Origin of the sequence: Bacillus sp. OV166 (genome assembly GCF_900177675.1) — a bacterium.
Lineage (GTDB): Bacteria > Bacillota > Bacilli > Bacillales > Cytobacillaceae > Neobacillus.
The window spans coordinates 406,175-463,845 of sequence record NZ_FXWM01000002.1; the positions used below are offsets into that span (position 1 = coordinate 406,175).

Below are 57,671 nucleotides of genomic sequence, written 5' to 3' on the forward strand. Positions count from 1 at the left end.
TGCACTTAAAGTAACGGGTGCAAGAGTTAAAAAAGCAAAGCATCTCGACTGCATTGCTTTTTTTATTGCTAAAAATACTTCCTATAAGATTCCTGTCTGATGCTTCCGCTTAATTGCGCATAAATCCGGGTAGTTTCACTTTTTTCATGACCTAATAAGCTTTGAATAACATCGAGAGGTGCTCCATTATTCAATAAATGGGTTGCATAGCTGTGCCTAAGTTGATGCGGATGAATGTCTTTGTTAATGCCAGCACGATTGGAAATCCGTTTCATTATGTATCGCATCGTGGCAATACTCATTCGATGAGGTTCGCGTTCCGTGACAAAAATCGCAGGATCCCTGTCTACACGATTATCCAGGTATCGTTTTAACCAAATTTCGCAGCGAATATTAAAATAGACCTCCCGTTCCTTATCGCCCTTACCTCTTATAACAGCGGACCGGTTCGACCAATTAATTCTATCCCTATCTAAGGTAACAACTTCTCCTATTCGGCAACCAGTGGAGAACATGAATTCAAACAGAGCCTTTTCCATTGGGGAACAACAGGCTTCCCGTAAATGTTCAATTTCCATTTCGGTCAAAAATTTAGGAATACGTTTACCGGTTTTAGGTTCTTTTATTTTAGTTGCTGGGTTTTTGGCAATATGCCCTTCTTCATGAGACCATCGAAATAATGATTTCATAAAACGAATTCGATGAGCCAAACTTGCAGGCTTTAGGCTTTCACTTGATTTTGCTAAATAAGCTTTTAATTGATCCGTAGTGATTGTATCAAGTTCAACATCATTAAAAAAGCGTATAAGTAAGCCGGACTGTAGTTTATATGCTTTTAATGTTTGCGGCGAAAAGCCTTCAATCCGTTTATCAGATTCATACGTTTCCCATGCTTGAGTTAATAACAAGTTCATCTCTCCCCAAAAAATTCTTTTTTTCAGGAATTATTGACCTGTTTCACGAAATTGAAACTGCGGCTCTTATTAAGCTAAAGGGGCAGGTTTTTTCAATTAGCACTCATAATATTTAGTTAATAATGAGGGAAGATTAACGAAAAAGAATTGTAAGAGGTGCAATATGAAACAATTTATTTTAAGCATATTAATCGTCTCAACTTTTTGTATTTATCCTTTACAATCAAAGGCAGCAACTTTCCCTTGCAGTATAGTCTTGGAACCAATAGATAAGAAACTTGAAAATGCAAAGGGCACAGCATTAATTTATAAAGTACGGTTGCGTGAGCCCGGTTTCGTACGAACTAATATAAGTATCCTTGGAGTTCACCTTCCTGAACCATCTTCTTTTGGCAATTACAACAGTTATGAAGGATTCGCCTTTAAGCCAAGTGAAATAAGTTGGCGTTTCGGACTTTATCCTACTCCAGAAATAGATAGTCCGACTTGGGCAGGAAGATTTGATGAAATAACAGCAAAAATGGAAAATATAGAAGTGCAGGTTCGTCTCTCAAATACAAAGAATGAAAAATTGGGACCACCTATATTAAGAGGTAATATCAATAAGTGTAAGTAACACTAAAGCTAAGTTGCATTACTTCAACAATGAGGTAATGTTTTTTTTATTATAAGGACCATTACGCCAACAATTTTCAAGAAGGCTTTCTACTAAGAAAACTTTGTGAAGATTTACACTCTTAAACTACCGGGTGCTTTACTTCAATAAGGAGTAAGGCTTTTTTATTGCACTAACGAAGCAGGTTACTTTAAGAAGGAAAACATTTTCTCATAGCGAAATTACTATACATTAAATCAATTTTAGGGAGATAATTTTATGTTGGATTTAGATAAAACAAGAGAAAAAATTATTGCTTTAGATGAGTCAGATGCTAAAAGCATTGTAATGATGACCGCCTCTTATTTGGAAATGGCAAAAAGTGGAAAAGGTGACTTTACAAGTGATAAATGTGTAGATGCACTAATAAAGCTATTAAATAACATCCCTGAACCAGATGTACTAAGAGAGATGTATAAGAAAAAGCGACAAGAGAATTAAACAAAAGTTCTTATTCAGCTAACTAACGGGTGCAAGAGTTAAAAAGGTGGTTGCGGCTTCGATCACTTTTTCTTGTTCCACTAACGTAAGCAGGTTAGCATTCCTGTAGAGAGTTAATTATTGACTTTGATAAAAAAGGAGCTCCTCAGTAAGATATGAGTATAGACACCACTCTAACTCAAAACCTTAGGAGGAACCCCTACTATGAAGTTTAAAATGCAAGACAAACAAAATCAACTAATTGAAAGAATTTCCGATAAACACCTCGTTGTTGGTGTGGACATTGCTCAACAATTCACGTCGCTCGAGCAGTGAATTTCCGTGGAATTGTAGTCGGCGATCCTCTCACATTTGAAAATAACGAAGATGGATTTACTATTTTATTGCAATGGATTAACAAACTAAAAAGGACTAATAATTTAAATACAGCTATAGTCGGCATGGAACCTAATGGACATTACTGGATTAAATCTATCAAAATGGCTTTTCGAACAGAATATTGATGTAGTAACAGTAAATCCGTACCATGTAAAAAGGAATAAAGAGAATCGAGATAATACCCAGTCAAAAAGCGATAAAAAAGATGCACTAGTTATCGCTGATATGGTGAAGAATGGTTACTATTCCATCGTTCGTCCAACTTCCGAATCATATGAAGAACTTCGAGTTCTTATGTCTAACCGTGATGTGATTGTTAAGCGTCTTGTAAATTCAATCAACCAATTAAATCGTTGGGTAGATGTTGTCTTTCCAGAGCTCCGACAAGTTTTTAAAGACGTGAAAGGTAAAGGGGCAATCGCAACCCTTCGCTTATTTCCTACCCCGATGGAATTGCGTTCAATGCAACCTCAAAACGTTGTTATCGGGTGGAAGTCACTGATGAAGAGACAGCCTGGATTAAAAAAGGCCCAATTACTTATTCATTTAGCTAAACGTTCGATTGGCACTAAGCAAGCACTTGATGCTTATAAATTTCATCTACAACAATTACTAGAGGAATTTGACCTCGCAACAACACAACTCGAAAGAGTTGAAAAACAAGTCACAGAAGTACTTAAACAAATTCCTTATGCTAATCAATTGCTTACCATTAAAGGAATTAGTGAGATTTCATTGGCAGGTATATTAGGGGAAGCTGGAGATTTAAGTGGCTTTGCCCACGGCAATTCTTTATTACGTCATGCAGGTTTACACCTAGCTGAAGCAAGTTCGGGAAAGTGGAAAGGTCAAATTGTCATTTCTAAACGAGGAAGATCTAGACTGCGGCGATTCCTTTACTTAGCGACGATGAGCCTTGTCATGAACAACCCTGAGTTTAAAGCTATTCACACATTAAATGTTAAGGTGAAAAAAATCAAGAAGATGAAATCAATTATGAAATTGGTTGGTAAACTAGCTCGGATATTTGTAGGAATAGCCAAACGAAATGAATCCTATTGTCCAGAAAAATTACAACCTTTAACTTCTTTAGCAGCATAAGAACTAATAGATTCTTAAAAACTCTTTCTAGTTTCCCCGAAAGGGTAAACTCCAATAAATTATCATAAATAGTGATTGTTAGCTTTACACTTATCGAATGTTGGCTTATTCGTAGGATTTCAAATATGTACGGAGTACCAGATTTATTGAACAAAAGGGCACTGACCCATCAGGTTAGCATAACTGGCCTCCACCCCTTGGATAGGCATGTCGAAGGAATGATAGGGCAATTGACCCGTTGAGACATGGGAGGGAAAGCCTCCAGGGGCGGCGTGGAGAATATACATCATATGGTAAAATATGGAGTTGGATAATACTCCTTTATTTCACTATGCCTTCACGGAGCCATAATGATCTGAACTCATTTCATTTAATCGTTAAATCCATATCAAGGGTTATGAAATCCTGCGAATAAGCGAGTATTCGTGAGAAAATCGTATTAAACTGAGGGAGTTCAATAAGAATGTTTAACCAACGAAGAAGGATTTGATATTATTTTGATTAAAACAATTAGGGTGGGATTCAAGTGCAACGTGAAAAATGTCCTTGTTGTGGATTTCCAACATTAGAAGAACGTGGGAATTTTGAGATATGTGAACTTTGTCATTGGGAAGATGATGGACAAGATGACACATATGCAGATGAAGTTTGGGGCGGACCAAACGGGGATTACTCTCTAACGGAAGCAAGAAAGAATTTTAAAGAAAATCTTATTATGTATAGAGATAAAAGAAATATCCTTAGTCAAACCGATAAAGAAATTAAAACAAAAAGGGATTTAATTAGTGCCTTCGTAGAATTAGACAAATGTGAAACAGATTCGTTAAAAATTTACGCACTTTGGAACGAAATAAAGTCATACGAAAAGATGTTATTTGAAGCCTCTTCTTCAATGGAAATAAAAATCATTCTATTTGGTGAAGAATTGCCGTCATTAAAACACATTGAGAAGATTACAAATAAGTATTATAAATACTATCAAAAAGACAAGGGAAAAGAAGATTTTAATAAAGAAGATTACTATGAGATTTGGATAGAGGAACGAAATACTGGGCTTAAAGTGAGGAATCGACATTATACTCCTACTGTACCAGTAAAGAAAGAATTGTTACCTGATTAAAAATAAATAAGGCTCTCGTTTAATAGGGGGAGAATTTTAATTATGAAAGTTTATCGAGCCGTGGGGATGGTTCATTTGAAGGTATATAACGGGAATTTGATGCTTTCTGAAAAATGGATGAGTAAAATTAATCGGGAAACCATTTTTGAAGCAAGTAACCCTAACATAGATCATATTGTCCTTTGTAGTTGGGGAGGCTCTATTACATTAGAGGTTTACGACTGGTTAACCACACATAATGTTGCATTAACCATTGTTGACGAACACGGAAATGTACATGCTGAACATATCCCACCAAAGTTTATTTCAGCAGTGACAAAAAGTAAACAAATCCTACTACCTGAAAATAAAAAATTGGAATTAGCCTCTACACTGATTTTACAAAAAATCAAAGGACAGCAGGATAATCTAAATTGGGCATATGAAAATAATTTATTAAAACAATCTGTTCAACTAGACACTAATTTTGATGGTGCTTCGATTGATGAATTGAGAATATTTGAAGCTGTGCAATCAAAAACATATTGGGGCAATTTAGCACAAATTCAAATGAAATTTAACAGACCAAAAAAAGTTCCTAGCAGTGAATGGCACTTTGTTGGTTCCCGAACATCGATAAAAACCAATTCACCAAAAAAAGCGATAACACCGTTCCATGCTATCCTTAATTACATCTATACGTTGACATCTACTCGAATAAAACGATGTTTAGTGGATTATCGGGTCGATCCTTCTTTGCCTATCATGCATGCGTTGAATGCCTATAGAAGTAGTTTGGTTTATGACCTTATTGAACCCATTCGACCTATGATCGATAAAAAATTACTGACAAGCTTACAGAAGGATAATTCCTTATATGCAAGGGTTGAACATTTTATATATTCCGATGGTGTTTGTTTGCTAGACCCCGATTATGCAAACTTGTGGCATAATCGGATTTTGAATAAAGAACTGGATAAACAGATAGAAACCATTGTTCAGGCTTATGTACAAGCTTTAAAAGACTATCGTTAAACGATGGTCTTTTATTATACTAACGCACCCGTTAGTTCAACAATAAAATTACTTAAATAATCGTTTAAACTCTTTTAATATTGCTACGAATAAGAATATCGAACCAGTGACACAAAACAAGCCTATAAATATGCCAATTGTTCGGTGGTCATAAATATAAGTACAGTATTTCACAATCTAACTCGTTAATCTAACTAGGAAGAGTAGATGCCTTATTTAGGCATCCTACACTGTTAGTTAATAAGCACCATTTAAATACCAGAATATAAAATTATAAAACGAAGATTTTTGTGACTATACTAAAAAATTAATATGGTTTAGGTTGATAAAAATAATTGGGTTTTTTAATGACATTATTATATGGTTTGTGGAAAATATGGGTTGCAGCTGGTGACATTGGTGGAATAAGCCACGTCCAGTCGCCTGTAATAGACCTTTCACTTGCCCTTTCTTTTTCTTCAAATTTTTTGAATTGTTGTGCAGCCGTATGATGGTCTACAATACTAACCCCATCCTCCTTATAGGAATGTAAAACTGCTGTATTCAATTCTAAGAGTGCCCTATCCTTCCATAAAGATATATTACTTTTTATGTCCAACTCCATTAATTTTCCTATTTGAGGAAGCATATTATACCGCGATTCATCCGCAAAGTTCCTTGCTCCTATCTCAGTCCCCATATACCAGCCATTAAAAGGAGCAGCGGTATACGTAATGCCTCCAATTTCTAAAATCATATCCGAGATCATCGGTACTGCATACCATTTCAAATTTAAATCATTAAACCATTTGTAATTGGGATGACGAATTGGCACTTCGAGAAGAAGCTTTTCTGGAATCTGGGCTACTTTTGGATGATGATCATTTACTTGAACGACTAAGGGTAAAACATCGAAATTTCCAAACTTCGGTTCCCATCCTAAATCTATACAGGTCTCGGTAAAGGAAATGGAGTGTGGATCCCCTAAAACACCTTGTTCCGTTTTGTAACCTGCATAGCGAATTAATTGGTGATTCCAAATACGAACTTTTTGGTTCGAGGCTTTTTGTGAAAAAATGGTGATTGTAGGGCGTATTCGACCCTTATTCGTTGCATATTCGATGTGTTCAAATAAGGCTTCGATAATTTCTTCTTCTGTCTTTAGGTTCCTCTTATCGATCACGTTTAATTGATCCCAAAATAACCTTCCTATACAACGGTTACTATTACGCCAAGCCATTTTTGCCCCATATTCAAGCTCTAGGTTGGTGTGTTCATAAAAACCTTTATTTCGTAACTGTTCATTCAATTCATTCAATCTATGTTCTAGTTCTTGCTCCGTTTTATTTAATTCTCTATAACAAGTCCGGATAAATTCCTCAGCTTCCTTTAGTAAATCATTAATCAAAACAAATCCTCCTTGGGTAGATGGTAGATAATATCCTATTATGTAAAAAGGATCTAAATCTAAACAAATAATATTGTTACAAAATCAACTTTACCATTTAACCCAAAGAGATTTCCATCCCATTTCAACAATCCTGCCCCGTTACTTGAATAAGAAAAAGGCTTTACCCCTAATTGAAGTAAAGCACCCGTTAGTTGAAATAAGAACTCTATTCGTTTTCAAATTTTATTTTCTCCGCCAATAAGTCCCTCTTGCCACATTTGATAAATGTAAAGGGTGATAGAGATTATTGTCATTATTAATATCCCTTCAATAGGCGATAAATTTCCTGCACTGGTTGTAATTTTGAGTTTTTTCCATAAAGCCAGCCCTGAAACCAAATGAATAGATACAATCTACAATCAAATTAACAACGAAATAAATCCAAAATTTACGAAATGTAAAATAAAATATCCATATGGTCCCAACCAAAAAAACACCATAAACAGTATGTGTTTGTGCAACTTTATCCCAAGAAAAAAGAGTTTCTTTATACTTCCACCAACCATACTTCCAAGCAACTTGGTACATTATTGTATTTATCACCGTTGCAAATAAGGCAACAGGCATATATCTACGAAGAGCAGAGTTGTTCAAAAAGAATAAGGAAAGCCAGGGTAATAAAAAGAAAGCCCATAAAACGAGTTTTATCATATATATAGTCTCCTTTTATTCCTATCTTGTTATAGCCTTCTCAAAATCCCCTTTAACCATCCATTTTATTCAACTATTCTGCTTCGATAGTTTAAGTACAAACTTTCACAATCTATCTTGTGCGAAATGGAAAAAGGCGACCTTCTTCTTAAAGTATCGCACCCGTTTGCTAAATATCATACTTTATCAATACCATTACCAGCTACAACAAAGTGAGGACTGCCATCCTTACGATTAAAGAATCTCCAGAATTCACTGTATTCATCATCTTCTGAACTGTCTGGGAATACTTCCAACACAAAACCATCCGATAAAAATAACTTTAATCCTCCAACATCATCAGACTCAATGCTTTCTACAATAATATTTTCTTGTACGCTTTCCAAGAAGGGTTTAATACGCTCATCAAATCTATTGTTTCCTTGAACATCCCAGTCAAAGTCCCCGTCATCTTCATCCCATCCTGAAAATGGAGAATAAAAATCTCTTGAGGCTACTAAGATTTTATCACTTTTGGAAATACGCCAAGAACATTGAATATTTAAAGCATATTCAGCTACTGTTTTGGTTTCTCCTTTCCTGGTTACTGAAATCAATTCACCAAATCCAAGCCAAAAAAGGTTAGAAGCTCTCCCAGCGTATTGTAATTTCAAATACAATATTTACTTAATGCGGATTTAATTTCTTCTTTCATCCTCGTCTCCTTCTGCTAATAAAAAGCTATTATCTGTTATTTTATCCATAACTCTTGTTGAGCTAACCTGCTCGTTAGCTCAACAAGAAAAAATGACCGCCGCTGCGATCATTGATGGAAATCGATCTTTCACTCAAGCAACCCGTTAGTTGAAAATGACACCATATGTTTTATTAGGCTGTGTTAACGTTCATGTGCTTACAAAGTCTAAATAACATAAAAATTTGTAGAGCAAACCATACAATAAATAAGAAAATAAGTATTGGTTCAAGTTCCTGAAAGAAAAGTAAAAGAATATTGGGTAACATTAATGCAAGACTTATGCCCATTAATATCTGGGATTTTTTTATTAAAGCAATAATAAAAAATATTATTGAGAAGCCTGATACTAACCAAATAATAATTGCCATATACCAAAATATAAATATTTCAAAAAATACATTTCCGCCCATTTTAATTCTCCTATCAGATTTTTATTAATAAACTTACACAAGAAAAATATACCACTTACTTATAACTCACGAACCAATTTATGTTTTTATATTTTTCGTCAAATGTAAACATTCTTCAGCTAGTCGAGTAGAAGGGAGCCTTTTTACCTTGCGGTAAATTGTACTCCACCCTCCGGGTAGAAAGGTCGCCCAATTGGCGACTCAAACCCCCACAGAACCCGGCGTGCGGATTTCCCGCACCGGGCTCTTCAGAAATTGCTTCACAGTTTCGCGTACATTTTTAATTCCGAAAATGGAATTGAAAGTTTAGGACGCTTTAGAGGAAAAAACGACTTAATCTTATTGAACTTTTCCCACGTTATATAGCTCTTTTGGCTTCTACTACTTAACATTCTTCTCCAATAACGTTCCGTAATTTTATAGATTTTTGTTATTGACCGAAGATTGCCAGCCATACCATAGTAATTGTAATGACCTCTAAGAATTTGATTTATCTTCTCAACTTGGTCTTTTATAGACCAATGTCTGATAGTACGAAGTACTTCTTGGATTTTATTTACACTTCGCTTAAATCTGGTCTTCTCGGTTTTCCTACCTACCATGAAATTACCCTTACGGTTTTTTGTACAATAATGTGTAAAACCTAGGAAATAGATCGTTTCTAATTTCTTTCCTTTTTGCAGGGCATGTTTACTGGCAAACCGTCCAAACTCTACTAACCTAGTCTTATTAGGTTCAAGCTCTAATGAGAATTTCCTTAATCTTTTCACAAGGACTTTCCCAAACCTTATTGCATCTGAACGATATTGAAAACACACTACAAAATCATCGATATATCTTATTAGATATGACTCTCCTTTGAGTCTTGGTTTTATTGCTTTCTCAAACCACAAATCCAATACATAGTGAAGATAAATGTTACTTAATAGTACACTAATTGAACCACCTTGCGGTGTTCCAGTTTCACTGGCATAAATATCCTTACCTTCCATTACACCTGCTTTTAACCATCTTTTAATCAGACTAATAATTCTAGGATCACCAATCCTATGTTGCACGAATTTAATTATCCAATCATGGTCTAAGGTTCCAAAGAAGTTCTTCAGGTCGGCTTCCAGCACCCAGCTAACTTTCTTCCCTGAAATAATCTCATTAAGGGTAGCTAAGGCATTATGTGCTCCCCTATTTGGCCTACCACCGTATGAACAATTTAGAAAGTCTTGTTCATAAATTGATGAAAGTACCGTTGCTGTACTTCTTTGTAAAGCTCTATCTGCCACCGAAGGTACTCCGATCGGTCGTTTTTCTACTTTCCCAGGTTTAGGTATCCAGACCCTTCTTACTGCTGGAGGTTTATAGCTATGTCTGTAGATTGAATTCATCATATCTCCAACCCAATTTTCAAACTCAATTATAGCCATATCCCTTGAGGTACCATCAATGCCAGGTGAAGTGTTCTTTGGCATATGGTTTAAACTAGTCCAAATCAACTCTTTTGTAATGTGATGTGCTAATGATGTAAATTGTAGTTTTTCATCTTGTTGAGCTTTTACTGCTATTCTCTCTAATCCTGTTGTCATGATTGGTTTCTCCTTACTTTGAATTAAGGACCGAAATCTTCCATTGAATGAAGCTCATGTTTCCTTAGATTGATTCAATTTCCGCTAACCGCTTCCCCATGTAATAGGCTCTCCCTATCTCAGAGTACTATCAGTTAGTAAGACTTCCAATAAACCATCGAATTCTCCTTGCTTTGTGGGCTTGTTGAATTCTTATCTATATGTTATAGAAGTTTATTGGATCTCCCTTGTTCCCAAAGGAATCCATTGATGACATGCCGTAGGTACGAATCCCGGGAGTAACGATAATACCCTTGCCTATAGCGGTTATTTCATTGTTGCCTTCCCCATTGAGAGAAAAGGTCGGCTACTCCACATCACGTTTAATTTCGGGACTAATTATCCTTTTCACTTTATTCCGGCCTGCCATCTTCCTGTCTACGCTTCGCAGTACACGTTACCGTGTACCACGCAAGACTCGGTACAAGACTGCTGGCTAAGCATTATCTAGACGACTATCTCAAGTCGTATGTATTCCTTGAGCTTTCAAGGCGCAACCCTCACAGAACCGTGCTTGCGCTATTCACGCACACGGCTCCTCCTAGTTACCATTCATAAAATGTAGCTAATCTCTTAGATTCAGATTTTGCTAATTCTGCTATCCTTAGTAGTTTTGTTTCCATTTATCCCTACCTCTGAGTGTAGTAAATGTTTCCCTAGTAAGGGCGATAACTGGTAGCTAGCCTTTCCTCCATCGGCATTACCCAACTTCATTGGTACTACGCTGCTATCCGACTCCCTACACAGCATTTGGTTTCCTTGCTTTTTATCGCTTGTACACCATACTCTTCTAACAAGAAAAGACCGGTAGGGTCTCCCGAGTTGCCGTATCATATCGATGTGTAACGTGCCAAGGTCTCTGACTCCAGAGAGGTTTTATCCATCTTGCCCTTAACGAAGGATAAAATGTAGCTTTCTGCTGCAGGTAAAGCATCAGCCCTCTCGTTTTACTAACATTATGGAGCTCAATCCCTTCAACCAATTGGCTTTCGGCCCGCCACCTAACTATCTACGCTTAAAGACTAAAGTTACCTTTACCCCTCCAAGACTCGCTACGAGCGAATGGCTAGTTCTTACTCGACGGGAATCCCACCCGCTATATGATACGACCTAGGCTCGGCCGCACACCTGCCCTTTAGTTTAATAAGAAAAGGTGATTACCCTTTGGTTCAGTAATCACCCCTGTCATTTCTATTTAATAAAGTTTATTTTATTTTCCTGACACCATTCAATCGCAATTTGTTTAAAACACTCGTCACGGTATGAATACCATTGTTCTTCCATTTCAAAATCTATTATTTTGTCCTTAAACCTTCTAAAGGCACCCTTTTCCTTAATTGCCCTTAATAAGGATTCCTGTTTACTTTGATCACTTACTGTTAAGCAAAATTTTTCCATTATTTCATATTCATTCACTTCATATTTAGTAGGTAGTTCTTTGTAATTCTCAAAGTTTTCAACTACATCAATAGCAACTTTTCTATCTTCTTGTTCCCATTCAGGTAAATGATCGAACGGTTCTTCCTCTTCAGCAGCTCTTAAATTTTCCGAAGTTACTGAAATAATTTCACCCGCTTTAATACTTAGAAATGTACGAGATTCTTCAAACTGCATTTCCAATTCTTCAACAATAGATTGGAGCTTTACTGGATTATTCAATTATTGATCACCCTTTGTTTTTTTAATAATGCACCCGTTAATTCATAAAGGGGTGCAATCTTCTTTTTTTTAGTTTCCACGAACTGTTCAAACATTTTTTCGCTGTTTCCATTTCACATAATAATAGGCAGCCAATATTATTATGAAGGTGGATGCAAAATTCAAAAGCAAAAGACCGAATTTTATCCATAAACTAAGTAACAACTTCTTTACTCCTTATTGAGCAGTTTGTGCTTATAAGTCATTAAATCCAGTTTTTTCAATTTCTTATTAAACTAAACTGCGATGAGAAGCCAAATAAAGAATATTCCTTTGAACTTCTTATTCCATATCCATGATCAACTAAACTGCTTACCTACTCAAGGGATCAGATATGGTCTTTATATTGTTTTAAAAAAAACTCACCAAGTATTATAATATTGTTTTTAAATAAATTTTGTCTGTTGTTTTGAGAAGCTCTGTAATGAAATGAATGGGCAATTGTATTAAAAAAGAAAATTAATTTCGTCTGAGAGCGAATCTCAGACAGGTCCCACACTTTAATTCTATAAAATGTTTTTGTATTTTTTAATCAAAGAACTTGGAGGAAGAACATAGATAGAACAAGCATTCTGTGATAAAATGTAAGTAAAGATAATTAGGTATTATCTTTACTATACATAATATGATTATTTATAACTAATCCTTAGGAGGTCAAAAAATGAATTACTTGACTCTTCTTCAAAATATGAATGGTGAACAGTACTTAACCCATTTACAGGAGAATCTAAGATCTCGTCATCTACTTGATGAGAATCGGAACCTCACTCTCGAAAATAGTACCGAACAGGATTTTCTTGAAATGTTTTTTTTAGAGAAATTGTTCCCGCAAGATAAAAAGCTTTCTTCCCACACGATTAAAGCTTACCGCTCGGATGCGAAAACGCTGCTTACTTTTCTGACTGAACATTCTCTTTCCTTTCGGGATATCGGATTTCCAGAAATAAAAGCGTATAACCAATTTATCAAAGAAAAGTACGCAGCCAAATCTGCCATACGAAAATTGGAGTTTTTCAGAAGGTTATTGGACTTTGGTTATGAGACGCAATTTTATAAAGCCCACCTATCTACTTGGATCTCCAAGCCGGTGTCTAAAAAAGGTCACTATATAATAGAAGAAACTCGTCACGCAGAAGGACAAACCCGATTGCAAGTCAGGGAATTGAATCAGAGGGATGCTGAATTTCTTATTTCTTTCTTTCCTAAAATTGTAAAGGCAACAAGAAATCGAGAACAATTGGAGAAAAGGAATTTGCTGATTGGTTACTTACTCTATACGACAGGACTTCGTGCAAGTGAGCTTTTAAGCTTAAATTGGGGAAGTTTTCGATACAATCGAAAAGGGTATCTATTTGCAGATGTCATTGGAAAAGGGAATAAGCCTCGATCGATTCCTGTAAGAGAAGAAACAAAAGAAATTCTATTTAACTATCGAAAATGTTTGGACGAATCCGTTGAAATCAACATGCAAGATACAAGTCCGCTTTTTTTCGCTTTATATAATAAAATTGAACCACTTGTAAATAAAAAACGATTAACATACCCTGCCCTGTATAAAATCGTGAAAGAAGCGGTTCACCTTGCTGGGAAAAATTTAAGCGTAACGCCTCACTGGTTCCGTCATACATTTGTTACTCTTCTGCTAGAGAACGACGTTCCACTTGCGGTAGTTAAGGATTGGGCTGGCCATTCGGATATTTCTACAACAAATATATACTTAGAACGCATCAACCAAGACAACTCATATCTTCATTTAAATAAAGTTAACTTGTTTTAAAGACCTTCTTTTTATTTATTTAAATAATACAAAAGTTTTTTGGTAACTTTTGATTAGAAAGAGTTTTCTTGACACTTGTTTTGTGGGAAATCTAAGAAAAGGAAAAAAGTTATTGGCATTTTTACTTTCTTTATTGTGGAATAGAGGAAATTTCAGCTTCTAATTATTTACAATATATTTTTCAAGGAAATATAACCCCAAAATCTTAAATCGTATTTATTGGTTCAAAGAATTAATTATGATTAGAACTATTTTTAATTTTTAAGGCTTAATGTACTTTAATCCTTGTTTCCTTAATTTAGGGTGTTGGAGATTTCCATTGTGCTGTAATTATCTTTTCTTTTATGTATAACTACTCATCTAATTTTGTTGTATGAAAAATGTTTGAAATTTCAATTAATTAAGTGTATATCAATATTTATATAATTATTTAAAACGGTCAAATACCTGAAATAAATGTTATTTCTTTACTTTTTTATCTGCACTGGTCCAACTGCAATAAAAAACAGATGTATATAACAATTATGAGATTGTTAACATTTTTAGAAATAACATATATTATAATAAATACATATTATATATGTTAACATATATGTTTATATATAATTTATTGTTATTTTTGGATTATAATTTTAATAGTAAAAATCCAAACCCTAGACTGTATTCATTTTGATTAAAACTAGTAATCAAAAGGAATTCTAACATAAAAACAAAAAGTCTCGAAAAAATTTTTTTCGAGACTTTCAATTACTGTAAATCACTATAAAAGGTTTTGATCTTTTACTTTAAATCAATAGGTTCTAGCCCTTAACCTATTTAAGTAATAAAAATAAAATTTACTAATACACACAAATTAAACAGGTCTCAAGCAGTTTTGAAGACTGACGCAATATAATCCTCTCAATCATTCCGATCAATCAGCGTCAACATCAACGTTTAATCAACGACTTACACAGTTTATGCTCAATCACCGAAACAGTTTTCGTTCGTCCTTTACGGTTTTATAATAGTCGAATGTTATCGTATGTGTCAATATTCGAAAATCAAAACTCCGTCCCATCCGCAATCTACAAGGGAACGACATCACCTTCCTCAGTTTTTAATCGAACTTCCTTATGTATCGGTTCTAGAAATTTCATCTTTATTGACCTGTATCATGTAATTATAAATATAGAAATATAACGAAAACTGGTGTCCTTAGACTACCTTCCTACGTTTCATTACAGCATAAATAGCCCTTCCAAAATGAAGGGTTACCAATGCCTCCTTGTTCAACAAAAGCACCCGTTAGCTTAAGAACAATCCTTCACAATCTTTTCATTAAAGGTGATGATTATGCATCCTTATTGTGTAAATCAGGTCCCCAATATTCAATTGTTACATCTGAATATTCATCTTCACTCAAAACAAAACCATAATTAAAGTTCCCCGAAACAATAACCAAGTCATCGTGCATTTCTAGCATCAGTTTTTGAACAAATCTTTTGCATTCTTTTAAAGGTAACGTTATTGCCTGAGGATAATTAAGATAAAGTTGATTACTACTTCTAAAATAAAATCCAAAAGTTGATGGATAAAAGAGGATATTCTCATTTTCGTAAATCTTATAATAATCAAATAAAAAATCAATCTTTAACTTTAGTGTTTCTTCGTCATATGGGAATTTAAAAACATCAATTTTATCTGTCTTAATTTGTTTATATACTTTTTTATGAACATCCTCAGAAACTTCAAAGTCTACAAACACTTTATCAGATATATCAATGGCGTGGTATTTCAGTAAGTCATCTACCAGTTGTTTCTTCGCTTGTTTTATTTTATTTTGTTTCAGTAACTTCTCTAACCTACTTTTTCTTGAATCAGACATAATTTTCTCACCTGCAAAATTCTTGATAACCTGAGCTTAACATATTGCTTCACTCTATCACCTTTCTTTTTTATAATAGAGGGTTTTTGCTGATTCACCTTCTTGTGCTAACCTGCTTCGTTAGTCCAATAAGAAAAAGAGATCGCCGTAGCCCTCCCGTTATTGAACATAAGCACCCGTTTGTTTAATAAGAAAATCTTATAAAAACCAAATTAATCTCCTTTTGTGTATTGAGCTACCCCTACGCCGTTATCTTTTTAGTGTAGCCGATTTTTTGGGCGGTTTAACATTATATATAAACTGCTCTACTTTACCATCCACAATTTCATCGCTGATTAACCTAATAATATTGCCATCTTCATCGTGTTCTACACTTAATCTTTGCTCTTCATACAGTTCTAATTGCGGCGAAATACTAAAAAAGAAATCCACTTCCGAAAGCCTATTCTTGTCGTATGTGTATTCCTCATAATGAAGATCAGCAAATTTCTCCATTCCACACACGCTTCTTTCATACTTCATTAATTTTCCGTTATCGTAAATGCACTTGGACACCACTCCCAATTCGCCTAAGTTATCAAATTCCAAACCATAAACCACATCTCCGATATATATCAAATACTCTTCGTTAAAACGACTGTTTGGAGTTGTAAACTCATTTACACCCTTTACTCGTAGCAGTCTACCGCCCATATCAAAGCCATATTCGTAAGAGTAATTCCCAAATTCAGGTTTCTTCTTTTTGAATAGCCTGCCCCTTTTCATCCCACCAATGATTAAATCTAAAACTGGACTTGGACAGTAGTATCCACGATGAATCGTTTCTCCGCCTTTAGAATACTCTAACCTTACAATTTTCTCTTCCGCAGCAGTGCGTAATTCTGACAGTTTGTCCGCATACTTTTGTTTGATGCTGACCAACTCGGCGATAATCTTTACAAAAGCATCTAACTTCGATGGATCGAATTGAACCGAAGCCTTTCTTTTCTTTTTTGCATCCTCTAACCAATCATTAAATTCCGCCATCATATTTTCAAACTCATCCACATTAACACCTTCCTGCCCTATAAATGGATCTAAATGCCCAACTTCATTGCATTCTTATTCTACCTGAACTAATTTTTTACATTCGAATTATAAATTTCAGGTGCTTTTTCCATCTTACTAACAAACATTCTTGTTCCACTAAACTGCCCGTTAGTTTAAGTGAAAACTTTCACAATAATCCGTTTATTATAATAATCTTTTAATGCTTTAAAATAAAAATATCCCTAAAGCGAACCCTATATAGGACATAAGAACAAAAATTAGAACGAAGATAGCCCTTAAAAAAACTTCGTCCGGAAATTTTTTCTAGGGCTGCAAGAAATAAATGTTTCAAGGGGGGCTTTTAAAAAATCTTGCACTTTCTTATTCGTATATTTACTCTTTAAACTTAAAATATTCATACTTTTTACCCTCCTCATTATACATTTTCCAAAATGAATGAGCTTGGATAGTTCAAAAAACACCAAAGAAAAAATGACGGCCATTAAAACTTATATTCCTTCTTCAACTGGTGTCCATTACTTCAATAAGAAAAAAAGCATCCCCTGCACCTGTTAGTTGAAGAATAGGAAGGATAAAGGTTAGATAAAGCTTGGAATATATTATGAGAAGATGATTTATGTAAACGTACAATACTATAACCTATATATTTATATGATTTTTAACAAGGTTATAAGAACATTTTTGTTAATCTGCAAGGTATTAAGTATTTTGTGTCACTCGTAATAAACCTACATTCGTGAAGAGTGACACAAAAGTTTAAACTACTCTTTAGATAAATAGTATGATGATTTAGCTGAAAACAAGAAGAACTCGTTTTGATTAAAGGTTTAATCAAAATGAACCCTAAATTAACGGTGAGTTATTTTTTATAAAAAAAAGTATGAGATTCTCCTCTATAAAAGTAAAATATTAAAAATTCAACCACAATAAAGAATCCTGTCAAAAGCCATATATGAAACTCTTGTAAGACTCGTTTATTATTACCCAACAAATATTTTTCGTCGATCATAGGCAAAAATAATCATCGTCACTCCTAAGATAGCACAAATCATATACATAAAAGAATATGAGGAAAAATCAGCTACTGGCCCCATAATGACACCACCTAGTGAAACACCTAAATCAGCCATACCAATAAATAAACTAAGCAACACATTGCGATTCATCTGTGGCAGGACAAAGGTCAAATACGTTGTTAACATTGGATAGAGAAGTGCCTGAGCTGTTCCCATTAAAATTGCACCAACATAGAAAAAGATAGCTCCACCGGTTATAGAAAAGCTGACACACTGCGCTGCAACTGCTAAAATAAACATATTCCCCATGATAAAAGATGAATACCATTTGCCGTCTGAAGGAATCTTTTTTCTTAAAACAAAACGAGCAAAGACAACGGTACCCGCCTGAAGCATAAGATAAATTCCAGCATTACCGCTTTTTAATTGTGGAGTGTACAGTGGTATAAAGGTTGTGATTGCTCCAAATACAATGGATGCAACTAACATCAATACACTGCATTTAAATAAAAACGGATTTTTTACTAATTGACTAAATGATTTAAACATGCTTACTCTCTGCTCAGCATTATTTGTCACAGGCTGAACCACTGCTTTGTCCATCTTGGCACCAAAGCCAACCACCCCTGTAAAGACGGCAATTGTGATCATCACCTCGGTAAAATAATCCATACCCCCTTGCCAAATGCCTAAAGCCAGTATTGGACCAATAATACCTGGAATATATGAGAATAACGAATAAAGTGAAATGCCTTGAGAGCGATCTTTCTCTGGTAATGCATCAATAATGCCTATTTGTAATGCCATTGAAAAAAAAGCTGTCGACACCCCTTGTAACATACGGGCAACTAGATAGCCCCCTAATTCAGTAAACGTATATAGTATTAAAGCAAATCCATTGATAATAAGAATAATCCGTAATACTTTTATCGGCCCAAGCTTTTGAATAATATGACCAGCCGATGGTCGAAAGAACATGGTGGTAAATAGATACGCCCCCATTATCAAGCCAATCGTTGTATTGCTGGTTCCTAATGTTTCCCTTTGTAAAGGGATAATAACATTTAGGATAGCATTGGCACTAAAATAAAGAAGAACCAACAGATACAAACGCAGAAAAGGCCAAGACGTTGCTCCACTCAAAATGTTTTCACCTCCTAAATATGTCGTAAATTCTGTGAACTCAAGTATTTCAATATTAAAAAGTAATTAGCAATTGCAATAACTTCTTTGCATACTCTGACTGAACGTCCTTTAATTGCTCAATTTTAACCGTTTCTTCGATTTGACCATCTTTAAAAATGATTACTCTGTCACAAATATAGGCAGCAGCCTGAATATCATGAGTAATAAAGACATAACTCATACTGTAAATCTTCTTTAATTCCTTTAATAATTCAAGTACTTGTATTTGAACAGATACATCTAAAGAACTGATGGCTTCATCTAATAAAATACATTTTGGTTCTGTTGAAATGGCTCTTGCAATGCATACCCTCTGAACCTCTCCTCCTGATAACTCATGAGGATATTTCTTTCTAAAAGACGGATTTAATCCAACTTGATTTAGTAGATTATCAATCTTGCTTTGATAATTTTTTTGAACCTTTTTTGTTATTTTTAAGGGCTCCATAACGGCTTCTTCAACAGTAAAAAATGGATTAATGGAAGATTTATAGTCTTGAAATACAGCGCTTATGTTACCTAATCTCACCCTTCTATCTTCTACATTCTGTCCCTCGAATAAAATGGTTCCACGATCAGGCTTTTCAATGCCTAGTATCAAACGCCCTAATGTCGATTTTCCACTTCCACTTTCTCCAATAATACCAAGACATTCCCCATTCCTGCATTCAAAACTAACATTTCTTATAACTTGCTGTCTTTCTCCAGAAAACAATCCGCCTTTTTTATAAGATTTCTCAACAGAATCAACTTTCAGCAATGATAACTCTCTCCCCCATTATTTTCTTAAAATGATTACTCAGCGCTTGTTTAGTAGAAATCAAATATTTAGTATATTCATGTTGCGGCTCTGAAAAAATGGTTTGAATATTCCCTCTTTCGACAATCTCCCCATCCTTCATGACCAAAACGTCATCCGCAATTTTTCTAACAACCCCTAAATCGTGAGAAACAAAAATCATCGAGCAGCCCATTCTTTCCCGTAATTTAATTAATTGTTCAACGACCTCGTATTGTGAGATTGTATCCAGCGATGTTGTCGGTTCATCAGCGATAATAATATCTGGCACTAATACTAATGCCAATCCGATCATAATTCGCTGCAACATTCCACCCGATAGCTGGTGTGGATACTTATTCATAATCTCTATCGGATCTTTCAGCATTACGCTTTCCATGGCATTTTTCATTTTTCCTTCTATCTCGTTATGACTCCAGCCGAAATGTTGGGCAAGTGTTTCCTTCAAGTGAACACCGATCACACAAGATGGATCAAATGCACTCATACCATTTTGTAGAATCATACAAAGGTTTCTACCCCTTTTCTTTCTCATCTCTTTTTCAGAAAGATGGTTTAGGTTTTCTCCTTTTAATAGAATGTCTCCTGATTGGCGAAGCCAAGATTTATTCAATCTCATTATGGACCTGCAAGTCACAGACTTCCCGCTTCCACTTTCTCCTACAATTGCCAGACAGCTTCTTTTCTTTAGATTGAATGAACTATTGTAGATAATTTCATTACCAGTTTTGACATCCCATATCCTCAGATTTTTAACTTCTAATATATTCATAAATTAATTCGCCACCTCTTTTTCTTGAAGGTTACTCTTAGTTATTGCTAATTTTCCATGAGGTTTACCTTTAGAGGTAAATAGTTTAGGATCTAAAGCAATCTGGAGTGCATCAGATAGAAAGTTAAATGCCGATACGACAATAATGATAGCTAGGCCAGGTGCTAACATTAACTCTGGTCTAGAGAACATAACTTCCCTTGCTTCATTTAGCATCATTCCCCATTCAGCATTCGGGGCTTGAATTCCTAAACCCAAGAATGAAAAACCTGATATTTGCAAAATCATCGAGCCAATAGAGCTACTTGAAATAACCGCGATATCAGAAAATGTAACAGGAACAAGGTGCTTATATATTATTTTTAAATCACTAATTCCAGCTGCTTTGGAAAATTTCACGTATTCTAATTCAGAATACTGCATAACAGACGTTCTGATTACTCGAGCAAACCATGCCCATTTCACCAAAATAAACGCAATTAAAATATTCTTAAGGCCCACGCCCCAAATACCAACAATCGCCAATATCATAACGTATCCTGGGAAAGAAAGCATAATGTCACAGATTCTCATAATTAAAGCATCTGCTTTTCCTCTAAAATATCCAGCTAGAAATCCTAAAACAGCCCCAAACAAAACAGAAATGAACAATGCAACTAAAACTAATAAAACGCTGGGACGAATTCCATATATTATTCTAGACAAAATACATCTCCCTAGGTGATCATTACCTAATAGGTGTTCCCAGGATGAGGATGCATAACGAAGGCTCATATTTACTTCATTTGGGTCATGTGGAGCAAATAATGGGGCAAATAAACCAACAATAATTATTACAACAATGACGAATAAAGATTTAATAGCTAACTTATCTTTACCTAAATTTTTCATTATTCTCATTTAGAGATCATTCCTTAATTTGGGATTCATCGCAGCATTTATAATATCAGAAATCGTATTAAACAGTACAAAGGCCACTGCTATTAAAAGAACATACGATTGGATAATGGGGAAATCTCTGCTTAGAATGGATTTAACACTTAAACTTCCTAACCCTGGCCAAGCAAAAACATTTTCTATCACTACTGTACTTCCCAATATAATGGGTATAGCCATACAAAATATTGAAATGGAGACTTGCAATGAATTTCTTAAAATATGTATGGTGATCTTCATCTCTTTTAAGCCACATGCCCTTCCGTACAGGACATAGTCTTCATTTAAATTGCTTAGAATTGAACTTCTAACATTTCTAAAATAAATGCCTACATAACTTATCGTGATCACAATAACCGGTAGAATGTAACTTTTATATGATTCCATCCCACTTGTTGGTAATAGATCTAATTTTACAGAGAAATACCATATCAAAAGAGACGCAAGCCAGTAGGACGGCATTGCCGTTAGGAAAAATAAAAAACTTCTTACAGTTTTGTCGATGGTTTTTCCTTCTTTCAACGCACAGATCACGCCTAATAGAATGGAAAACACAAGAATGGCAACGGATGATACTAACGTCAGCTTTAACGTATTTAGAAAAGCAGGCCCTATTATTGACCAAACTGGTTTTTCTGTCACGTATGAAACGCCAAAGTCCAATTGTAAGCAGGAAATGACCCAATGAAAGTATCGGACGATAAATGGTTTATCCAGTCCCAAATCTTCTTTCGTTTCAGCAATTAATTCATCTGTTATTTTTGGAACACCTTGTGCTTGTAGGACCAATTCGGCAGGATCTAGGGGAGAAAGATTAATTAAAACAAACGTAAAAAACGAAATAATCAAAAGTAAAGGGATGGATATGTATATCCTTTTAATAATGTAACTGCCCATAGAAAAACTCCTTTTATTATTGAAATATCAATACTTAAACGTTTGTACTTTCTCATAAAATAAAAAGGGGTAAATCCCCCTTTTTATTTTTATTTCTATTCAAAATGTATTCGCTCAAATGGCAACTCAAATTGTGTTTGCTTAAATGAGATACCTTTTAAATCTTTTGTGGCCACTACCGTGACGCTTCCATTTGAAATCGGAATAAAGACTGCTTCATCATGAACAATTGTCAAAATATCAGCATATAACGACTTTCGTGTTTCCTCATCGGTTGACACCATGACTTCTTCAATTTTCTTGTAGAGTTCATCTGCTTTCGCGATACCGCTTGTAGTATGTAAATAAGAAGCCTCAGAAGTAAAAGCAGCTATTGTACTTTGTGGATCATACGCTAGTCCCCATGTTTGATTAAATAATAAATCATAGTCACCTGTTGATCTTCTATTTGCAATTGAAGTTGATTCTTCACCGATAAGCTCTAGCTGAATACCTATCTCTTTTACTGAAGCTTGGATAAATTCAGCCTGTGTTTTTTGGGAAGAAGAATTGCTGTCATAATAGAGTCTTATTGCTAATTTCTTACTGTCTTTCGTTCTAATATCAGCACCATCCTCTAATTTCCAGCCTGCTTCTTCTAAAATCTCTTTCGCTTTTTCTAAATTAAAGCCCCGTTTCTTCAAATTGACATCTGCATAATTTACGTTAGGTGAAAAAAGTGTATTGGCTACTGTTTCCGTAGCATTTAAAATATCCTTAGTAATTGTTTCCCTATCGATAGAGTACCAAATGGCTTCACGAACAGCTGTTTCACTTACTGGATTATCAGATTTACTACCATTAGCTACGATCATTTTCGTATTCATTGCTTCACTTCTAACAAGTTGATAATCACCTGAATCAACCAATTGATTCATTGCTTCTATATCAATACTGTCTGCCCCTCGGTCATCAGTGAAAACAAAGTTCACTTCTCCTTTTTGTAAAGCTAAAAGTGTCGTTTCCCCTGCGGGAAGAACTTTAGAGGTAATCTTCTTAATTTCAGGTGAGCCACCCCAGTAGTTTTCATTTGCTTCAAAAGTGGCGTACTCATCGGTTTTATGTTCAGTGAGAATATATGGTCCTGTACCGTTAAAACCATTTACGCCATCCTTTGTTTCGCCATTAATAAAATCTTTGGGTGATATAAATACATAAGGTCTAGTCATAGATAATTCAACCAAAGTTGGATAATAGGGTTCTGATAGCACTAGTTCAACGGTATACTCATCTACTACATTACAATTTACTATTTTCGTTGAAAGTTTAATCCAAGCATGCTTTTCGGCATTATTTTGCACAGCATTAATATTTTTCTTCACTGCCTCTGCGTTAAATTGTTCTCCATCATGGAATTTCACATCTTTTCTTAAATGAAAAGTGTATACTTTTCCATCTTCTGAAATTTCCCATGATTCAGCAAGTAGAGGTTTGATCCCACTTTCTGTATTTTCAACTAATGATTCATATACCATCCCTTGAGCTGGCATTGAACCGGTATAAAAATGAGGGTTCATATCATTAATGTCTTTGGCTGATGCATAAACTATTTCTGTTTTCTTTTTGTCATTCGTTGAATCATTATCTTCCTCTTTCTCACTATCGGAGCTTGCCGAATTTGCAGAGCAGGCAACTAGCATGGATAAGACAAAAAAAACTAGAGCCACTAACTTAAACTTTTTAATTAACAATGTATTTCTCTCCCTTTAGTCTTACTTAATTTGAATGACATATTTTTACTAGCCAAAATATAATCTACTTTCAAATCACAATTATTGAAATAAATCGTAACAATTCCTATTAAAAAAAAAACAAATTACTACACTATTATTTACGATAAGTACTATTGATTGTTCAATAAATTTAATGCTAGCTAATTCATAGCTTCATTAAGTGAGAGCTCCTCTAAAATAATAAGGAGCTCTTACGTTATATTTCTGTCATATTCTTATCAATCTTCTCTGGCAACAGCTATTGTAATAACCAGGGAATACAAAGTCATATACAATACAGAACGTCATTCGTTATTTTAATTTTTATAATCAAAAGAAATAACATCTCATAATCCCTTTGACTGATCTTTAGTAATTATTTTGTTTCTCGGTGTAACGTACGTCTTTTTAAACGCGGTGAATATTTCATCAATTCAATACGGTCTGGATTATTTCGCTTATTTTTGGTGGTAATGTAATTGCGGTCTCCTGTTTCTGTACATGCTAACGTGATTTTTACTCTCATTTTTATATCCTCCTTGTGGGTATTTATTACGCGGTAACTGTAAAGGATGGAAGCGGATCATGGAATAAATTCCAGTCCATTTTCATTTCTTCATCGGTCAATAAACATCGATCTAAAGAAGCCTCGATTTCATCGCGGTTCATATCAACCCCAATTAGAACAAGTTCTGTCAACCGATCACCAAATTCTTCATCCCAATTCTCCAATAGCTCTGGTTCTTCCATAAGGATTTGCTTTCTTTCGTGTTCAGGGTATGACGCAAGCCATTCGCCAGCTCCCTGAAGCATAATCGAGGGTCCTGCTTGTGATAACAGACCTGTCATATCATTTCGGGTAGGCAGCCAAAAGAATCCCTTTGCTCGAACGACTTCCACTGGCCAATCCTCTAACCATTGCATCCATCTTTCAGGATGAAATGGTCTCCTTCTGCGATAGACGAAGGATGAAATGCCATATTCCTCTGTTTCTGGAGTATGCTCTTCCGTTAATTCCTTGATCCAGCCTGCCCCTTGACTTGCCTCTTCAAAATCAAATAATTTTGTATCCAATATTTCATTTAAGTCTACTTGTGAGTGAGCACTTTCAATTATTATTGCATCTGGATTCAGCTTTTGCAGGACTGCTTTTAGCTCAAGTACACTCTTTTTACCCACTAAATCGATTTTATTTAAGACCAGCACATTCGCAAATTCAATTTGGTCGATTAATAAGTCGACCACTTCACGCGTATCCGACTCATCTGTCCCCTGTTTCCGATCTAGCAGGCTTTCCCCGGAAGCAAAATCATGCCAGAAACGATTCGCATCGACAACAGTCACCATGGCATCGAGCCTGCAAAACGCCGATAAATCAATTCCTAAATTTTCATCAACGTAGGTAAACGTTTGGGCTACGGGTATCGGCTCACTAATGCCGGTTGATTCAATGACAATGTAATCAATATCCCCTATAACAGCAAGCTTCTCCACTTCTTTTATTAAATCTTCCCTCAGCGTGCAGCAAATGCAACCATTCTGCATTTCCACCAGTTTTTCTTCTGTACGTGAAAATCCTCCTTGTTTTACTAAAGACGCATCAATATTAATTTCACTCATATCATTAACAATCACAGCAACCTTTTTATCTTCCCGGTTTGCTAAAATGTGATTTAATAATGTTGTTTTTCCTGCCCCTAAATACCCACTTAATACGGCTACCGGTATTTTCTTCACTTTTACTTCTCCTTTATTAATCTGAATGATTACGATTTAGGTGATAAACCTGTACATCTGATTTTAATAGCATCCCTACCCCCGCTTACTTTGCAGGACAAGCTGTTAACAAAGAGTCGGTCTTTATTTTACTTAGTCCACACATAGTTAGGATAAGGTAAATTGGGTAGTGTAAGAGTTTTGAATAGTCGTAATATCTATATCTTTCCCAATTAAGACAATACAAGGATCTGCTCCAAGTTTTTGCGGAAAATCACCTATATGCACTTGATTAGAACTATACTGAAATGGATACAAACCCGGTTTATCTTTCAAGAATATGTATCCTTTTCCACGCATAACCCCTTCTGGTAATGATTTCAGCCATTTTTTTAGTTGTCTTCTAGTTACAGAAGGAACATCTTGAATCGTTATGGTTTTAATGCTCGCATGCTGTACATGATCATGCTGGTGTGCATGTTCATGATTACAAGTAGAATGACGAGGATCATCACAACTACCTGTTTGGTGTTTATGTGAAACGACGGTTGTGTCTGACCGTTTTTGTAGTAATTCGCCTATATCAACGTTTCCATAGGAAGTCTTCATTACTTGTGTATTGTTATCTAGCAACTTAATGAGTTTAGCATCTATTTTTTGTAATTGTTTTTCATTCACCAGATCCACTTTATTTAGAACGACAGTTGTAGCTCCCTTAATTTGATTTTTAAGCAAGTCACGAACTGTTTTCGAAGTAAAAATATCTTGATTTTCTAAGTATGAACTTGCATCAATCATACTAATGACGGATTGAATATCAAAAGAGTGCACAAAAGGAGGACTAGCCATTACTTCTACGATTTCCAACGGATTCGCAACACCTGTCCCTTCAACGAATAATGCATCTATAGGTTTTTCAGTGTGTGTTTCTAAAAGTGATGTTAATGTTGCTTTTAAATCATCTTGAATTGAACAACAGATACATCCATCTAATAACTCAAATACATTCTCGTCTTCAAACAAGTAACTTTCTACATTCACACTGCCTAGCTCATTTAATAGAATGGCAGCTTTTTTTTGTTGAGATTTGCAATACTTTAATAAATGTAGCAGCAATGTTGTTTTTCCGCTTCCCAAAAATCCTGAAATAATATAAGTGGGTATTTTTTTCATCGTAATCCTCCTCGTCTACATATACTTTCAGTAAAATGTAAAGATTTTATCTTATATAACAACAGATATGCACCGCTCTCCATATAATGCATAATGACGGCATTTATAAAAATTATGTTTAAAAAGGCAATAAATCCAAAATTTCTAAAACAATTTGTTCCTGGAAAACTCCACTTTTTTTGTAATCCGTCACTTATAAACTACTCACAATCCGTGCTGCTGCCTGGCGTGCCCCAGAGATATTGCGAGCAATGGGTCCAATTTCAAGTTCTGCCAAAGCGCCAGCCACAAAAAGATTGGGTCCCCACCTTAATGAATTCGAAACGATTGGATATCCGCATTCAGCACATGGTAACTTGTATTTCTGAATCATGGGTGCTAACCACTCTTTACCTGGCAATCCGGGCTGAAAACCTGTAGCTAATAATATCGTGCCTGCCTTGTGAATAAAATGGTTTCCTTGGCCATATAACGAAACCAGACCGTTGCTGACTGTAGCGAGGTCCACTTCCCCATCCACGATATGTAATTTACCTTGTCTTATGCGATATAATAGTTTTACATGTAAGTCACGTGGAATAGAGCCTTTATGGCGCGCATCCCTTATTTTGTCACGCCTCTTTTTATAACTTATCTCCTTACGAAATGACACCTGGTTTTTGGGTCCTAGCCATGCAGGATTACTATCAAAATCATGTATACGAAACGGATGCCGCTTTAGTATCGTTACATCGTTTGGAAATAAAGCACTTAACTTTAAAGCCAAGTGAGCAGCCGTAATTCCGCCCCCAATAATGGTTATCGGAGGATTAAAGTGATCGAAGCTTGGAAGGTTAGGATCAAAAACATGATAGACATAAGACGCTTTTTTCATGTTCAAATCTTCAGTCCACTCAGGCCAAATCGGTTGTTCACTAATGCCTATAGCCAGTAATAAGTTTTGGCCCATCACTTTTCGCCCATCTTGTAATTGAACACTCCATCCATCAGGAGTTTGGTCAGCAAGTTCCACCCTTCCTTGAATCCATGCATTTTTGATTAGCAAATCATCCATAAGATGATCACAATGCTCATTAAATGCTTGGAGAGAAGGACGTTTAAACCGCCCGTAAAAGGCTGTGTTCCATTCATACATATTTGTTTTGACAAATGCCTGTAGACTAAACGGGTCGATGTCCAAGTGATGAACAAAAGGGGAACGCAGATACGGCATGGAAATAATATTTGTACAATGCTTCCACCTGGATAGTGGCTCCTCATATGGATCAATAATCGCAAGCTGATTAATGGTTGCTTTATGTCGTTTAAGCAAAAATGTAGCCATCGTCATACCTTGTATGCCGCCACCTACAATGATCCATTTATACATACACCTCACCTCTTTAAAATCGTAATCATTACGATTTGAACTTGAATAATTGATAATGTACCACTTTTTTATTTAATGAGCAAGTTCATTTCGTTAAAAATATTAAAAATATTTGTTCCTTGTACTGTATACAGATAGCATTTCAGTATTTTGTTTCTGTGCAGCATGCACTACATATGTTGTTTTCAGGGTGAGGACCGTCAATGGAAAGAGAATGAAACAAGATTAAGTGAACTTGTTTTTATTGGAATAAACAAGAATTAGAACAGCAATTTATTCATGTATGGCGCAAATTAACAGAACTCTTCATCATGACATGACAAATCAGCTATTTCTTATTTAAATGACTTAATGCCTTTGAGATGTGGCCTTAGGGTTTAGAAACCACAAAAAAGTTTTATCACAATGCTGAAGATGCATCACCGGTATTATTTGTTTGTCATTAACCATTTCCGGGATTAGGACAATATAAAAAGAAAACTCAGTTTAGAAATGAATGCCCATCTCTAATTATGAACAAAAAAGCTAATTCCTTGGTAGACTAACCTAATAAAATGAGACACGATAAAACACCTTCGAAATGGTACACTGAAATTAAGTACTAAAATCGGAGGTGTTTTTGCATGGGCAAAAACGTATATTCTAGTGAAACAAAATGGGCAGTGGTGAAGGATAAGATGTCAGGGGAGTTAACTAATCAAGAGATTATGGAGAAGTACGGAATTAAAAATGTCTCTCAGATAAAGACATGGATGAAATGGTACCGAGAGAATGAGATACATCGTTTTGATTAGCCGATTGGCAAACAATATTCGTACGGGCTTGGACCAGATAATGTGAGTGAAGAGGAAAAGAAAGATCGGCAATTTACTCACTTGAAACAGGAGAATGAAATCTTAAAAAAGTATTTGGAGATGGTAAAGGAGTTGAAAAACAAGTAGTCCTACAGATCGTTGAAAAGTTCCGTAAGAAGTACACGGTTACGGCGATTTTATCTGCCCTATCCTTGCCGCGTGCTACCTACTATCGGTGGGCAAAAGCGGGAAAGGACGTATTAACTAAAGAGGAAGAAATCATCATAACTATATGCCAGGAAACAAAATATCGATACGGGCACCGTAAAATAAAGGCTATGTTATATCGTGACTATAAGATTAAATTGAATCGTAATACTGTTCAACGTATTATGCAAAAACATTATTTGCAATGTCGTGTAAAGCCGAAACGAAAGTGGAAATCGCAGGGAGAATCCGTTGTTATTGCACCCAATATTTTAGAACGAGATTTCACAGCCAGTGCTCCAAATCAAAAGTGGGTCACCGATATTACTTACCTACAATATGGTCCATCTACGTTGTATTTGTCGACTATTGTGGACTTGTATAACAATCAAATTGTGGCATATAAGATATATGATCATCAACAGACTCCACTTGTGTTGGATACACTTAAAGCAGCTTTAATTGCACGTAGAAACCCATCCGGAGTCATCCTTCATTCTGATCAAGGAAGTGTATATACATCATATGCTTTTCAGAAGTTTGTGAAAGAGAGTAACCTGATTAGTAGTATGTCAAGACGTGGAAATTGTTGGGATAATGCAGTTATTGAGTCGTTTCACTCCAACTTGAAATCAGAGGAGTTCCAATATATTAAGTTCAACTCATTAAGCTTAAAGGACGTACGAAATCATGTAAATGATTACGTTAAACATTATAATGAAGAACGCATTCAAGAAAAATTAGGCTACCGAACCCCCATTGAATTTGGGAGTATGGCAGCCTAATAAGGGTGTTTTATCTCTGTCTCAAATGACTAGGCCAGTCTATGGAATCAGCTTTTTTGTTATTTAATAATGCTGTTCCTCTCTGCTCATTAGGAGAGTCATGCTATTTGAAAGGGACATGAACGGTATCAATAAAATCATTTAGGACAAGAGATAGTATGATCACAAAAATGAAAAAAGAAGATTTCATGATGATTATGAACAATGAAGAAGATGGATCACAAACATCACAATCGCAGTCCGCCCCATTTAAATCACTATTTAAAAGACGGAAAAAACCGATTATAAAAAGACTTACCATAGCAAACAACATAAAAAGAATCATCTTGGGTTCCAGTATTATCAAGATTTTTTTTGATACATATAGCTTAAAAATCACTAAACTAAAACCAATTAAAAGAATTCCCTGTAGTTCGTTGTTGAATTGCCAAATAGGAACCTGCTTTTCTTTCATTCTTTAACCTCCATTTATTAGGTGGCCAGCCAACAATGAGAGGCCAAATACTGTTATAGTTATGACAAGAAAATAGAGCAGTACAAAGCGAACTTTGAACGAAGATAACATAACAAATACATTCTTTAAATCCAAAATTGGACCATAAACTAAAAAACCTAATACTGCACCTGGAAGAAATACATGACCTAGAGAAGCCGCAACAAATGCATCCGCTTCTGAACAAAGTGACAGAATGAAGGCAAACGCCATCATCATAATCGTTGAGTTTACAGGTTCTTTTGCCGTTTCAATAAGCATGGATTGCTGAACATACACTTGAGCAATACCTGCAAGAAATGCACCGATTATAAATACCTTACTCACTGCATAAAATTCCTGGCAAGTATGATGCAATACCCCCTTTAACTTTGAAGCCCCTCTGTTTTGATTTAATGGCCTCTGCAGAGTCAAATCTTCCGTATTAAATTTCAGAATATTTGTTTTGTTGAAACTAACATAAATTACTGTTCCTGCAATAAGAGCTGTCATTACACACAAAATAAATCGCCCGTAAAAAATTTCAGGCTGCCGTTGAAAGGCATAAAACGTAGAACCGAATACCACAAAATTCAAAATGGGTGCACCAATCAGAAGTACGGTACCGGCATGCACTGGCATACCCTTTTGAATCAACCTTCTGACCACCGGGATGATTGCGCATTCACACACAGGAAGGATGGCAGCTCCAATTAACGCAGTAATCATTGCCGGAATAGGCCTTTTGGGGATAAATCTCTGTATGATTTCTTCGGTTATAAATATTTGAATAACCGATGCCATTAATGCACCAATAATTATAAAAGGAAGTGCTTCAAGTAAAATACCAAGAAAAACAACAAATACAGTCCTCCATTCACCTTGAAAAATGACACCTATGATTTGAAGGGATTCATCATTTCCAAAGAAAAAAAGATACACAATTAACAAAAATAGACCGTATAGGAATATGTCCTTTATGTGAGATGAAATTGTCATATATAGCTCCTTTAAACCGAAATAATTACGATTTAATTTTATGCTTGTCTACTTTGTTACATTCTTGTTTTTCATTTTTGAGCCAAACAAAAAAGGCTTTCACCTTATCATAACTTTTTGTACTTACTTAGCCGTATTTATTCCCAGGCAAAACGTGGTGTTGTGTTTTTGCTAAGTGCTTTAATAACAAATTTTTAGATACAAGAGTAATTGTGGAGATCAAATGTTCGATTATTGTTATATTTCCAGTTTTCGAAGAGATTTAAAGCTCTCCCTGCCACCGCCCCTTAAGAAAGTAATATCTCTGCATTCTCCCCTATTCAATTCTACATATTTTTGAAGAAAATCTAAGAATAAGCGGGAAATTAGGAGAAAAACATTACTTTATTGTTAGGAAAAGAATCGTTGGGTTTGCTTCCAGAAACTGTTGACAATCTAATTCGTAATCATTACTATTATTAAAGTATAAATCGTAATCGTTACGAATAACTTTTATTCTAATCTTTGAATCTAGTGTTTGAAAGGAATGGATTAAGTGAAAGATGCAATTACACTTGAAAACGTGAATGTCCACCTTGGAGGAGAATGGATTCTTCGAAATTTGTCATTCAACGTGGCCTTTGGAGAATTTATGGGAATTATCGGTCCAAATGGAGCAGGTAAGACAACATTACTGCGGGTGTTATTAGGAATGATTCAACCACAGGATGGAACGGTGAAAGTAGGTGGGAAAAATATTAAGTCTGCGGGATCTCCTTTGATTGGGTACGTTCCTCAATCGCGTCAGATTGATCCTGAAACTCCCATTCAAGGGAGAGATTTTGTAAGCTTCGGATTGCAGCATAAATATAGGCCATGGCTAACAAAGCAAGACCGGATACTGGTAGAAGAAGCTTTACATTTGACAGATTCAGAAAATTATGCAGATAAACCACTTGGTAAACTTTCAGGTGGCGAGAGACAACGACTATTTTTAGCACAAGCACTACTTCGAGACCCCAAGGTGTTATTACTCGATGAACCGACCTCTAACCTTGATCCCGGTGCTCAAGAAAACCTTGCAGCTGTCGTTGAACGAGTCAACCGGGAACGCGGAATCAGTGTGGTATTTGTAAGTCATGATGTGAATTTAATCTCTAAATATGCTCATCAAATCTTGTACTTAACACGGGAACAATATGTAAAAGGAACAGTTGAAGATGTGATGCAACCTGAAGTATTAACGAAGTTATATGGTGTACCGGTTGAAGTGACAAGGCCCGGAACAAAGTTTCTGATGTCCTCTCCTAATATAATGGAACCTGTCACCCCCATCTGCGTTCATCCACATCCGGAAGTTTCTTAGGAGGTAAACGATGTTTCAATATGATTTTATGCAACATGCTTTTGTAGCGGGAACGTTAGTTGCGATCATGTGCGGTGTAATTGGGGTCTATGTCATTGCAAGAGGCGTATCATTCATTGCCCACATGTTCTCAGAAATTGGATTCGCAGGAGCGTCGTTCGCAATTTATATGGGTTGGAACCCATTAAACGGTTTACTGCTTTTTACCACTGCTAGTGCATTGACAATTGGGCAATTGGGTACTAAAGTGTTCCGAAGAGATCTCACCATAAATGTAATTATAAGTATTTTTCTTGGACTTGGACTGCTTTTCTTATCCTTATCCACAAAGAATGCTTCAGCTGCATTTTCTATTCTCTTTGGTAGTGTGTTAAGTATCAGCACCCAGCAAGTTTTAGAGGTCTTAGGTTTATCCATCGGGGTATTGGTTTTGCTTTTAATAGGGTTTAAGATGTTAACCTTTGATTCCTTTGATCCTGTGGGGGCTGAGGCTGCAGGTTTGCCTGTTCGAGGAATTTCAATTTCCTTCTTGCTCATTCTCTCGATTGCAGTGGTTGGCGCTGTACAAATTGTAGGTGCCCTTCTTGTATTCACCCTGATGACCACGCCCGCAGCAGCAGCTCGTCATTTAAGCCAAAAGGTATCTCGTATGATACTGTATTCTGTTCTCCTTGCTGTGGTTGGATTATGGTTGGGGCTAGTTATTGGATATTATACAAATCTACCAGTCAGTTTCTTTATTACTGCTATACAAGCAATCTTTTATTTTGCTGCACTAGGTTGGAGAAACTATCATGAGCGGATACGGACGAAAGAGTCATTAAATGAGACCAGTCAAAAGAAATTAACATCTAAAATAAGTTAATTAAGGAATAAATATCTTAAATAGAGGAGAAATAACATGAAAAACAAAATTATGCAAAAAAAATGGTATTCACTCATAGCTGTAGGGTGTTCTGCTTCCCTTCTACTTCTGTCAGGTTGTGCTGATAATTCAAAAACAACAACTTCAGCACCAGCTACATCTGATACCAAAATTAAAATCGTTGCTGCTGAGAACTTTTACGGGGAAGTAGCAAAAGCTGTGGGCGGAAATCGTGTAGAAGTCACGTCGATATTGGATAATCCTAACGTTGATCCACATGATTATGAACCTACTGCTGATACATCCAAGTTAGTCAATGATGCGCAAGTAATCGTGTATAATGGAGCTGGTTATGATGCGTGGATGGATAAGGTTATCAAATCTTCATCTTCTGCCAAATCAAAATCTTCAATCCTAGTGGCTGAGGACATCATGGGGGTAAAAGAAGGAGAAAATGAACACGTTTGGTATGACCCAGCAACCATGCCTAAATTAGCAATCAAAATAGCAGATAAATTATCCAAACTGGATCCAACTCACAAGGAAGCTTTTAATCAAAGAGCACAATCTTATATAAAATCGCTTGATCCATTAAAAGAGAAAGTGCAAAAACTAAAGCAAGAATCTGCAACTAATATTGATGTTTCTGAACCAGTCTTTGACTATATGGCTAAAGCTTTAAACCTAAAGGTTAATAATTCAAAGTTTGCTAGAGCAATCGATGAGGGTACCGATCCTGCTCCATCGGATATTGTTTCTTTACAAAACGATTTAAAAGGAAAGAAAGTTCAATTATTTGTCCATAATATTCAAAATTCCACCCCGGTGGTAGATAATATAGTGAAACTTGCAAATTCCAATGGTACGCCAATTGTAAAGGTAACGGAGACTGAGCCAAAAGGGAAAAATTATCTGCAATGGATGATGGATCAATTGGACGATGTTGCTAAGGTACTAGACAAAAAGTAACTTGGAGATGGTTAAATAAATGTGAATGATGCTCTACACCTGTTAAGGGTAAAGGGTACACTGGTAAAAGGGAATTGATGGTACATCGTATTTATTATAAAAAACGCTATATGTCTGCAAAGGAAGTATTGGGAGTTATGCAAAATGATTATCCAAACCTAAGCTTTCATACCATTTACCGGAATCTATCCCTATTTGAGGAACTTGGGATATTGGAATCGACGGAATTTGAAGGCGAAAAACTTTATCGTTTTGCTTGTTCGGATGAACATCACCATCATCATATTATTTGTACCATATGCCGGAAAACGATATCCTATGAGGGGTGTCCCATGAATACTATATTTAATGTACCAGATGGATTTGAGATTACAGGACATAAATTTGAAGTTTATGGTTATTGTAAATATTGTGCTTAGTAGATAAAAACTAAATCGAGTAGGAGAAGGTGATTTACACCCGACCTCTCACAGCACCCTACGTACCGTTCTGTATACAGCGTTCCATTCAGATTAAGGCAGAAATTCATAATTAATATATTGGCTTTACGGCTCTCGATAACTTGAGTATCAGTTATCGAGGGTTTTCTGTAAGATTGAGCTACAGGCGATTCTCCAATATTTCTTTTTGTAGTTCCTCCTTTCGTATGCTTTGGATTCGGGAACACATTAGTCCAATTAGTTTCCTAAACTCTCGTCTTAAATTTCTTCGACTGTTTCAATACACATTCGAAACCTTCTTCTTATCCATTGATCAAATCTTTGATTTTACTATGTGTATTGGCTAAGGCAAAGTATCCGCGCCATCCCGTTATAATAGCGGTTTAACATTTAAATTCATACTTATTAAACGCTTTATGTTCATATTTAGAAAATATTATAAAAGCTTCCTTGCTACTCTCTCCATCATTAGTTTCTAGTATTAAATTATAAACTACTTCTCTCAAGTCTTTATATTATATAGAGATGCTACTCCGTTACTTGAATAAGGAAAAAGCCACCGCAAAGTGGCACCGGGATCTTCAACTCTTGCACCTTATAGTTTAAGTACATTCTTCACAAACTTACTTTTTATATAATAAAAGAGTGTGCCATTAGCTTACTGATATGACCGCTAGTTTACCACATTGAATAAGGAATATTACCGGCCCAAAATTATTCAGATACCAACAGTTTTTCTTCTATACTGGGCTTTCAGTTAGGATTATTCCTTTTAATCTAAAACAGCCACTCCGATTACATCCTCAAATGCCACCGGTTTGAATTCGCCTGGCTTCACCTCGACCTGGAGCTGATGCGTTATCGGATTAATGGAATGAATTTGGCCAGTCATTTCCTTTGTAAAGCCATCCGACCATACCGTTAGTTTCACTGCCAAGAGTATTCCATTGCATATGCAATGTTATGGTCAAATTCCTCCGTTTCGAATTCATCTAAAATCAGCTTTGCCATACGCTCTTGATCCTAAAACATTTCTCGCTGCATTTCAAATGCTAACGGCATGAATGATGCCGGCTGCAATTTAATTTTCCTCGGTCACGTATTGCCATTTAGGTTACCTCCTTCATTTCATCACCCTTATTATACACAAACAAATGTTCTGTATCATACAAAAATAAAAAACGCCTGGTTAGGCGTCAAAAACTGCTCTTCTATAACTAAAGCACCCTTTAGTTCAATAAGAAAAGCAATCCTTATTTAAGAATCTCGCTCGATAATTGAAGATAGTTCGCGATGCGAGGCTATTGTTTAACATCTTACATATTTGCGTTTGAAACCAAGCTGACCTTTATCTACTTCCTTTTGAATACTTTCAGAAGCGAGTAAGAAACTGCTTTTTTTCTTGTCCCGTTTGACTTCTACTTAGGATATATTACCCTAGCGTCATAGGAGTATTACTCTAAAATAGATAGTTTTAAGGCCTCAAGATTTTTTTTCATAACATCGATAAAGTCTAATCCTTTTTCTTGCTCTTCTTTAGTTAATCCTTCTAATGGATTTAAAACTTCAGTTTTAGCACCTATTTCATTAGCTAACGTTTGTGCCACTTTAGAAGAAGTAAGTCCCTCAAAATAAATTACCTTTACATTTTTCTTCTTCGTTACTTCCGCTAATTCTTTCAATTTCCCTAGGGTTGGTTCTACATCTGGGGATAATCCTGCTATCGGGATTTGAGCTAAACCGTATTGTTTTGCTAAATATCCAAATGCTGCATGTTGTGTCACAAATTCTTTTTTCTTCGCCTTATCAATTGTCTCTTTGTATAAGCGATCTAAATCAGCAAGTTGGGATTTAAAATCTACTGCGTTATTTTCATACTGTTTTTTATTGTTTGGATCTAGCTGTTCTAGAGCCTTAGCAATAGTATCGACCTCCTGCTGGGCTAACACAGGAGAAAGCCAGACATGTGGATCTTTTGAAGATGCATGAGAATGATTTTCATCCTCTGATTCTAGTGCATTCATCAATTCGATCCCCTTTGAAGCCTCTACAACAGTTAAATTTGAATCATTAATACTCTTAAGTACTTTTTCAGTCCAACTTTCAAAGTAACGGCTATTGTAGATAAACATATCTGCGTCTTGAATTTTAGCCATATCCTTTGCAGTTGGCTCCCAATCATGTGGTTCTGCACCGTTCGGTATTAATAACTCAACATTTGCTGAACTACCAGCCACTTTTTGGGTAAAATAATACATTGGATAGAACGTGGTGACAATTTGTAATTTTTTTGTTCCTTCACTAGCCTTTTCACCCTTTGTCTGCGCAGCATTGGAACAGCCACTTATCACCATCAGAAAAATAATTATAGGGCATAGTAGTCTTTTCATGGTCTATTTCCCCTTCCAAAAATATTCTTTAATTAGGAATTATTACGATTTAAAATGAATAATTATTTCGTATAATAACAGTTTATTAGATTTAACAAATCGTAATTGTTACGAATTGTATCTTATAACGATTAATTATTTATGTCAATATCAAATTTAATGAAATTATCTCACTGAGGTGCATATCAATATGATAGGGACGATAGATTTAAGGAGGTATATTTGTATGACCTATTTAAATAAGCTGCTAAAGGATTGCTTATGTATACTACTATTTTGTTTTTTCATGTTGCTCTTTCTTTTTGGAGAGGAAATAAAAAACATATCTTTTTTTAATAGAATCCCAAGTTCTTTTTTTAATATAAATACGATTTTCCTAAGTATTATTTTAGAAGCAATTCCTTTTATTTTGTTAGGAGTCTTTGTATCAGCAATTATTCAATCATTTGTCTCCGAAAATGCAATCCGAAAGATATTGCCTCGTAATGCCTATCTAGCCGTCATACCAGCTGGATTGTTAGGGGTCATCTTTCCTATTTGCGAGTGTGCCATCATTCCTGTTGTTCGCAGGTTAATTAAGAAGGGAATGCCTTCGCATGTTGGCGTTGTCTTTATGCTAAGTGCTCCGATTATAAACCCTGTCGTCTATGCTTCCACCTATTTCGCTTTTAAAAGTACACCCTATATTGCAAATGCCAGGATGCTTGTAGGGTTTATTAGTTCTATCATCATTGGATTAATCATTTACCGACAATTTAAGGGGGAAAATATCTTAAAAACAAAAGAAGAAGGTCATCATCATGAACACCATCACCATCATCCAAAAGGAAATAAATTCCTAGAAACGTTATACCATGCCAGTGATGAATTATTTGATACTGGAAAATATTTATTCATAGGAGCGTTCCTTGCAAGTCTATTTCAGGCTTTCTTAGACCGCAATATCCTCTTATCCATAGGGACAAGCACAAGCTTGGCACCAGGAGTTATGATGGGCTTTGCCTATGTCCTTTCAGTGTGTTCTTCAGCAGATGCCTTTGTAGCTTCTTCATTCGGTTCTACCTTTACGGAAGGAGCACTTCTTGCTTTTTTAGTCTTTGGACCAATGATTGACATAAAAAACACCTTAATGTTATTCGCCTATTTTAAGAAAAGATTTGTCTTATTTTTACTGTTGGTAACGCCAATTGTTGTTTATTTATCTGTCTATATCTTTCAGCTATTTTTTATCTAGGGGGTGTACGATGAAAAAGACAAAAGCAGTACATGATTTCTCCTTCCATCATCTTATCAGGGGAATCATTCTAATTGGGTTTATGTTACTCTTATTTAAATTGCTTCTTACAAATAACATCTCTCTTTTGATCGCACCTAAAATGCTTCGTTTTATTTACTTCACTCTATTTGTATTACTTATTTTAGGAATTCTTTTGATCATTAGAGCAACTTCGGAACAGAAACATTCTTATCATTGTGAATGTGACGGTGAACATTCCTACCCAACTTCAATAGGGAAAGGTCTATTTCTATATCTATTATTTATTATCCCTATAACCACGGGCTTTCTTTTCGGAAACAATGTGTTGGATAGCTCTGTGGCGATGAACCGAACCATCAAACTTGGATCGAGTTCACAGGACACTAATCAAATCAAGACTGTTAAAGGCAATGAAAAATCAGAAAAAACAAAATCTACTTCTGATACCAATAAAACCAGTTTCACAGCAGATACCAAAAATAATCTCGATAATCAACCTGAGCCTTTAACTATAAAGGAATACGACAAATTAAAAAATGACATGGTCCAGACAAAGAAAATAAATATTAATGATCAGCTTTATGTGCCAATGATGACTATCATTCAAGACAATCTTCCAAGTATGATTGGTAAAACTGTTTCCACAAAAGGGTTTGTTTATAGAGAAAAGAATTTCATGCAAAATCAAATCATAGTTGCTCGATTTGGAATTTCTTGTTGTGTTGCAGATGCATCAGTCTATGGAATTATGGCAAGTGGTAATGTAGCAACCTTACCGAAAGATAAATGGGTACAAGTAACTGGAACGATTGAGCAAACCCAATATGATGGGGGTACTATTCCAACTATTAATATAAAGCAGATTTCAAAAATTGCTGCACCAAAGCAGCCATATGTATTTGATGTAGGAATTAAGATTGAGTAATCACAATATTATTTGAAACAAAAAATTAATTGCCTGATCAATACCTGTTAAATAATGTTAACTAGTATTATCAGGTTTCTCTATTTATTTAAACATTAATGTATATTTCGCATGTCCTTCTTAAACTAGTCGAGTAGAAGGGAGCCTTTCTACCTTGCGGTAGATGTACTCCACCCTCCGGGTAGAAAAGTTGCCCAATTGGCGACTCAAACCCCCACAGAACCCGGCGTGCGGATTTCCCGCACCGGGCTCTTCAGAAATTGCTTCACAGTTTCGCGTACATTTTTAATTCCGAAAATGGAATTGAAAGTTTAGGACGCTTTAGAGGAAAAAACGACTTAATCTTATTGAACTTTTCCCACGTTATATAGCTCTTTTGGCTTCTACTACTTAACATTCTTCTCCAATAACGTTCCGTAATTTTATAGATTTTTGTTATTGACCGAAGATTGCCAGCCATACCATAGTAATTGTAATGACCTCTAAGAATTTGATTTATCTTCTCAACTTGGTCTTTTATAGACCAATGTCTGATAGTACGAAGTACTTCTTGGATTTTATTTACACTTCGCTTAAATCTGGTCTTCTCGGTTTTCCTACCTACCATGAAATTACCCTTACGGTTTTTTGTACAATAATGTGTAAAACCTAGGAAATAGATCGTTTCTAATTTCTTTCCTTTTTGCAGGGCATGTTTACTGGCAAACCGTCCAAACTCTACTAACCTAGTCTTATTAGGTTCAAGCTCTAATGAGAATTTCCTTAATCTTTTCACAAGGACTTTCCCAAACCTTATTGCATCTGAACGATATTGAAAACACACTACAAAATCATCGATATATCTTATTAGATATGACTCTCCTTTGAGTCTTGGTTTTATTGCTTTCTCAAACCACAAATCCAATACATAGTGAAGATAAATGTTACTTAATAGTACACTAATTGAACCACCTTGCGGTGTTCCAGTTTCACTGGCATAAATATCCTTACCTTCCATTACACCTGCTTTTAACCATCTTTTAATCAGACTAATAATTCTAGGATCACCAATCCTATGTTGCACGAATTTAATTATCCAATCATGGTCTAAGGTTCCAAAGAAGTTCTTCAGGTCGGCTTCCAGCACCCAGCTAACTTTCTTCCCTGAAATAATCTCATTAAGGGTAGCTAAGGCATTATGTGCTCCCCTATTTGGCCTACCACCGTATGAACAATTTAGAAAGTCTTGTTCATAAATTGATGAAAGTACCGTTGCTGTACTTCTTTGTAAAGCTCTATCTGCCACCGAAGGTACTCCGATCGGTCGTTTTTCTACTTTCCCAGGTTTAGGTATCCAGACCCTTCTTACTGCTGGAGGTTTATAGCTATGTCTGTAGATTGAATTCATCATATCTCCAACCCAATTTTCAAACTCAATTATAGCCATATCCCTTGAGGTACCATCAATGCCAGGTGAAGTGTTCTTTGGCATATGGTTTAAACTAGTCCAAATCAACTCTTTTGTAATGTGATGTGCTAATGATGTAAATTGTAGTTTTTCATCTTGTTGAGCTTTTACTGCTATTCTCTCTAATCCTGTTGTCATGATTGGTTTCTCCTTACTTTGAATTAAGGACCGAAATCTTCCATTGAATGAAGCTCATGTTTCCTTAGATTGATTCAATTTCCGCTAACCGCTTCCCCATGTAATAGGCTCTCCCTATCTCAGAGTACTATCAGTTAGTAAGACTTCCAATAAACCATCGAATTCTCCTTGCTTTGTGGGCTTGTTGAATTCTTATCTATATGTTATAGAAGTTTATTGGATCTCCCTTGTTCCCAAAGGAATCCATTGATGACATGCCGTAGGTACGAATCCCGGGAGTAACGATAATACCCTTGCCTATAGCGGTTATTTCATTGTTGCCTTCCCCATTGAGAGAAAAGGTCGGCTACTCCACATCACGTTTAATTTCGGGACTAATTATCCTTTTCACTTTATTCCGGCCTGCCATCTTCCTGTCTACGCTTCGCAGTACACGTTACCGTGTACCACGCAAGACTCGGTACAAGACTGCTGGCTAAGCATTATCTAGACGACTATCTCAAGTCGTATGTATTCCTTGAGCTTTCAAGGCGCAACCCTCACAGAACCGTGCTTGCGCTATTCACGCACACGGCTCCTCCTAGTTACCATTCATAAAATGTAGCTAATCTCTTAGATTCAGATTTTGCTAATTCTGCTATCCTTAGTAGTTTTGTTTCCATTTATCCCTACCTCTGAGTGTAGTAAATGTTTCCCTAGTAAGGGCGATAACTGGTAGCTAGCCTTTCCTCCATCGGCATTACCCAACTTCATTGGTACTACGCTGCTATCCGACTCCCTACACAGCATTTGGTTTCCTTGCTTTTTATCGCTTGTACACCATACTCTTCTAACAAGAAAAGACCGGTAGGGTCTCCCGAGTTGCCGTATCATATCGATGTGTAACGTGCCAAGGTCTCTGACTCCAGAGAGGTTTTATCCATCTTGCCCTTAACGAAGGATAAAATGTAGCTTTCTGCTGCAGGTAAGGCATCAGCCCTCTCGATTTACTAACATTATGGAGCTCAATCCCTTCAACCATTTGGCTTTCGGCCCGCCGTCGGGTAGAAAACAAGCGCGCGCAATCAATTATGATTCACGTTTCTTGTAGCCCCCCTACGATCCCGGACGGTCGGTTTTCCCGAGTCCGGTTCTGACCTTGGATTAATCACCTACAAGCCTTCCCATACAACCGCAGGATTAAATGTCGGTACACATATTCCCCCATCATTTGTAGGTTTACTTGTAAGCTAGTTTAAACATATTTTATAGCTCAGAGTCTATAATGCTCAAACATTCCAAGTGCCCAGAGGTCCTTTGCCCTATCAAAGGTGTTACCTTGATAGAAGTGTAATTTCCTTACACTTAAGAAGGCATTACCCTCCCCTAATTGCTACTACGACCTCATGCGCCAATCCTAAATCATCCTACCATTTTCTATTAGCCTCTTATATGATAGGTCTTTATTGGTTAGTACCTTTCCAATTTGAAGTAGGACCTTCCCGTCGTTATCTCTGAAAATCTTTCCCCAGATGCCAGAACCCATACCCCGGCTGCTCTGTCCCCTCTACAAGCTCAATATTTAATATACAATTAATCCTCTGCTTCAGCCTCTCCCTTTGCTTTTGAATAAATAGTTGACCGTGGTACACCTGTTTGTTTTGATATGTCATTTACGCTCAATCCATTCTTTTCACGTTCCGCAAATAGCTTTAATGCTCTTTTTATTTCTTTTGTGTCCTGCCCTTTCCTTCCTAAATGTTTACCTTGTTCCTTTGCCCTCTCTCTACCTTCTTTGGTCCGTTCATTGATCAAATCCCTTTCAAACTCTGCAATAGCGCCCAACATGGTAAACATTAGCTTCCCAGCAGCAGTTGAAAAATCAATCTGTTCTTTAATGAAAACAACACCTATCCCCTGTTCTTGCAAGGCGTGAACGATATTATGTAAGTCTCTCGTTGATCTGGCCAAGCGGTCAATTTTGTAAACGACAAGCTTGTCACCTGGCCTTAAATATTCCAACGCTTTTTTGAGTTCTGGCCGCCCGATATTCTTGCCACTTTTCTTTTCGTAGAAAATCTTTGTGCAACCATGCTTTTTTAGTTGTTCAACTTGGAGAGAGTAATCCTGGTCCAAGGTACTTACCCTTGCATATCCAACTGGTTCATTCATTGTTCTCACTCCCGTCTAAAAGATATATAACTTCTTACACATTAATTATATACTAATTTTTAGACGATTAATACACATAAGAAAGTGTAATGTACTAAATTTTATGCAATGTCCAAAACTTACAACTTTTAGACTGACTCCATGACTTTTTATTTGCTTAAGCATCGCCCGCAGGCTTAAGCCTGCCTTCATAGCCTTCAAGGTTATTGGTTCAAATATTAAGAATCGAATGAATAAATCAGGCAAATTAATGAAAGGGACTTTTTTACATTATCAGAATGATTAAGGGGGTTCATTAAATGGAAGGTCTTATCAATAATCCTTAACCATATTTTTTTGAACATTATTCTTTAAGGATTGTAAAAGCGTATGCGTTGTTGATATAACAAAAAGGGAGGGAAAATATGAAAAATTTGATAAAACTTACAAAGGAAAAGAAATGCGATGAAATAAAGCATTATCTTGAAAATATAGATAAAAACAAAAAAGGTGCAATATTTGAAGAGTACTTAAAAGAATTATACATCGGTAACGGTTGGATCGCAGTGCGAAAAGGTGGTAAAAACGATGCTGGTGCTGACATTTTATTGTATCATCCAAAAACACCTCTAGAAGTTTCTATGGTCATTCAAGGAAAAAATCAAATCCGCCCACTTTCATTTGATGACACACGTACCGAATTAAGAAAATTTGAGGAAGAAGCATCTCTAAAGTATGATTGCAAACAATACGCATTGATATCAATCAATGGATTTGTATCAGAAGCAGAAAAGTTGAATCCATTCAATATGCGTTTGGACAACTGGGAGAAAGTGAAGGAACTAATTAATGGGTATGACCCAATCAATAAAAAAGAGCCTGAGATCGATTTATATAATCATAATCAGTTAGCTTATCAAAATATGAAAAAGATGTGGATTGAATCAAACAGGGTTGCTGTTGTTCAAGCTACAGGTACCGGTAAAAGTTTTTTAATAATAAAAAGTCTGTCTGAAAGTTTAGAACAGAATAAGCTTGTTTTAGCACCTTCTCATTTTATTTTAGAAGAGATACAGAAAAATGCAGCCTGGGCGGTGGGCAATACATTGTTTATGACCTATTCGAAAGCAATGGGGTTAACAGATGGTGAAATCAGGAAGCTCAATATTTCGTTATTGGTTTTGGACGAATTTCATAGGTGCGGGGCGGAACAGTGGGGAAAAGGTGTCAATCGAATTTTGAACTTTTATCATGATTTCAAGGTATTGGGTACATCAGCAACACCGATAAGATATTTGGATGGTTCAAGAGACATGTCTCTTGAGTTGTTTGATGGGAATGTAGCTAATGAATTATCTTTACCACAGGCAATCATAAAAGAAATACTACCCAAACCAACATATATATCAGCGCTTTACACACTAGATGAAGAGATTGAAGATTTGAAAGAAAAAATTGATAAGTCAACAAATTCGATTAAAGAAAAACAAGATTTGCTTAATGAAATTCATTTGTTTAAGGCGGATTGGGAGAAGAGTAACGGAATCCCCAATGTTTTAAAAAAATACATACGTATGGATGTTAATAAATTTATTGTGTTTTGCGAGGACAAGGCTCATCTTGAACAGATGGAATGGATTGTAGAAAAATGGTTTAAGGAAGCCGGGTTTAACAAAAGGATAAAAAAGCATCGAGTAATCAGTGGAGAATCTTGGGCTAAAGAAGAATTGCAACAATTTCAAAACGGTAAAAATAAGAAAACTTTTTACTTGTTGTTTGCTATTGATATGTTGAATGAAGGTCTTCATGTTGATGATGTTGATGGCGTGATTTTACTTCGACCAACCGAATCACCGATTATCTTTTATCAGCAATTAGGACGTGCACTACAGACTGGAAAAGTTAATAATCCATTAATTTTTGATCTTGTTAATAATTTTAGAAATATAAGGGCGAATGATTTTACAAATGATTTGGAAAAAGAAAGAAAAAAAGAAAATGAAATAAGAAAACTTCTTGGTTTATCAACAAGCACACATAGCTATTTAATCTTTGACGAAACAAAAGAAATAATGGATTTATTTAAAAAAATTGAGAAAGAATTAAAAGATAATTGGGATGAACGGTACGAAGAACTAATTCTATATAATGATCGTCATGGAAATTGTTTAGTACCTGAAAGGTACAAAGAAAATCCATCGCTGGGTATATGGGTAAGAAAGCAAAGAGATAACTACAAAAACGGGGTATTATCTCTCGAAAAAGTTGAACGGTTAAATGAACTGGGATTAGAGTTGAATTCCATCAGATGGGAAGAAATGTACCAAGAATTAAAAACATTCCATGACGAAAAAGGTCATTGTTTAGTCCCTCAACGATATAAAGAAAATCCTTCATTAGCTAAATGGGTATTGGGACAAAGACAAAATTATAGCCAAGGAGATTTGTCTCAAGAAAAAATTCAACGGTTAAATGAACTTGGGTTTGTATGGGGGCGGGGGGATCTCAAGAAAATAAATTTGGAGGAACAGTGGGAAGAAAAGTATCAAGAATTGTTAGCATTTAAAGAGAAACATGGTCATTGCTCAGTACCTCAAGGATTTAAAGAAAACCCTTCCTTAGCTAGTTGGATATCAAATCAAAGAACGTACTATAAAACTGGAACATTATCTCAAGAAAGAGTCGAACGGTTAAATGAACTTGGGTTTGTATGGGGGCGGGGGGATCTCAAGAAAATAAATTTGGAGGAACAGTGGGAAGAAAAGTATCAAGAATTGTTAGCATTTAAAGAGAAACATGGTCATTGCTCAGTACCTCAAGGATTTAAAGAAAACCCTTCCTTAGCTAGTTGGATATCAAATCAAAGAACGTACTATAAAACTGGAACATTATCTCAAGAAAGAGTCGAACGGTTAAATGAACTTGGGTTTATTTGGGAAGCATTTGAAAATCAATGGGAAAAAAATTTCCAACAGTTGATATCATTTAAGGATAAATATGGTCACAGTTTAGTTCCCAAAGGATATAAAGAAAACCCTGCATTGGCTAATTGGATAGCAAAGCAAAGAATAAGCTATAATGATAGGACATTATCTCAAGAAAGAATCGAACGGTTAAATGAACTGGGATTTATTTGGGACAAACTTGAAAGTCAATGGGAAGAAAGATTCCGGGAGCTGACAGAATTTCGAAACGAAACTGGACATTGTTTAGTTCCCCATAGATATAAAGAAAATCCATCGTTAGGTAGGTGGGCAGGAACACAAAGAAATGACTATATAAAGGACAAGTTATCACAAGGAAGAATTGAACGGTTAAATGAACTTGGGTTTGTATGGGAAGTAAAAAAATGAATTAGTAAATGAGTAATATAAACTAGTAAATAGCTTGTGGAACGCACTCTTAAGAGTGCTTTTTTTCGTTGTTAACTGACTAAAAAAGACAAAATAAAAAGAGCCTTATAGCTCTTACCCCTAGTATCAGCCCTATCCTACGCTTGATACCACTGATGGCCGCGCTTGCCATCCAACCCAACTTTAGGTTTGTAGTCAATAACCTAAATCTATTTTTTTGAAAAAATAATAGATTTTTTGTTAACAGGTATTATATTTTAATAAAGAAGCATCAGTTAAATTAAAAGACCCCATTACGGGGTCTTTTTGTTTGTATTATATTCGAAACATTGGTTATAGACATTTTCAAAAGGAAAAAACTTATAGATCGGAAATTACCACGTATTGCTGAATCATTTCCATCAATACCTAATCACAAAAAAGCATCCTAATTTATATTTGTTGCGAAATTACTTACAATTGTTCACTAATAACTAAAGGAATAGTAAATTCATCCCTTTTTGAGTATTGTTCACATATAACAGATACCTTTATTTCAAATTCGCCTGATTTTACTGGAACTAATGTATATGATTCAATACATTTTCTTTTCCTTGTTTGAATTAATTCCTTACAATATACCGTAATCATATTCTTATTGTTAGAACTATAGAAAGTATCAGAAATAAGGTGTCCAGTAAGAGAAAAATTATCACCCATCACTATATTTGAATTTGGAGATTCCATTAATTTAGTAATACCATCAAGATAATGAACCGTAATCGCATTTCTTTGCTTTTCTGCTTTTTTTATTGGATTTTCTGTTAAAGATGGTTTATTTGGCTTTTTAAATTTTTCTTTATTAACGCTTAAAACCAAAACAGATTTTGGGAATTTAATTTCAACATAGATATTATTTGCCTTCATTTCCCCATCATTAGAAATAAGAATATCGAGGTCAACACCCATTAATCCAATCGTATTATATCGCTTTAATTCTTTATTATATTTATTAATCTTTTCTATATCTTCTTCAAGATTATCATTAAATACAGCTATATCCTCATTCGAAACAAACTTACGCAAATTTTCCGGTTTCGTAATAGTATAATTGATAATTCCCAAAAGCTCTCACTTGAAAGTCGATATACCTTAAATAGTAATTCAGTCCAAAAATGACGAATCAATGTACTTTGAGTTTTCAATAACAATAATTTATCTGGAAATACTTCTAGAAATCTTACAAGCACATCATTATCAGAAATTATGTACTCAAGAAAAGCATCATTCAATGTTCGATTTGGGGAATAAGCTATTTCATGCCAAAACTTAAACCCAATTTTACTTTTTTGATCATCTAAGGGAATATAATTATCTTCAATTTCTTTGTAAAATTCCGGTATTTCATTATTTTTCACAACCAGTGGTATCTCTTCAATAAGATGATTAAAATCAGTGCCTGGCTGAGTAAATCGTTTATCAAGATACAATGAATATTTGTTCAAAAGAGCTTCTTTCCCACCATTTACAACGAATTTAGAAAGATTAGATTCTAAAAAAAGCCAAAAAGTGTCTACATGACTGTATCCGATGATTGTATCTTTTGCATGCGCACATTCATTTCTTTTCTTTCTCCAATAAGGCATTTCATCAATTAAATCCATACTAATTAAAAATACTTTCCCTATACTACGATTTTCCTCTTGAATTTTATAGTTTTCTTGCGTTAGATCAAATACTTTTTCTTCCCACTTTTTATCATCTTTTAAGTCATTTCTAGCTTTTTGCCATACTGATTCATGTGGTATCAAAGATGGCATAGGACTTCTTAGTAAACGATCTCTTAGAGTCTTCATAAAACCTAAGTAAGACATTAAAAAAGAAGCTCGATATGCACCTACTCGATAACATATTATTGATTCATCAAAGAGAGTTAAAGCATCCTCAGAGACATCTTGTTGTTTTATCCATTTTTCAAAATGAATCTCCAAATACAGCACTCCAATCCTAACAAATTTTATTATTGTTCTTAGACTTTTGTTTAATAAATTAAGACTACTTTCCCCTTTTTATGCTACTACTATTTTACCATATTGGTAGATTTTGTGACTTATTTAGGACCCTGCCTTCCTTGACGTTTCCTTTCATAAAGTGCATGTATTTGTTTAGCAAAATGCACCCGTTTGAAATAAAATAAAAAACCAGGTTTCTCCGGTTTGTGTTTAAGAAATCCATTTGGAATTGTGATGATGGTTAATCTATACGACTAACAGGCTTAAGCCTGTAATATAAGCCTTAAGGCTAATACTTATGATTTGTTTCGGAGGAGTTTACATATCAAAAAAATCGTCTGCCCTTGCAGCTGGATCCACTTCACGAATTGCCCTCATAATCTTTTTAATCGTGGGGAGTGTAGGCGAATAATCATTATCGGATGAAATTTTACTAATTGTAGTCCTACTTATCTTCGTTTTACTCACCAACCACTCCTGAGAAATTCCTCGAACATCAAGCCATTTTCCTATTCTAGTTCGTGGTTTACCCCCAAATATATTTTCTTGTATCAAGAATCGGCATATTCAAAACAACAATGTCAATTTCTTCATCAATTAGTTTTTCCACTCGTTACGAATTTCTTCTTTGTTCCGACCAAACTGACTCAGATCGTGAACGACCAGCACATCCCCAAAACGCATTTCTTTGTAAACAGGTCTTGCAAAATCCTTCCCCGATTGTCTTTCTTGGTAAATTCGCTCAAAATCAAAATTCTTCAATTCTTTCAGCTGCCGCTCTAAATTCTGGTCCTTTGTACTGAATCACCTTATTAAAGAATTTCTCAATGTCTTATAAGACTTGTCTGCACACTACTTATCGTTGTAATGTGCATTTTTCTGACTTTACCAGAGTTTTAAGACAGCTAGCCAGTAGGGTTGAAGACTCATTGAATCCATTCATTATAGCTGCTTACTAGTACTTTTTTCTATTAATTTACCGTCTATTTCCATATAATTGGACATATAGTACTTTATAAACATATGAGGTGGGAATGAATTTGTATTATTATGCAGTTGATTATGCATGGATTAATAAATCATCTACAGGAATACATTATAAAATTGAGGGAGTTACAAAACATCCACATACGAAAAAAATAGTTTGTGAATGGGAATTTGAATTTGATGTTGATAAACCGCCTGAAGAAGCTCGGACAAATGTGAGTCATATACAAAACCTCACTTGGAATATATACAAACCTCTTGACAGTGGTATGAGAAACTTGGGGGATCCAGAATACTTCTTCGATCAATACCTTAAAAAACGATTATTTATGTATGCACACCGTGATAAACTGAAAATTGGTGTTAACCATTCACCTTCCAAACAAAACCCAGTACGACTCCCTAGTGACCGATATTACTCCCATTACCTTAAGGGAATAATAAACCCTAGTGACCCATATTACTCAGATTACCTTAAGGGAAATTAAAATTACACACAACAACAACAAGGACCTAATTTAGGCCCTTGTTTACATTTCATTTAGCTTTTTCTGGTGTTCTTCCTTCGATGTATGAGTGTAAATTGATATTGCTATGGCACGTATTAGTAAAGGGCGCAATTGTTGAATACTTAATCCCAATTTCCCATTTATATCACTGAGGAATTAGGATTTTTAATTTAAAATGAAAACGACCTAATTCAAACTTTTCTGATTAATCTTAGGTCACCTTTACAACTTTGAACTCTGGCTGCCTTCAGGCAGCCAGAGTTCGTTCACGAAGATATCTCACTAAAAGTGTTAAATTTAACTAGGCGAATAATATACATTATATTATTCATTTAAACTATCAAAAACCCATGTTAAACCCGTCATATAATGTTATTTTTTATCCCAATTTAATATGATTTTTAGGTCATTAAACTCGTCATATAAGTTAAGAGACGGAAAGAGTGCTAGAAGAATATATTATAAGTCTTTAGTAAAAGTTTAGAGATATTTTGCTGCTCTTGATAATAAATCAACAAGACCACGCACTCATTCTTTTAAATATGGGCTTGTAGACCTAGTTATTTAACCATTCACAAAAAGGGATATTACATAGGCTAAATCTAACATTATGTTTTTAAAATGAGGGGAATAGGCGTATGCACCAGTATTGGTATGTGAATTCAAAGGGGAGCGGGCAGCTATATAATAACCAAATTTCAGTACCACCATTATATTCACAGCCCCAAACACCCAAACTTGGAGGAATAAATAGTCTTGGGATTTCCGAGGGTTGGAGTGGTCGAGTCTATCCGGCTGGTTGGAAGAGTCCCGGGTATTTAAGGTGTTTGATCGTATGGAACAACCTGTTAATTGGACTTCTCCCGCCGGCCAAATGGGTTTGACAGTACAAGAGCCTTCTTTCGGTTGGACAACACCGGCTGACCATGAGAGCTTTACACCCCATGGACACAACGGGAATTCGATGCCGCCGGTTGAGCATGATGATTTGGAGGCGAAGGTGCAGCCGGCCATACGGGTTTCAACTCCCAAAAACAGCCCACTCCTTGGGCACAACCAATCAATTATGCGGGCATGTTCGCACAAGGACATCCGGCAAGTTGGGCTCCATCAGCTGGCCATGCGGGTTTCAATTCCCAAAAACAGCCCCTCCCTTGGGCGCAACCGGTCAATCATGCAGGGATGTTCGCACAAGGACATCTCGCCGCTTTGCTGCCGTCGACCGCTAATCCTTTTGGTGATCGTGATGGAGGAAGAAGTAGAGAAAATATTGTAGATTCCTTTATAAATAGATTTGGTATTGATGATATCCGAGCATTAGCTTTGGTTGATGCCTCCTTTTGTATGGATATTGGTACTTATTTAGTTTATAAACCCGAAGATGATAATGAGTTTCACGCTGAAATTCATAATTCTCCTGAAAAGGTCTCTTTAACCTCTTCTCAAGCAAGGAAACTAGCTGAACATTGTACTATAGTTTATCAATCATCTTAATTTTAAGCCCTCTCTAAAATGAGAAGGTTTTTTTATTTCGCAAATCTTTCACTAGGTATTTGTCAATTATTGTCTAATTTATAAGTTAGACAATAATTAGGAAGTGATACGATTTAACCATACTTTGCTTTTGATGTATTTCAAATATCCAAATATAATTATCGTGGTATTTAAAATTGATAAAATAACTCACTTTACTGGAGATTTAAACTATGAACATATATACACATGAAGTAGGCAACTTAACCTCTCAGGAAGCCCTTGAAAAATGCTTTCAATGTATCCTCCAATAACTTCAAATATTCCTAATTGGATTTTCTGACTACCATCATACGACGAAATTAGATGAGTAGTGGTACATAATAGAAAAGATAATTTCATTTAAATGCAAATCTTCAACGCACTAAAAATTGTAAATTATAAATTCTTCAAAATGCTGCTCGCATTGTTTTTGTATCGTAAGCCTGCCTGAACGTAGCGATCAACCATCTCCCTGGTTTTATGACCTGTTTGTTTCATAATCGCAATTTCTGTCATTCCCATCATTGCTGCACTTGTTGATAATCCACTTCTTAAACTATGTGCTGCAAAGTCATTTATATCCATCCCGAGTTCCCCGATATATTTTTTTATAATAAGTGCTATGGATTTATCACTCAACCTTTCCTTGATATTTCCATGCCGATCAATTGAACGAAACAAAGCACCGGAAGTAATTGTCCCTAGCTTAATCCACTCTTGAGTTGCTTTAACTGGACAAAATTCGCTATATGTATAAACGACTCCTTTTATAAGATCATCATTCATTGTTTTGGTTTCTCGAACTCGTACGTCCATACCAAAGTCGTTAATCTGTAAATCTTCTATATTAATAGCCACAAGTTCTGAACGTCGGCTTGCAAGGGCAAAACCTAACAATAGGATCGCCTTATCCCTTACACCAATCAGAGTTGAGGTGTCAATCTTAGCGATTAGGGAAGGAAGGACCTGCAGCATTAGTGCCTTTTTCGGTTCTTGCCGAGTACCGATTTCTCTTTTTATCCCTTCCAATAAGGCTTGAACTTCAACTTGTTTGGCAGGTGGAAGATGATGTTTGAATTTATGCGCCATATTAATAGAAGAAACTCGTCTTCTTATAGTCGAATATTTATGTGTCGTTGCCAATTCAGATAAATAAAGGCATAGTGTACCTGCGGATGCAGGAATAGGATCTCGCGCATTCAACTCACACCATTCAGTGAAATTCTTCCAGTCCGACGCGTAACTTTTCTGGGTGTTTTTACTTTTAGAGTTTTGTATGTAGAATTTAGTTTTTTCCAGTTTTTCTTTATCAATCTGAAAAAATTTTCCACTTTCAGTTAACATAATCGAACCTCCTTAACTGCTGGTTTTTCTGGCTCTAAGTTCCGATAACTATATATTATCGGAACTCAGTACCTCCGTAAATATTAAAATCAAAAATTCAATCTTATTAAAGAAAAAATATCTAAAAAAATCCATGTAATAAAATAGACCTTTCACTTAAGGTTTGTTGTTTGCATTCCTGCTCTTAAACAATAGAAAAATATAAAGAAGGTATAAATGAAAAACCGTCTATGGTGGGATAAATGGTTTGAAAGATTATCATTAAAAGTCACTATGATAAATTATTTACTTGGATTCGGTTCTAATAAAACTTTAAATGCAGATTTGGAACGAACCATCTCAAAAGCTTCCTCCCACTTTTCTAGTGGCAATTTTGTAGAGATTAGAGGAAGAACATTAACTTTATTCTGTTCTAGCAGATTTAGTGCACGAATCCAAGATGTTCGTTCAGATGCAAAACCATTTGAAATCTTAATTTCTTTTGTGAGTGCCATGTCTAAATTAAATTTTATTTCTTTTCCATATAATCCAACTTGAACGTACAATCCTGTTTTCTTTAATAATTTCAAACAATTTCGTGAGGATGACTCAATTCCAGCGCATTCAAATGCAACATCAAACCCCTTACCCTTTGTTATCTGGTTTACTCTCTCTTCGACGTGTTCTTCGTCTATAATAATAGTGTCGTATGCACCCAAGTCTTTTGCTAATTGTAACCGTTCACGATCCACCGAAGTTCCTATCACGATGACATTTCCGCCAGAAGCTATTGCAACTTGCATTGTAAGTAATCCAATTGCACCTGGACCGGACACTAATACAAAGTCTCCTGCTAAGACACTACCACGCTCTACTACACATCGGACCATACAAGCTAAAGGTTCACATAACGCTGCTTCATCCATCGTTACATTTTCTGGAATGCGGAATGCTAAATGAGCTGGAATGACCATATATTCCGAGAACGCCCCATTCACACCTGAACCAATTGACTTTCTTTCTTCACAAAGCATTACTAATCCTTCATAGCAGTAATTACACTTTCCACAGCTTTTTGCTGCTGTTAAGGAAACTACTCTATCGCCAATTTTAAAATCAGTTACATCCGCCCCAACTTCAACAACAATTCCAGAGTATTCATGTCCCATTGTCACTGGATAATTGGCAGGATATTCATCGGCAATGATATGAAGGTCGGTTCCACATATCCCAGCTGCATGAATTTTTACTTTTATCTCGGAGGCTTTTACAATTGGTTCATCTAATTCAACAAGCCCCACATTGTGAAATCCTTCTCCCTTTTTAACTAACGCTTTCATAATTTTCCCCTTTCAATTCCAATTTCGTTTCGCATTTAAATTTTAATTTAAATGGATTCTTCTATTGCTTGTTCTACTAACTCTAAATATTTTTTTGTGTAATTGAAGATATATGAAAGACTACCATGTTTAGAAACTTCTAAACTTAACCTTAGTTCGATAACCTTTTTTGTTCTGATTTAATTGATTTTTTGAATCAGAACATTATGCTTTGTTTGAAGAACCTAATTCACGGATTTTATCAATAACCGCTTCTCTAATCGCTTCACGCCCTAGACCAATGAATTTACGTGGATCATATACATCAAAATCTGTATTCAACTTCGTCCGAACTGCTTTAGTAAAAGCTATTTGATTTTCAGTATTGACATTAATTTTTGCCGTTCCTAATGAAATTGATTTTTTAATTTGTTCAGTCGGGATACCCGTACCTCCATGTAAAATTAACGGTAGCTCAATAGTCTCACAAATTTCTTTCATTTCCTTAAAAACTAAGTTTGGCGCCCCTTTGTAAGGACCATGAACAGATCCTAAATGCCGGAGCAAGGCAATCAATACCAGTAAGTCTAACTAACTTCCTTACATTCTTTCGGATCAGCATAAATGACACCATCAGCAATTACATCGTCATCTTGTCCTCCAACCGTTCCTAATTCAGCTTCTACTGATACCTCTCGTTCATATGCATAATAAACTACTTGTCTAGTTATTTTCACATTTTCTTCAAATGGAAGATGAGAAGCGTCAATGATAACCGAAGTAAATCCAGCATCAATGGCATCTTTACATTTTACAAAACTTGACCCATGATCCAAATGAATAGCTACAGGAATTGTGATGCCCATTTCATCGATCAGGGCTTCCACCATAGCAGTTAGCACCTTATAGCTCCCCATATATCGAGATGCTCCTTCCGAAACACCAAGAATAATGGGTGATTTCTCTTCTTCGGCCGCAGCCAAAATGGCCTGTGTCCATTCTAGATTATTTACGTTGAATTGTCCCACTGCATAGCCTTCTGCTAATGCCTTATTTAACATCTCCTTCATTTAAGTTAACCCATAAGAACCCTCCCTAAGTAAAAGATCCAAAATACAAAGTGACTTTATCCATTTAAGGATCTTTATGTAAATCAATTATCAATTTTATTTAAACCCTTTTAGAACTGATAATCTATTCTAGCTTCATAAATTTGAAGCTTTATAAGCGTATTTTTTAATACATCCTTGCAACTATATCATTTATTAAAGATACTGCCTTCCTTGCATTGAATTCGTTATTGTTAAATTCATTAGTGGCTTCATATGTTGCTATTTTATTGACACGATTTGCGTGCCTTCCCCCTTCAAATGGGGTTGTTAACCATATTTTTGCAATTTCACGAGCTAAACCTGGACCAATGACACGCTCACCCATAGCTAATATATTCGTATCGTTATGTTCTCTGGTAGCCTTCGCACTAAAGGTATCATGCACAAGCGCACAGCGGACCCCCTTTACCTTGTTAGCAGTAATGCTCATTCCAATGCCTGTTCCACATATTAAAATACCACGGTCTACTTCTCCGTTGGCTACTTTTTCAGCTACCGGAAAAGCATAGTCTGGATAGTCAACTGATTCGCAACTTTCACAACCTAATTCAACATAGGTTATCTTCATTTCTTTCATTAATGAAATAATTTCTTGACGAATAAACATACCGCCATGGTCAGATGCAATGGCCAATTTCATCATTCTTCCTCCAATCTTCTTTTATTAAGAAAGATTAATAGTATTAAAATTTATTATACGAACCGAATGAAAAGTAGTATGTTTTATACCAGAACGTGATTATCTTTAGCGTTTTTCAAAAGACGATTTTTTATTTCTTCAGTATTAACATTCCGTTGTGAAACACCTGTTTCCATTGCAGCTTTAGCAACTGCAGATGCAACATGTGCTGCCACACGCGGATCAAAAGGATCTGGAATCACATACTCAGGGTTAAGATCTTCCTCTGAAATCAACTCAGCAATCGCATAAACAGCAGCTAATTTCATTTCTTCATTGATTGCTTTAGCATGAACATCCAGTGCCCCACGGAAAATCCCAGGGAAAGCTAAAACGTTATTTATCTGATTTGGAAAATCTGAGCGACCAGTTCCTACAACAAACGCTCCTGCCTCTTTTGCATCTATTGGCATAATTTCTGGTACAGGATTGGCCATTGCAAATATAATGGGGCTATGACGCATGGACCGAACCATCTCCTGAGTAACAGCACCTGCAGCCGAAACACCAACGAAAACATCAGCTTCAACAAGTGCATCTGATAAAGTTCCTTTTTTGTGTTCTTTGTTAGTTATCCTTGCCATTTCATCTTTAAATGAATTCATTCCAACAGAGCGACCTTCATAAATAATTCCATTTGTATCACATAAAATGACATCTTTTACACCCATATTAAGTAACAATTTTACAACCGCCACTCCGGCCGCCCCAGCACCATTTGCTACCACACGAATATCTTCTATATTTTTGTCTACCAGCTTAAGAGCGTTGATTAGTCCTGCAGCTGTTACAATGGCTGTACCGTGCTGATCATCGTGAAAAACGGGAATATTACAGGATTTCCGCAGGCGATCCTCGATTTCAAAACATTGAGGGGCAGCAATATCTTCTAAGTTCACTCCACCAAAAGTCGGTTCTAATAATTGAACCATTTCAACAATTTTATCGGTGTCTGTTGTATCAAGACAAATTGGAAACGCATCCACATCTGCGAATGATTTAAAGAGTAATGCTTTCCCTTCCATCACAGGCATAGCTGCTTTCGGCCCAATATTTCCAAGACCAAGTACCGCTGTACCATCTGAAACAACAGCAACAAGATTTCCCTTACTCGTATAATCATAGACTTTTTCCTCATCTTGATAAATTTCAATACAAGGTTCTGCCACACCAGGTGAATAAGCAAGACTTAAATCTCGGCCGTTGCGTACTTCTACTTTTGAATAGATACCAAGTTTCCCTTTA

47 protein-coding genes and 5 pseudogenes (1 of these 52 cut by a window edge) are annotated in these 57,671 nt (G+C 35.7%); 16 read left to right on the forward strand and 36 right to left on the reverse strand.

The window, feature by feature from the left end; translation table 11 throughout:
* Positions 1-68: 68 nt before the first annotated feature.
* Positions 69-908, reverse strand: coding sequence for a tyrosine-type recombinase/integrase (locus tag CCK98_RS33810; protein ID WP_088090937.1), 840 nt, complete (start codon positions 906-908; stop codon positions 69-71).
* Between the two features lie 169 nt (positions 909-1,077).
* Here CCK98_RS33810 and CCK98_RS33815 point away from each other — a divergent pair, with 169 nt between their 5' ends.
* The 5 genes and pseudogenes from CCK98_RS33815 to cas1 all read left to right on the forward strand — a co-directional run bounded on the left by CCK98_RS33815 (position 1,078) and on the right by cas1 (position 5,623).
* Complete coding sequence (locus CCK98_RS33815) at positions 1,078-1,530, forward strand: hypothetical protein (RefSeq protein ID WP_088090938.1); 453 nt, start codon at positions 1,078-1,080, stop codon at positions 1,528-1,530.
* Between the two features lie 258 nt (positions 1,531-1,788).
* Positions 1,789-2,010, forward strand: a complete 222-nt coding sequence (locus CCK98_RS33820) for a hypothetical protein (protein ID WP_088090939.1) — start codon at positions 1,789-1,791, stop codon at positions 2,008-2,010.
* A gap of 204 nt (positions 2,011-2,214) precedes the next feature.
* Positions 2,215-3,489 (forward strand): annotated as a pseudogene (locus CCK98_RS33825) (IS110 family transposase).
* 526 nt (positions 3,490-4,015) lie between these two features.
* Positions 4,016-4,609 carry a CPCC family cysteine-rich protein gene (locus tag CCK98_RS33830; RefSeq protein ID WP_088090940.1) on the forward strand — a complete coding sequence of 198 codons (594 nt, stop codon included), beginning with the start codon at positions 4,016-4,018 and terminating at the stop codon, positions 4,607-4,609.
* Positions 4,610-4,651: 42 nt separating this feature from the next.
* Complete coding sequence (cas1, locus tag CCK98_RS33835; RefSeq protein WP_088090941.1) at positions 4,652-5,623, forward strand: CRISPR-associated endonuclease Cas1; 972 nt, start codon at positions 4,652-4,654, stop codon at positions 5,621-5,623.
* Between the two features lie 307 nt (positions 5,624-5,930).
* On the opposite strand, the gene CCK98_RS33840 is transcribed toward cas1, so the two are convergent.
* The 6 genes from CCK98_RS33840 to CCK98_RS33870 form a co-directional block, all read right to left on the reverse strand.
* On the reverse strand, positions 5,931-7,010 hold the full coding sequence (locus CCK98_RS33840; protein ID WP_088090942.1) for a nitric oxide synthase oxygenase: 1,080 nt from the start codon (positions 7,008-7,010) through the stop codon (positions 5,931-5,933).
* Positions 7,011-7,319: 309 nt separating this feature from the next.
* On the reverse strand, positions 7,320-7,703 hold the full coding sequence (locus CCK98_RS35925; RefSeq protein WP_179196079.1) for a hypothetical protein: 384 nt from the start codon (positions 7,701-7,703) through the stop codon (positions 7,320-7,322).
* A 176-nt stretch (positions 7,704-7,879) separates the two neighbouring features.
* Complete coding sequence (locus tag CCK98_RS33850; protein WP_256942632.1) at positions 7,880-8,356, reverse strand: hypothetical protein; 477 nt, start codon at positions 8,354-8,356, stop codon at positions 7,880-7,882.
* 214 nt (positions 8,357-8,570) lie between these two features.
* On the reverse strand, positions 8,571-8,849 hold the full coding sequence (locus tag CCK98_RS33855) for a hypothetical protein (protein WP_088090943.1): 279 nt from the start codon (positions 8,847-8,849) through the stop codon (positions 8,571-8,573).
* Between the two features lie 260 nt (positions 8,850-9,109).
* On the reverse strand, positions 9,110-10,429 hold the full coding sequence (gene ltrA, locus CCK98_RS33860) for a group II intron reverse transcriptase/maturase (protein WP_088085493.1): 1,320 nt from the start codon (positions 10,427-10,429) through the stop codon (positions 9,110-9,112).
* Between the two features lie 1,230 nt (positions 10,430-11,659).
* Positions 11,660-12,127, reverse strand: a complete 468-nt coding sequence (locus CCK98_RS33870; protein WP_088090945.1) for a UPF0158 family protein — start codon at positions 12,125-12,127, stop codon at positions 11,660-11,662.
* A gap of 700 nt (positions 12,128-12,827) precedes the next feature.
* Between CCK98_RS33870 and CCK98_RS33875 the strand changes: the two genes are divergently transcribed.
* Complete coding sequence (locus CCK98_RS33875; RefSeq protein WP_088090946.1) at positions 12,828-13,943, forward strand: tyrosine-type recombinase/integrase; 1,116 nt, start codon at positions 12,828-12,830, stop codon at positions 13,941-13,943.
* A gap of 1,333 nt (positions 13,944-15,276) precedes the next feature.
* Here CCK98_RS33875 and CCK98_RS33880 read toward each other — a convergent pair.
* The 12 genes from CCK98_RS33880 to CCK98_RS33935 all read right to left on the reverse strand — a co-directional run bounded on the left by CCK98_RS33880 (position 15,277) and on the right by CCK98_RS33935 (position 28,474).
* The gene (locus tag CCK98_RS33880; RefSeq protein WP_088090947.1) at positions 15,277-15,810 is read right to left on the reverse strand and encodes a hypothetical protein; all 534 of its coding nucleotides are present in this window, start codon (positions 15,808-15,810) and stop codon (positions 15,277-15,279) included.
* 249 nt (positions 15,811-16,059) lie between these two features.
* On the reverse strand, positions 16,060-16,857 hold the full coding sequence (locus CCK98_RS33885) for a hypothetical protein (RefSeq protein WP_088090948.1): 798 nt from the start codon (positions 16,855-16,857) through the stop codon (positions 16,060-16,062).
* Positions 16,858-17,840: 983 nt separating this feature from the next.
* Complete coding sequence (locus tag CCK98_RS33890; protein ID WP_088090949.1) at positions 17,841-19,019, reverse strand: MFS transporter; 1,179 nt, start codon at positions 19,017-19,019, stop codon at positions 17,841-17,843.
* Positions 19,020-19,074: 55 nt separating this feature from the next.
* Positions 19,075-19,821 (reverse strand): ABC transporter ATP-binding protein, encoded by a 747-nt coding sequence (locus CCK98_RS33895; protein ID WP_088090950.1) that lies wholly within the window; start codon positions 19,819-19,821, stop codon positions 19,075-19,077.
* Positions 19,808-20,632 (reverse strand): ABC transporter ATP-binding protein, encoded by an 825-nt coding sequence (locus CCK98_RS33900; protein WP_088090951.1) that lies wholly within the window; start codon positions 20,630-20,632, stop codon positions 19,808-19,810. Before CCK98_RS33900 ends, CCK98_RS33895 begins: the two co-directional genes overlap by 14 nt.
* A gap of 3 nt (positions 20,633-20,635) precedes the next feature.
* Complete coding sequence (gene opp1C / locus CCK98_RS33905) at positions 20,636-21,532, reverse strand: nickel/cobalt ABC transporter permease (RefSeq protein ID WP_088090952.1); 897 nt, start codon at positions 21,530-21,532, stop codon at positions 20,636-20,638.
* Complete coding sequence (gene opp1B, locus CCK98_RS33910; RefSeq protein ID WP_088090953.1) at positions 21,533-22,465, reverse strand: nickel/cobalt ABC transporter permease; 933 nt, start codon at positions 22,463-22,465, stop codon at positions 21,533-21,535. It lies immediately after the preceding gene.
* 95 nt (positions 22,466-22,560) lie between these two features.
* Entirely contained in the window at positions 22,561-24,144 is a 1,584-nt protein-coding gene (gene nikA / locus CCK98_RS33915; RefSeq protein ID WP_088091090.1) for a nickel ABC transporter substrate-binding protein, read from the reverse strand.
* 448 nt (positions 24,145-24,592) lie between these two features.
* Positions 24,593-24,742, reverse strand: coding sequence for a 50S ribosomal protein L33 (gene rpmG, locus CCK98_RS33920; protein ID WP_088090954.1), 150 nt, complete (start codon positions 24,740-24,742; stop codon positions 24,593-24,595).
* A 26-nt stretch (positions 24,743-24,768) separates the two neighbouring features.
* Positions 24,769-25,953 carry a GTP-binding protein gene (locus CCK98_RS33925; RefSeq protein ID WP_088090955.1) on the reverse strand — a complete coding sequence of 395 codons (1,185 nt, stop codon included), beginning with the start codon at positions 25,951-25,953 and terminating at the stop codon, positions 24,769-24,771.
* A 147-nt stretch (positions 25,954-26,100) separates the two neighbouring features.
* Positions 26,101-27,105, reverse strand: a complete 1,005-nt coding sequence (locus CCK98_RS33930; protein ID WP_088090956.1) for a GTP-binding protein — start codon at positions 27,103-27,105, stop codon at positions 26,101-26,103.
* 193 nt (positions 27,106-27,298) lie between these two features.
* On the reverse strand, positions 27,299-28,474 hold the full coding sequence (locus tag CCK98_RS33935; RefSeq protein WP_088090957.1) for an FAD/NAD(P)-binding protein: 1,176 nt from the start codon (positions 28,472-28,474) through the stop codon (positions 27,299-27,301).
* 623 nt (positions 28,475-29,097) lie between these two features.
* On the opposite strand from CCK98_RS33935, the pseudogene CCK98_RS33940 reads away from it, so the two are divergent.
* A pseudogene (locus tag CCK98_RS33940) lies at positions 29,098-30,260 on the forward strand (IS3 family transposase).
* A 103-nt stretch (positions 30,261-30,363) separates the two neighbouring features.
* On the opposite strand, the gene CCK98_RS33945 reads toward CCK98_RS33940, so the two are convergent.
* Both CCK98_RS33945 and CCK98_RS33950 read right to left on the reverse strand, forming a co-directional pair.
* Complete coding sequence (locus CCK98_RS33945) at positions 30,364-30,714, reverse strand: DUF1980 domain-containing protein (RefSeq protein ID WP_088090958.1); 351 nt, start codon at positions 30,712-30,714, stop codon at positions 30,364-30,366.
* A gap of 3 nt (positions 30,715-30,717) precedes the next feature.
* A complete protein-coding gene (locus tag CCK98_RS33950) occupies positions 30,718-31,731 on the reverse strand; it encodes a permease (protein WP_088090959.1) in 1,014 nt (337 codons plus the stop codon).
* Positions 31,732-32,266: 535 nt separating this feature from the next.
* Between CCK98_RS33950 and CCK98_RS33955 the strand changes: the two genes are divergently transcribed.
* From CCK98_RS33955 to CCK98_RS33970, 4 genes are all read left to right on the forward strand, one after another.
* On the forward strand, positions 32,267-33,076 hold the full coding sequence (locus CCK98_RS33955) for a metal ABC transporter ATP-binding protein (protein WP_088090960.1): 810 nt from the start codon (positions 32,267-32,269) through the stop codon (positions 33,074-33,076).
* A gap of 10 nt (positions 33,077-33,086) precedes the next feature.
* On the forward strand, positions 33,087-33,941 hold the full coding sequence (locus tag CCK98_RS33960; protein ID WP_088090961.1) for a metal ABC transporter permease: 855 nt from the start codon (positions 33,087-33,089) through the stop codon (positions 33,939-33,941).
* A gap of 36 nt (positions 33,942-33,977) precedes the next feature.
* Entirely contained in the window at positions 33,978-34,910 is a 933-nt protein-coding gene (locus CCK98_RS33965; RefSeq protein WP_218780191.1) for a metal ABC transporter solute-binding protein, Zn/Mn family, read from the forward strand.
* A 77-nt stretch (positions 34,911-34,987) separates the two neighbouring features.
* On the forward strand, positions 34,988-35,329 hold the full coding sequence (locus CCK98_RS33970) for a transcriptional repressor (RefSeq protein ID WP_088090962.1): 342 nt from the start codon (positions 34,988-34,990) through the stop codon (positions 35,327-35,329).
* 793 nt (positions 35,330-36,122) lie between these two features.
* On the opposite strand, the gene CCK98_RS36735 is transcribed toward CCK98_RS33970, so the two are convergent.
* The 3 genes and pseudogenes from CCK98_RS36735 to CCK98_RS33980 form a co-directional block, all read right to left on the reverse strand.
* Positions 36,123-36,281, reverse strand: coding sequence for a YolD-like family protein (locus tag CCK98_RS36735; RefSeq protein ID WP_256942633.1), 159 nt, complete (start codon positions 36,279-36,281; stop codon positions 36,123-36,125).
* Between the two features lie 377 nt (positions 36,282-36,658).
* A pseudogene (locus CCK98_RS36740) lies at positions 36,659-36,772 on the reverse strand (DNA alkylation repair protein); the annotation flags it as partial.
* A gap of 32 nt (positions 36,773-36,804) precedes the next feature.
* Positions 36,805-37,740 (reverse strand): metal ABC transporter substrate-binding protein, encoded by a 936-nt coding sequence (locus tag CCK98_RS33980; protein ID WP_088090963.1) that lies wholly within the window; start codon positions 37,738-37,740, stop codon positions 36,805-36,807.
* 226 nt (positions 37,741-37,966) lie between these two features.
* Between CCK98_RS33980 and CCK98_RS33985 the strand changes: the two genes are divergently transcribed.
* Both CCK98_RS33985 and CCK98_RS33990 read left to right on the forward strand, forming a co-directional pair.
* The gene (locus tag CCK98_RS33985) at positions 37,967-38,974 is read left to right on the forward strand and encodes a permease (RefSeq protein ID WP_088090964.1); all 1,008 of its coding nucleotides are present in this window, start codon (positions 37,967-37,969) and stop codon (positions 38,972-38,974) included.
* 10 nt (positions 38,975-38,984) lie between these two features.
* Entirely contained in the window at positions 38,985-39,923 is a 939-nt protein-coding gene (locus tag CCK98_RS33990; protein ID WP_088090965.1) for a TIGR03943 family protein, read from the forward strand.
* A gap of 265 nt (positions 39,924-40,188) precedes the next feature.
* Here the strand turns inward: CCK98_RS33990 and ltrA (CCK98_RS33995) are convergent, their stop codons facing one another.
* Entirely contained in the window at positions 40,189-41,508 is a 1,320-nt protein-coding gene (gene ltrA, locus CCK98_RS33995) for a group II intron reverse transcriptase/maturase (protein ID WP_088085493.1), read from the reverse strand.
* Positions 41,509-43,080: 1,572 nt separating this feature from the next.
* The gene (locus CCK98_RS34005; protein WP_088090966.1) at positions 43,081-43,659 is read right to left on the reverse strand and encodes a recombinase family protein; all 579 of its coding nucleotides are present in this window, start codon (positions 43,657-43,659) and stop codon (positions 43,081-43,083) included.
* 404 nt (positions 43,660-44,063) lie between these two features.
* Between CCK98_RS34005 and CCK98_RS34010 the strand changes: the two genes are divergently transcribed.
* On the forward strand, positions 44,064-46,991 hold the full coding sequence (locus tag CCK98_RS34010; protein ID WP_088090967.1) for a Helicase associated domain protein: 2,928 nt from the start codon (positions 44,064-44,066) through the stop codon (positions 46,989-46,991).
* A 453-nt stretch (positions 46,992-47,444) separates the two neighbouring features.
* Here the strand turns inward: CCK98_RS34010 and CCK98_RS34015 are convergent, their stop codons facing one another.
* The 4 genes from CCK98_RS34015 to CCK98_RS36745 all read right to left on the reverse strand — a co-directional run bounded on the left by CCK98_RS34015 (position 47,445) and on the right by CCK98_RS36745 (position 49,744).
* On the reverse strand, positions 47,445-48,056 hold the full coding sequence (locus tag CCK98_RS34015) for a hypothetical protein (protein WP_218780192.1): 612 nt from the start codon (positions 48,054-48,056) through the stop codon (positions 47,445-47,447).
* Complete coding sequence (locus tag CCK98_RS34020) at positions 48,026-48,961, reverse strand: hypothetical protein (protein WP_088090969.1); 936 nt, start codon at positions 48,959-48,961, stop codon at positions 48,026-48,028. The genes CCK98_RS34015 and CCK98_RS34020 overlap by 31 nt, the downstream gene beginning before the upstream one ends.
* A gap of 339 nt (positions 48,962-49,300) precedes the next feature.
* Positions 49,301-49,537, reverse strand: a complete 237-nt coding sequence (locus CCK98_RS34025) for a helix-turn-helix transcriptional regulator (protein WP_256942634.1) — start codon at positions 49,535-49,537, stop codon at positions 49,301-49,303.
* Between the two features lie 42 nt (positions 49,538-49,579).
* On the reverse strand, positions 49,580-49,744 hold the full coding sequence (locus CCK98_RS36745; RefSeq protein ID WP_256942635.1) for a hypothetical protein: 165 nt from the start codon (positions 49,742-49,744) through the stop codon (positions 49,580-49,582).
* Positions 49,745-50,022: 278 nt separating this feature from the next.
* Between CCK98_RS36745 and CCK98_RS34035 the strand changes: the two genes are divergently transcribed.
* Positions 50,023-50,457 (forward strand): hypothetical protein, encoded by a 435-nt coding sequence (locus CCK98_RS34035; protein WP_088090970.1) that lies wholly within the window; start codon positions 50,023-50,025, stop codon positions 50,455-50,457.
* Positions 50,458-51,042: 585 nt separating this feature from the next.
* Here the strand turns inward: CCK98_RS34035 and CCK98_RS35930 are convergent.
* A complete protein-coding gene (locus CCK98_RS35930) occupies positions 51,043-51,510 on the reverse strand; it encodes a hypothetical protein (protein WP_179196080.1) in 468 nt (155 codons plus the stop codon).
* On the opposite strand from CCK98_RS35930, the pseudogene CCK98_RS36905 reads away from it, so the two are divergent.
* Positions 51,484-51,714: pseudogene (locus tag CCK98_RS36905) on the forward strand (hypothetical protein); the annotation flags it as partial. The gene CCK98_RS35930 and the pseudogene CCK98_RS36905 overlap by 27 nt on opposite strands.
* 675 nt (positions 51,715-52,389) lie before the next feature.
* Here the strand turns inward: CCK98_RS36905 and CCK98_RS34050 are convergent.
* The 5 genes and pseudogenes from CCK98_RS34050 to CCK98_RS34070 all read right to left on the reverse strand — a co-directional run.
* Positions 52,390-53,337: a site-specific integrase gene (locus CCK98_RS34050; RefSeq protein WP_088090971.1), complete on the reverse strand. Its 948-nt coding sequence runs from the start codon at positions 53,335-53,337 to the stop codon at positions 52,390-52,392.
* Positions 53,338-53,618: 281 nt separating this feature from the next.
* Positions 53,619-54,656, reverse strand: a complete 1,038-nt coding sequence (locus CCK98_RS34055; protein WP_088090972.1) for a zinc-binding dehydrogenase — start codon at positions 54,654-54,656, stop codon at positions 53,619-53,621.
* Positions 54,657-54,860: 204 nt separating this feature from the next.
* Positions 54,861-55,705, reverse strand: a pseudogene (gene fba / locus CCK98_RS34060) (class II fructose-1,6-bisphosphate aldolase).
* A 166-nt stretch (positions 55,706-55,871) separates the two neighbouring features.
* Positions 55,872-56,387, reverse strand: coding sequence for a ribose 5-phosphate isomerase B (rpiB, locus tag CCK98_RS34065; protein WP_088090973.1), 516 nt, complete (start codon positions 56,385-56,387; stop codon positions 55,872-55,874).
* An 83-nt stretch (positions 56,388-56,470) separates the two neighbouring features.
* On the reverse strand, positions 56,471-57,671 hold the 3' portion of the coding sequence (locus CCK98_RS34070) for an NADP-dependent malic enzyme (RefSeq protein WP_373408560.1). It continues 14 nt past the right edge of the window; 1,201 of the gene's 1,215 nt are visible here — the last part of the coding sequence; the start codon falls outside the window, past its right edge — the gene reads right to left on this strand; the stop codon is at positions 56,471-56,473.

Bases quoted from the DNA above. Each gene is read 5' to 3' on its own strand.
- CCK98_RS33815 (WP_088090938.1), top strand. From the start codon at position 1,078: ATGAAACAATTTATTTTAAGCATATTAATCGTCTCAACTTTTTGTATT.
- CCK98_RS33820 (WP_088090939.1), top strand. From the start codon at position 1,789: ATGTTGGATTTAGATAAAACAAGAGAAAAAATTATTGCTTTAGATGAG.
- cas1 (WP_088090941.1), top strand. From the start codon at position 4,652: ATGAAAGTTTATCGAGCCGTGGGGATGGTTCATTTGAAGGTATATAAC.
- CCK98_RS35925 (WP_179196079.1), bottom strand. From the start codon at position 7,703: ATGATAAAACTCGTTTTATGGGCTTTCTTTTTATTACCCTGGCTTTCC.
- CCK98_RS33855 (WP_088090943.1), bottom strand. From the start codon at position 8,849: ATGGGCGGAAATGTATTTTTTGAAATATTTATATTTTGGTATATGGCA.
- ltrA (WP_088085493.1), bottom strand. From the start codon at position 10,429: ATGACAACAGGATTAGAGAGAATAGCAGTAAAAGCTCAACAAGATGAA.
- CCK98_RS33875 (WP_088090946.1), top strand. From the start codon at position 12,828: ATGAATTACTTGACTCTTCTTCAAAATATGAATGGTGAACAGTACTTA.
- CCK98_RS33880 (WP_088090947.1), bottom strand. From the start codon at position 15,810: ATGTCTGATTCAAGAAAAAGTAGGTTAGAGAAGTTACTGAAACAAAAT.
- CCK98_RS33900 (WP_088090951.1), bottom strand. From the start codon at position 20,632: ATGAATATATTAGAAGTTAAAAATCTGAGGATATGGGATGTCAAAACT.
- opp1C (WP_088090952.1), bottom strand. From the start codon at position 21,532: ATGAGAATAATGAAAAATTTAGGTAAAGATAAGTTAGCTATTAAATCT.
- opp1B (WP_088090953.1), bottom strand. From the start codon at position 22,465: ATGGGCAGTTACATTATTAAAAGGATATACATATCCATCCCTTTACTT.
- nikA (WP_088091090.1), bottom strand. From the start codon at position 24,144: ATGCTAGTTGCCTGCTCTGCAAATTCGGCAAGCTCCGATAGTGAGAAA.
- rpmG (WP_088090954.1), bottom strand. From the start codon at position 24,742: ATGAGAGTAAAAATCACGTTAGCATGTACAGAAACAGGAGACCGCAAT.
- CCK98_RS33930 (WP_088090956.1), bottom strand. From the start codon at position 27,105: ATGAAAAAAATACCCACTTATATTATTTCAGGATTTTTGGGAAGCGGA.
- CCK98_RS33935 (WP_088090957.1), bottom strand. From the start codon at position 28,474: ATGTATAAATGGATCATTGTAGGTGGCGGCATACAAGGTATGACGATG.
- CCK98_RS33945 (WP_088090958.1), bottom strand. From the start codon at position 30,714: ATGAAAGAAAAGCAGGTTCCTATTTGGCAATTCAACAACGAACTACAG.
- CCK98_RS33950 (WP_088090959.1), bottom strand. From the start codon at position 31,731: ATGACAATTTCATCTCACATAAAGGACATATTCCTATACGGTCTATTT.
- CCK98_RS33960 (WP_088090961.1), top strand. From the start codon at position 33,087: ATGTTTCAATATGATTTTATGCAACATGCTTTTGTAGCGGGAACGTTA.
- CCK98_RS33965 (WP_218780191.1), top strand. From the start codon at position 33,978: ATGAAAAACAAAATTATGCAAAAAAAATGGTATTCACTCATAGCTGTA.
- CCK98_RS33970 (WP_088090962.1), top strand. From the start codon at position 34,988: ATGGTACATCGTATTTATTATAAAAAACGCTATATGTCTGCAAAGGAA.
- CCK98_RS33980 (WP_088090963.1), bottom strand. From the start codon at position 37,740: ATGAAAAGACTACTATGCCCTATAATTATTTTTCTGATGGTGATAAGT.
- CCK98_RS33985 (WP_088090964.1), top strand. From the start codon at position 37,967: ATGACCTATTTAAATAAGCTGCTAAAGGATTGCTTATGTATACTACTA.
- CCK98_RS33990 (WP_088090965.1), top strand. From the start codon at position 38,985: ATGAAAAAGACAAAAGCAGTACATGATTTCTCCTTCCATCATCTTATC.
- ltrA (WP_088085493.1), bottom strand. From the start codon at position 41,508: ATGACAACAGGATTAGAGAGAATAGCAGTAAAAGCTCAACAAGATGAA.
- CCK98_RS34005 (WP_088090966.1), bottom strand. From the start codon at position 43,659: ATGAATGAACCAGTTGGATATGCAAGGGTAAGTACCTTGGACCAGGAT.
- CCK98_RS34010 (WP_088090967.1), top strand. From the start codon at position 44,064: ATGAAAAATTTGATAAAACTTACAAAGGAAAAGAAATGCGATGAAATA.
- CCK98_RS34050 (WP_088090971.1), bottom strand. From the start codon at position 53,337: ATGTTAACTGAAAGTGGAAAATTTTTTCAGATTGATAAAGAAAAACTG.
- CCK98_RS34055 (WP_088090972.1), bottom strand. From the start codon at position 54,656: ATGAAAGCGTTAGTTAAAAAGGGAGAAGGATTTCACAATGTGGGGCTT.
- rpiB (WP_088090973.1), bottom strand. From the start codon at position 56,387: ATGAAATTGGCCATTGCATCTGACCATGGCGGTATGTTTATTCGTCAA.